Source organism: Cytobacillus gottheilii (genome assembly GCF_018582665.1).
Lineage (GTDB): Bacteria > Bacillota > Bacilli > Bacillales > Cytobacillaceae > Cytobacillus > Cytobacillus gottheilii.
In genome coordinates, this window is record NZ_CP071709.1 from 2,739,363 (window position 1) to 2,797,033 (window position 57,671).

Genomic DNA, 57,671 nt, shown 5'->3' on the forward strand with positions numbered 1-57,671 from the left:
TCTGGCCACCTCTTAAAATAACAGTCTATTCTTTTCGTTCTGCTTCTTACTGAACAGGTACAAGCAAAGAAAAACGAATATCATCTTGCTCTAAATTAAACTCATTTACTTTAACTTTCACATCACTTTTTAGCTTCATATCCGTTAAAGCGACATAAATACGCTCCTCACTAGGTACAATTTCCACCCATTCCGGAATATCATAGTTATCCTTCACAAATTTCATCACATATGATGCTGGAAGCTGCAGCTGACCGACAGACATTTCTTTCTTTTCTAATACAATATCTCCATTTTCGAGGGCAGTAGGCTCAAACGCAAGTTTCATCTGTATTTCCTGAGTAAAAACAGGCAGTGAACCGATTAGTTCCACATCATCATTTAGGAAAATCTGATAATCGAACGCACCTGTCAAACCTTCACTTTCTAAGTAATGGTTTATGACACCATTCAAATCCTGCTTGTTTGCACTAATAGAAAAAGGAGCATATCCACTTTCATTTAATTCTTTTTGTTCATAGGCCTGATGTTCAGTTGGTGTATAAATTAAAAGTGCTAACAAAACGAATAATGCAAGATTTAATCCCAACAAAACGAAAAAAAACAGCTTCCATTTATTCTTTTTCAAATCTCCTCACCTCTTAGCTGTCCATTGACTTCTCTAATAAAATATCTGTTAATGCTCTTTCTTTCACTACCTCATAAATACGATTCCCCATCTTCTCATAGCCTTGATCATTTGGGTGGAAATAATCAGTATATAGGAGGTTTTCCCCTTCTGTTTGAAAAATATCATCTACATCAACAAAAAATGTATTTGAATATTGGCTCAACATGGTCTTACTAGTTTGATTCCAATCACTCATAATTTCATCGATTTCTCTAATATCTGAAAACCAAGTTAAAAAAGGATTATATAAACCGATCAGACCAATTTTAACTCGTGGATTGTATTCTTTAATCGTTTGCAGCACATCCTGGAGATTTTTCTCATACGTCTTCTTTTGCTGAGCAAAAGCCTGCAGATTAAGCGCTGTGAAATTTTCCCTTACGACCTTCATAATATCATTTCCGCCAATAGTAACTAAGACTAGATCTGCTTCTTCAATCGAAGCTTTAACCTCTTCTGTTTTTAATTTTTTTAACAGCTGATCTGAACGATTGCCGCGCACACCATAATTAGCAAATGATGCGTCGCCGATTCCGCGCTCTTTCTCCAGCAGAGTCTCAGTATAGGGAACATAGCCGCCTTTGCCTGTACTATCCCCAACACCCTGTGTTAATGAATCGCCAACTGAAACAATTGCCAGATTTTGCATTAAAAATGCTGGATCGATCTCTTTCTTCTCAGCATAAACAACACTTTTTTCTATATGTTCAGCACTGCTTTTACTTAAGCCAATATTACAGGCAGACAGGAAAAGCATACTTATAATCATAATAATTAATAACAGAGGCTTTACTGATATATATAAATTGCTTGCTGTTGAAGGTTTAAAGGTGAATTTTTTTACCATTTCATCACCCCTCTTAGAAGTATTTCTATTATAGCATGATCATAAGAGTCTTGAAAAATAGGACTTGAACACCAGCCTTTCATTCTGTCCGCCGTTAAGTCTTATCCTGCAGAACTCATACGAACTGCATTAAGGCGTCTATTTATTTAAAACAAGAAAAGAAATACCTAAGCTGTAATTTCCCGCTCTATCTGCTATCTAATTCATACATTGTATTATTTACGTAGATCATGAAAAAATAGACCCGATAAGAAAGGTCTATTGCAAAGTTTTAATATCGTCTATTATTTCTTCGTATGGAACGCCAGTCACACCTTCATAATATTTCTGTATAACGCCCTCTTTATTTACAAGATAAAATTTCGTATCATGGATGACTTGTTCTTCATTTTTTGGCTTTTGGACAAGTGCCTTAAAAGAATTCAAAGCAAATTCTTCAATTTCTTTTTGTTCATAACCTGTCAGAAAGTGCCAGCCGCTATAATCAACTTCATATAGATCTCCAAACGTTTTTAATGCATCCGGAGTATCATTTACAGGGTCGACGCTGAAAGAGACAAATTGAATATTTTCGATCCCCTCTTCTTCTGCCATTGTTTGCAGCTTTTTCATATTAGAGGTCATCGGCAAGCAGACAGTATCACAATTTGTAAAAATAAAATCAGATACCCATACCTTGCCTTTTAAATCCTGTAACCCGACTTGCTCTCCATTCTGGTTTGTAAATTCAAAATCCTCCACTTCGTAATCTAAAGCCCCATCAATACCGCCAGCTCCACATGCTGAAAGCATTGCAACTGCAAGAATAGCTATGATTGCAAAATATCTCTTTAACTTCACTTCTTTCACCTGCTTCACTAAAGTTCAAGTTTCATTCTAGCAAACCTCCATGAAAGAAGAAAGAAAAGAATATGACAAAGTTGTGAACGCAGTAGTTATGACTCCCTTTCAACAGGGTTTGTCATGACACGATAGAACGTCTCGATGAATTGTCTATAATCAAATTTGACAGCAATATAATGGACTTGATAATTCTCTTTTTTCTCTGCTGACAATTTTCTAAAATCTCCAATTGTTTGACCAAATGCGACTCCCTTATCGACCACTACTTTGACTGGCGCTTCAATATATTCAATTGCAGATTCCTCCATAATTGCCCAAAAAGTTAGTAAGTCATGCATGGGACTTCCGGATATATCAGCAAACTGTTTTTGATAGAATTCATAATAATAGTCAATCATCGGTTTTAGGAGCTGGCCAAATTGATTGCCTGTTTCAATAAAATGTTCATGAAGCCGATCCACAAGGGCGGGCGTTAAAATAGCGGACATTGTGACATCCAGCGGAATAATATATACCTTTTTTGGTGCATGTGATAAAACGATATTGGCAGCATACGGATCGCCATAAATATTGGCTTCGGCTACAGGGGTTACATTGCCAGGCACAAAAAATGCTCCACCCATAATATATATATCGGATACTTGTTTTAATAAATTGGGGTATAAAATAAATGCAGTGGCTAGAGAGGATAATCGGCCGATGTTTACAATTAGAATATCATTTTCATATTGTTCAATAATTCTTTTGATCTCATCAAAATTCTCAAAAAAATCAACATCTACTACAACATCATTAAGAATTGGCCCTAATCCGCTTAGACCGTGAATCTCTGGATAAAATTCAGGGATATCTCCAGTTAGCGGCAGGCCAGCTCCTCCAAATACAGGGATTTCAGTCAGACCGGTAAGATCCCGCAAATAGGCGGCATTTTGCAGTGCTTTTTCTTTAGAAACATTCCCATAATCAGCAACAATGCCTACAACATTTACTTCCTCGTTAAAGACCGCAAATGCAGCTGCAACCATGTCATCAATTCCAAAATCACTAAATAGCAGGATATTTTTAACCTTCACTTTTTCACCCCCTACTATAGTAATATTCATTATGAAAAGAAATAGAAATATTTAACAGTATCATTAGAAAAACAGTGATATTTTCCTACAGGATTTATTAACGAAATGTTTAATTCTAATGCGAGGAAAAACATAAGGATGATTTGTAAAAAGGCAATACATAAAAAAACAGCAGAGATTTTCCCCGCTGTTTAACTCTTTAATCCAGATAATACATAAATCCTATAGCTCCTGCACCAGTGTGCGTACTGACAATTGGCGTTGTATCTTCAATTGAAATATCTGTATATCCAGTCAGATCTCCAATTGCTGCTTTTAGCTTAGATGCTAATTCAAAGCCCTCAGCATGAACAAGGCCTACACTTTTAATGGTTTTCCCTTTAGCATCTTCTGCAAATTGATTAGCTAAATACTTTACAATTTGTGCATGGCTTCGCACTTTGGCTACTGGTGTGTAAACACCACCCTCAAGTGATGCAATTGGCTTTATATTTAAAAGAGAACCTAATAATGCTTTACCTTTTCCTATCCTTCCGCCCTTGACTAAGTTTTCAAGCGTATCTACGACAACAAATAATTTTGTTTTCGCTCTAATATCATCAAGTGTTGAACATATTTCCTCAACAGAGCTTCCGTTCATAGCCATTTTAGCACCTTCAATCACTTGGAATGCAAGCGCTTTAGAAATATATCGGGAATCAATAACTTTAACATTGCCTTTTGCCATACTGGCTGCACTTTCTGCAGATTGCACTGTGCCGCTCATCCCGCCAGTCATATGAATGGAAATAATATCATACCCCTCATCAGTCAAGCGGTCATACAATTCTAAGAAAACACCTGCTGGAGGCTGTGAACTTTTTGGCAGCTCGTTAGATTCTTTCATCTTTTTCATAAATTCAACCGGTGTAATATCTTTTCGGTCTAAATATGTCTCTCCATTAATATGAATGGACAATGGAACAACTTCAATATCATATTTTTGTAAAATTTCATCTTGCAAATCAACTGTAGAGTCTGTAACAATTTTGACTTTATTCACGAATTCACGTCCCTGCTATAACAATTCCATTTCATTATACAATTTTACATATATGAAGAAAAGCAATATCATCAATACAATACCTATTAAACTTTAATTTAATAAAGTTTGCACACACATTTTATAAGCGGATTGTAATTTCAATTCCACTCATGCTTACTCAATAAAGGAAAAATATTTATATTATATTCCTTACCATTTTTTTAGCTTCTTAAAACAATATGTTTCTTGAGTCTTTCTTGTTTATTTCCCTGTTCGTACTAGTGGGCAAAAAAATAAGTGGCATGACAGTCATAATAAACACGAATAATCACTGCATTCCATTCAGATGTCATAATAGTCCGCTCTATTAGCTGCATAACCTCCGCACTCCGATGGAAGTAAGCGATCTGAATTAAGCTTAAAAATTAGTATTTTTTATAAGCTCCAATAAAAAACGAATGACCAGAAAGTGTATCTTCTAATCATTCGCAAATATCACTGAGTTGAATTCTTAGTCCAAGCTCTCTTCATTTTTAGGCATTATTCAGTAATTGCGGCGATTGATAGACTTCTTCATAGATCGTCCATTTTGTCATTCTCTTCATATATTCTTTAAAGGAATAAAATGGTCTATCTTCTGCTGAAGCATAAATTTGATTCATATAAATCTGCAAACGCGCCTGAACTAGAAAGTAATTCGGATTATTTTTGTCTAGAACAGGAATATCGATGATCTTAACCTTCTGCCCAACAGCATTTTTGAACACTAGGCTTTTGAATAACAAATTATCAATCCTCTTTTTCACCCGTTTAACATCATTATACCCTAAAACTCTATTGAAAATTGTCGATTTTTGCATGCAAATAATTATAATTACAACAAGGTATTAGCCATCTTTGTAAAAATGCCAACTAATCAATAACTTCTTCGGTACCTTGCAGTTCTTCCCACTCTTTCTCTTTCTTGAGCTTTCTCTTATATACAATCTTAGAGAGGTTAATACTGACTTCATACAAGAATAACAAAGGAATTGTCACTAAAATATCTGATATAAAGTCTGGCGGCGAAATCACTACAGAGATGACAACAAGTACAAAATATGCATATTTTCTAATTTTCTGCAGCACATATGGATTTATAATCCCAAGTGTTGTAAGAAACATAGCTACTACAGGCAGTTCAAACAATACACCAAAAGGCAATGTCATATGCATAATAAAGCGGAAATATTTATCAGCCGTAAAGTTTGTTACCATCATGCCTTCTCCAAGTTCAACAAGGAAACCTAATACTGTCGGGAAAATAACAAAGTAACCAAAACAAAGTCCCACAATAAACAAAATGAACAATGCTGGAATATAAGAAAGCGAGACTTTTCGTTCAATTGGCGTTAAAGCCGGTTTAACAAACATCCAAATCTGTGCAGCTAAGACTGGAATGGTTCCAGCAAGAGCCACAACACCAGCTAGTGTGAAATATACCCAAATAATGTCACTAGGACCCAATACAATCAGTTTAACATCTAAATCACGAACAACCCATTTATAGATCTCTTCCACATAGATAAAACCTAAAATAAAAAAAGCAAAGAACGCGACAACTGTATAGATAAGTCTTTTTCTAAGTTCATCCAAGTGATCTATTATATTTAATTCTTTATCTTCCATAATCTTCCCCTGCCTGTCTCAATTTACATGCCCAGAGGCAAGGAAAAGTGAGTGCATCATAAATCCACTCACTGATCCAAAAAGAAAAAGTGTAAGAATGAATCTCACACCTTATTTAACAGTTTTTTTATTCTTATCGTCTTCGAATTCTTCCATAACATCGCTTGTTAATTCACGAGTCGATTTTTTAAACTCACGTAAGGTTTGACCAAATGCACGGCCAATTTCCGGAAGCTTTTTCGGACCAAATATAATCAAAGCCAGTACTAAAATTAAAATTAGCCCAGGTACACCGATGTTTGATAACATATAAACATCTCCTTAATATGTCTTGTAAATCTGTCTTCATTATATTACTAATTTAGGCTATTGTGTAGAGGATAGCTAAAAATTCATATTATATACACATTAACAATAATAATATAGGATTGCAATAAAAATCACAGACATGTATTTGGATCTAATTTCAAACACATTAGGTAGAGCGGGAAAAACAAAATTAAATTCTAAAAGGACTAATATTTCATATCTTGGTTTGGCGTTTCAAACAAGTCCGTTCCATTACGCTGCGGACACTCGCTTTCCGAGGGGAGGAAGCTGAGCCTCCTCGGCACGCCTGCGGGGTCTCACCTTTTCCTCTATTTCCCTCAGGAGTAGAGTGTCCTCCGCTCCATTTCACTTATGTTACTAAAAAATTTAATAATCATAAAAAAACGAATGATTAGAAAGCCGACTTCCTAACCATTCGATTCTATGGGTGTGTTAAATACTTATGTCCAAGCCCCTTCTATGAATTTCTTTATCTTCATACTAGTAAATGGAACAGTTTCTTATCATTATTAATTTCTTGATAGGAGAATCCTTTCTTATCCATTCTTTGGATCATACCAGAATAGTCTTCTTTATTTTTCAGTTCAATTCCCACTAGTGCTGGACCATTTTCTTTATTATTTTTCTTTGTATACTCAAATCTAGTAATATCATCGTTTGGCCCAAGAACCTCATCAAGGAATTCTCTTAAGGCTCCTGCCCGCTGTGGAAAGTTAACGATAAAATAATGCAAAAGCCCTTCATAAAGTAAGGAACGTTCTTTAATTTCCTGCATTCTTCCAATATCATTGTTTCCGCCGCTGACAATACAGACGATATTTTTCCCTCTAATTTGATCTTTATAAAGATCAAGCGCAGCTATTGGCAGCGCTCCTGCAGGCTCGGCAACAATCGCATGCTCGTTATAAAGCTCCAAAATGGTTGTACAAACCTTTCCTTCTGCTACTGTCACCACATCATCTACCAGCTCCTGGCAAATAGAAAAGGTTTTGTCGCCAACAGCTTTAACTGCGGCACCATCAACAAATTTGTCTATTTTATGTAACGGAGTAACCTTTTGTTCTAACAAGGATTGTTTCATCGCCGGAGCACCATCCGGTTCCACACCAATCATTTTTGTATGGTGAGAGATTGCCTTAATATAAGCGGATGTTCCAGCCATGAGGCCACCTCCGCCAATACTGGCAAATACATAATCAGGTGCGACCTCACAGTCATTTAAGATCTCAACCGCGACCGTTCCCTGGCCAGCAATCACTTTATCATCATTAAACGGGTGGATAAATGTTCTGCTTTCTTCTTTAGCACAATCTAGCGCTTTTTCGTATGCATCATCAAATGTGTCTCCAACAAGAACAATGTCTACATTTCCACGGCCAAAAAGCTCAACTTGACTTACTTTCTGTCTTGGCGTTGTTGCAGGCATAAAGATTTTCCCGCTAATGCCAAGATGCTTACAAGCATATGCTACTCCTTGAGCATGGTTGCCTGCACTTGCACAAACAACACCGCCGTTTCGTTCCTCGTCTCCCAGTGAGTTTATACAATAATATGCACCTCTTAATTTAAAGGAACGAACATGCTGCAAATCTTCTCTTTTCAAATAAACATTACACTCATATTTTTCAGATAACCGTTCATTTTTTTGCAGCGGTGTATGCGCTACAATGTCTTTGAGATGCTGATAAGCAATTAAAATATCTTCCAGCTGCACTCTCTTCTCCTTTATAGCACTATGTTTCATATGGCACCCCGTTTCAAATTCAAGTTTAATTTTTTCATTATAACATGATGAATCTGTAAATCAACGCATTATTTGTAAATTTTAGATTATTTCGTTTTTTGTATAGTGCCATTTTTAATGAACACAAAAAAACCAGGAGGCTCACCCCCTAGTTTATTTTGCATAGATTAAGAATTCGTAATCGTAAGGATTTTTTTCATCCTTTATACCTTGTTCTCTTGATTGCAGTGTCCACCCTGAGATGTCTAGCTCAGGAAAATAGGTGTCTCCGTCAAAGACATCGTGGATTTTTGTGATATAAAGACGGTCAGCTGCAGGTAAGATCTGCTTAAAGATCTCTGCTCCTCCAATGACAAATACTTCTTCTAATTTACCGCAGTATTGTAATAGCTCTTCAAATGAATAAAAGACTGTACAATCGTCACAAGTAAACTGCCGATCGCGAGTAATTACAATATTTTCTCTGCCTGGGAGCGGACGCCCGATGGAATCCCATGTTTTTCTCCCCATTACAATAGGACGCCCCATTGTCGTTCTTTTGAAGAACTTTAAGTCTTCAGGCAGATGCCATGGCAGTTTGTTGTCTTTACCGATCACACCGTTCTCATCCATAGCCCAAATTAGAGATATCATACACTGACAACTCCTTTAATATGCGGGTGCGGATCATAAGCTTCAAGCGTAAAATCTTCATAGCTGTAGGAAAAAATATCCTTTACATCCGGGTTAATAACCATTCTTGGCAACTCTCGAGGCTCTCTGGATAACTGCAATCGAACTTGTTCAAGATGGTTTTGATAGATATGAACATCCCCAAACGTATGTACAAATTCACCAGGCTCCAAATCACAAACTTGTGCAATCATCATAGTAAGTAAAGCGTATGATGCAATATTAAACGGCACTCCTAAAAAAACATCTGCGGAGCGCTGATATAGCTGACATGACAGTTTACCGTCCTGCACATAAAATTGAAATAGACAATGACAAGGTGCCAGCGCCATTTTTGGAAGATCGCCAACATTCCAAGCATTTACTATCAGTCTGCGGGAATCAGGGTTCGTTTTGATCTGATGGATTAGCTCACTAATTTGATCCACAGTTTCCCCATTGCGATCTGTCCAGGAGCGCCATTGATGGCCATAAACAGGTCCAAGATCACCGTGTTCATCCGCCCACTCATTCCAAATACGGACACCATTATCTTGCAGGTATTGAATATTTGTGTCGCCATTTAAGAACCAAAGCAATTCATGAATAATTGACTTTACATGCAGCTTTTTGGTTGTAATGAGCGGAAAACCTTCTTGAAGATTAAATCTCATCTGATAACCAAATGTACTGATGGTTCCCGTTCCAGTCCGATCGCTTTTCTCTTTCCCATTATTTAAAACATGCTCACACAATTGCAGATATTGTTTCATGTGTTCCCCAACCTCTCGTTATGCTCGTTATATTGTACCGCACCTTATTTGAGGTTGTCTATAAACACAAAAGTGAGTGGAGCTTTTTCCTTTAGCTGTGCTCGATATTCTTCATTTACGAAAAACATGGCAAAGCTTTCAGCAAAATACTCTTCTGGATAATTCAAAAAGTAATCCATTCCGGAGAATAATGTTGCTTTTTCTTTATTCCATATTTCTAGAAAACGAGTATTATAGCGAATTCCATTATACACATGACGATCGATCGAGTGTGCAAGTTCGTGTAATTCTAAATTAACAGAGCCATGTCCCTGCCCTTTTTCACTTGAGCCAATTTTAACAAGTACTGTTTGGCTTCCTCCGATTCCAGGTACCTCATCCCATGTCTTATTACTAGTATAACCGCGTGGAATAATGCCTTGTAAATGGGAAGCCGTGGGGTTATCTGTCAGTTTACCTGAAAAAAGCTTAATATAAATCCCTTCCTTATTTACTTTTGCCAATAATGAGGAAGGAATTCTGTCGACCCGAGAGATGATGGCAGCTGCTTCTTGCTCGTCAAAAAGTCCTTCAGGCAATATAAAGATATCTCCTATTTCTAGAGGAGATGCAAGATTTAAGTTTTCTTTAAGGGTGGAACTGGCCGGGTAATCCTTTAAAAGGATCCCGCTCATTTTCGCTTGGGAATTTCCCATTAAAGCGAGTGAAGCAAAGAATATGATTGAAAAAATAGTAACCTTCTTCATGTATGTAGTCCCTTCTGCTTAATTCGGAAGTCACTCATAAGGGATGTATCCGCAAGCTAAATAGTTAGAATATACTAAAATTATATCATAGGATTCTATTAAATTGAGGAAAAACAAGGGTGGGAATTAATGCTAATCAATGAGGCATATCAACATAAAAACAGGCCAAGAATGTGAGAGTCCACACCCTTGACCTGTTCAAGAAACAAATGTATTTAACTTGTAAATCAATTAAGAATAAGTTCTTACAACATCAGCTAACCCGGAAGCAGTTGTTCCTGTGCCGACAGCAGCAAATTTCCAGTCAGTACCATGACGATAGATTTCACCCACAACAAGGCTTGTTTTGCCGCTATAATCATCTGTTAAGTTAAAGTGAATCATTTCTTGATTGTTTGAAGAGTTAACAATGCGAATAAACGCGTTTTGAATCATGCCGAAATGCTGTTTGCGCTTTACACAATCGTAGATGTTTACAACAAAAACCAGCTTTTGAATAGACGATGGCACTCTTGTTAAATCAATAAGAACCTGCTCATCATCTCCATCTCCATCACCTGTTAAGTTATCTCCAGTATGCTGAACGCTGCCATCCTTGCTCTTCAGGTTGCCAAAATAGATCACATCATTATTGCTTTTGATCTTATCGTTTTCTCCAAGCATAATAACAGAAGCATCACAGTCAATATTTGCACTGCCGCCTCCGCCAAATAATGAACCCAGTAAACCGCCGCCTCCGCGGTTTTGTACAGGGTCCCAGCCGAGACCAACAAGAATTTTAGATAAACCCGGATTCCCCTTCGTTAAATCTACACGCTGTCCTTTTTGTAAATTAATTGCCATAATTTCTCCACCTCATCATTGTTTATATATTTGTCCATTTATAGAAGCTATCTACTAATTTACAGTAAGCTTCATTATTAAGGCCGTGAATCTAATATTAATTGGCCATTGTTAACCTTGGTGTTTCAATTTTTTAAAGTTGTCCTGAAGCTGTTCAAGCTTTTTCGTTCCTTCTTCGCGAAGGCGCTTGTTTTCTTCCTCAATGGATTTGGTTTCCTGCATTCCTTTGATAATAATGTTCCAGGATTCCTCAATTGTTTCGATTTTGATGCTTGGCCCTCCAGCAAGACGGGCAATATCCGCACTTTGAGTTGAAATGTTTTGTGCATTGCGAACAAGCATTTCATTTGTACGGCGATCAAGCTCACTCATTGAATCAGCGACAAGCTTTTGCCTTTTCGCAGCCACAGCCTGGATTAAGCCGTTTTTAAAAATCGGAATCGTGGTCACAAACGCTGAATTAATTTTACCAATTAATTTCGTATTCCCGCGCTGCAGCAGGCGGATTTGCGGAGCCGTCTGCAAAGCAACCATCTTCGCCATTTCAAGGTCATAAACTCTTTGATCCAGCAAATCAACCGCGTTTCTTAATGTATCTAACTGCATGGAAGCCATTTGATCTCCGGCAGAGGCCCGGCTTTCTAACTGAGGAAGCTGATTTTGCTTTAATTCTTCTGACTTCATTTCTCCAGCAACAGCATACTTCTCCAATGTCAGATAATATTGATAGTTTTGTTCATACATTTCATCAAGCGTAGTTGTGGATTGTACCATTTCGTTTTGGTATTTGGAAATTTCAACATATATTTTATCAATTTCCTGACCCATTGTCTGGTATTTTCCAAATAGCTTTTCTACAAGTTTTTCTCCTCTTTTAAAGAGTTTCCCAAAGATGCCGCCAGACGTTTTTTCAAAGTCTTTTTTATCAAACTTGTCCATCACTTTGCCAAGCTGCTTTAATAGCTCTCCTGAGTCCTCTACCTTAGTTGTCCGCATATTGCCGAGAATTTGGTCAGAAAAACGAGAGATTTGTTCTGCCGGTTCTTTACCAAATTCAAGAATTTGAATTTGGTCTCTCTCATCAATCGTACGAACTAAATTTTGGACATCCGGGTCTTGCCTTAATGCTAATTTAATTTCGGAAGCATTTGCTTCTGTTAATTTATCATCTGTATTTGCTTTTACAAGATCAGTAGGCATTGAATTCATCTTTATCCTGCTCCTTTATAGCTTTTTAAACAATTTAGAAATAGTACTTTTAATAATGGAAGGCTCCTTAAACTCTTGATCAAAAACAACATCCTCGAGCCAGTGCACATCATACAAACTTTCATCAATGAAGTTTTCAATGTCATTGTGTCCTGGAGGGTTATAGATCACAACGTCAATTCCAAATTGGTTTAATAGCAGCAGTAATGCTGCATCTGTGCGGACAAGAAAACCATTTACCTCATTATTATACAGTACTACTTTAGGAACATCTTGAGAATAGTCAAATTTTTGAAAAAGTTTCAGCATACTAGGAGGGATCTGCATGCTTTGTGCAAAGAGATACGTTTTTATATCCTCTTCTGATTCATGCGGCTGCGCTTTTAGGGCAGGGACAGCACAAATATTGCGGATAGCTGTCGCAATCCCAGTTTGCAGACCTGCAGGCAGATGTCCATACTTCCAGTAATGAGCTGAAATCATTTTTTCTGGATCCAAAAGACCAGATTTATCGAGTGCATTTCGGAAATGATAGCGAAAATCATTGTTAATGCTATTTGTAAAAGGAAACCTTTTAATAAGAAGTGTATGATCAAGGGACGTTAATTGCTGAAGCCGGTCCCAATATTCCTTTCGATTTCTGCTTACTCCTTGAACTTTAGCAAAAATAGATGGAATACTGACTGTCCCCTCCTTCACCTCAAAATTTGGACGGATCATCGCTTTCTCTTTCATTAATAAATACAGCTCGTCATACGTAGTCTTAAGCGTAACAGATACCGGTGTATACTCACGAAGCTGCCATGGTTTATAAAAGCCTGAACCTTCATGATTGAGAATGCTCTCAATCTCTCTGGATGCCCGGTAAGCAACGGTAGCACTCCTTCTCCTTTTTTCAGTCGGAAAAGACGCAGGATCTTTTTCATTTGCATATGTTTCTAAGAAAGCAGCTGTTAGCTCACTTGCCAGCGGAGCAAGCGGATCCTTGCCAGCCGGATTGTAAATAACTATGTCACACCCAAGCTTTAACATAAAGTATAGAAAATAATAGTGGCTTTTAACTGTTTCTCCATACCAAAGGATCTTCGGCATACTTATTTCCGGATTGACTTGGATAAGCTGGCTTTCAAGATGATTAAAAGACCATTTAACCAAGTCTACAAGTACTCGCCTTAATTCTGCATTTTTCAACCCATCTTTTTCATTCGCAGTAAATTGCTTAAGCACCTCAATCATTGCCTCGCGTATTTTACGATGAATGGCACCGTTCTCAGATTTAATTAAAAGCTGTTCACCATCTAAAAAGGCAACAAAGCGGTTGACTGATAAATTTTGCTCGTTATTTATATTGATTATCTTTTGAATGGATTGAAAATGATTGTTATCAATTGTTTTATCCAAATGCTCTTCACTAAGTAAGATAAAACGAATATTTTGTTCGTTTACAAGTGAGAAAAGTTCATTGTAATACTCATCTTCATCCATTTTTACACCCAATATTCGAACAACTACCTGGCCAATTTGCAATAAGCCATTGTTCAAATGATAAGATGGCCTGTTATTTGTCTGTTTCTTTAGTGTTTCTAACCAGTTCTCAGCCGCAACGGTTGTGACTATTGGTTGTATTTGATTATATTCGTTATTCATAACTGAACCTTCCCCTCTCCAGAGCGAAAGAAGTAAAATGATTTACATATGTATAACTACATCATATCATATATATTCTTTTAATCTAAATGATTACGTATATATACGAAGTTTCTGAGAAAAAGTTTCAATTTTATATGTTAAAAAAATCTGCTCTACGTATATAGTACAGCAGAAATTCCTGTTAGCTTTCACCCTTTGCCTATGTTCCGCATATGATTTGGTAAATAAGCGAGAAAAAGGTGAAAAGGCATGAGATTGTTCCTTGATACAAAAAAATACACTCGAAACATCCAGCAAATCGATATAGAGATATTAAATAAAGTATTAAGTTCTGGATATTTTGTATTCCTTGATTTAATCTTCTGGTCATTTCTTCTAACCATGCTGACTTTTGAAGCACACGGTTCTATTTTTATCGGATTCATCATCTTTGTGAGTTCATATGTTTTTGGGGTAATTCTCTATAGCTTGCTAACTTTATGGCTGAAGGAGCAGCCAGGGGATTAGATTGGGATATTAACTGTTTTAATCACAGTATCAAGCATCTCTTCCCCTGCCCAAACTCCTTTGTTTTTAGTAATCTTGCAAGAAAGCTCCTTAATTTCAGGACGCTGCACCAGTTCTCCATGATTCGGAACAAGTGCTTCCTGACAATGTCGCAAAAAATCATAATCTAAGATTGAATCACCAGCGCCAATCATATGATCGATCATTTCACGCTCTTGAATGAATTTCAGAGCCTCTCCTTTACAAATCGGATTCGGCATAAAATACAGCTTCTTACCCTGAAGCGAAATTCTCCAGCCATGCTCAAAAGCAAATTTGCTTATTTCTTCTATATTAATCTGATCAGATACTGAATCTAAAATATAATAGAAGAACAAGTTCTCTGCTTTTTTCAGATTCCCTTGTATGGATAAGCAGGATACCTTATCAATCATATCCTGGTATAGTGTACAATCTTGACCAAGTCGAGCTTTTAGCACATCTTTCCACTCCAGCAGTTCCTGCCCTTTGTAATGAATATTAGCTCCATTTGCTGTTACAGCATAATTGACTTTAATATCCTCTGAAAATATAAAAATTCTCTTGTATTGTTCATACGTTCTTGTCGTAACAGGAACAAACATGAGTGATTCTGCCAATTCCTTTAACATAGCAAAAGAACGTCCTGTCATAAATGCAACATCACTTTCATCTTTTCTTTCCACTGGTACAAGATCAGATAGATGATCCTGAGAAAAAGATTGCAAAGCGCGTTTTGAATAAATTAATGTACGATCTAAGTCGGACGCAAACAGATTTATCATTATTGTTCAACCTTCTTAATTAATCCACAGCATGTGTAATCCATGTCACGATATTCAACCATTTCTACTCCTCTTTCTTCAGCAAGCATTTTTATATGGCGAATAAACGGGCTGTTTTGGTCTTTTACAAGAATTTTCCACGGAACACGTCTTAATAATACACGTGTGGTTTCGCCAACACCTGGTTTAACAAAGTGAGAGGAATCAATCCCAAATTCATCTTGAATGCGTTTCACACTAGCCATTCCGCTAAATGTTACATCAGGCTGCTGCTCCACTATTTTCGAAGCTTTTTCATAGGCTTCATTAAATATATGTTCATACTGTGCAGTGATTACAGAAATATAGTCATTTGATACATCTGCACTGCTTAATTCATCATAATATTTCGCCCCATGGAAATCCTCCGGCCCAATATAATGGTCATTAAGAACTGTTCTGCTGACTAAGCCTGATACGGTTGAATTAAGACAAGCACTCGGAATCAAAAAGTCCTCTCTTGTTCCATAAAGAGTTGTACAGTGACCAGGATCAGCTATAACTGCTAATGTATCATCCAAAGTAATGCCATACTTGGCTTGAAACTGCTGGCAGGACTTTGTCAGTTCAATGGAAATTGCACCTTTTCCTGTCCACCCGTCTACAAACTGAATTTCCTTGTCCGGATGAGTCTTGAGTATATAATGCAAAGCATTTTCATCAATTCCTCTGTCACGAATAATTGAAATACTATAATGCGGAATGTTTAATTGGTATTTTTGTTTTAAATACCTTTTCATAAGGATTCCGACAGGTGTACCCGCTCTTGCAAGGGATACTAATACAACATCTTTTCCCTTTTTCAGATAAACCTGTTCAGTCACAACACCAGTACTTAGAGCAACTTTTCGCTTGTATGTTTCAAGTGTTTCTAAGAACAGGTTCATATAGGAGTCTGGCGGCTGATATTCAATGGGCAGACTTTCGCTATAATGCTGGCCAGACTGTATATTTTTTTCACGCTGCTCGGCAGGTCCTTCGAGCTTGTAATCACTTAAGTCTTTAAGTAAGAATATAACGTCATCAGAATCATAAGAACCGAATTTCTGTTCTTCCTTTACATGCTTCATTTGTCTTCCTCCCCGTTTAAAAATACGACTTTTATATCTGGCACAGCTGAACTTAACAATTCAAGAAACGGAAGGAGCTGCTTCTTAGGCACTTCCCTTTCAAAAAATAGAAATATATCATCGTAATTTCCTGGTTCTATGTTATAGACATAATTCATAATGCTTTGATCCTGAGGGTTTGGAAACATAAAAGCATTTTTCGCTCCATATCCTTCTTTATGGCATGGGAAAATGGGACTGCGAGTTGTACTGTGATAAAAAACACCTTCCCCCATATAGGAAGCCATTTTCATCGGCAGATACATAAATTCACCTGTTCCCAGTACTAATGATCTGCTTCCTGCTCGCAGTGATTCTAAATAAGCACCAATTTCCCGGAATGCAGGAAAATTAGATTTATTGCTGTGAGCTGACAAACCAAATCTTCCAGTTGCCTGCAGATAAGAAGGAGAACTTTTTTCTGCTAAGGAAGCGGAAGGAATGGATTTGAGCCTATTTGGAAGAATGCTTTGTATATTAATAAAATGATAAGTTCCTTCTTGTCTCTCTGTTTCATACTTCGCGGACTCGCCGTCCAGATTTGCGCTGCCATCCACATTAATTATACCGCTCATTAAACTAACGCAATGGATGCTGATATTCAGCTCTTTTTCCAGCAGTTCAAACTCTTTTTTATGCTCTGCAGTCCGCCAATCCAAAATAGATACAACCGTATACTGGCTACGAGGGAACTGCTGATGAATTGATTTAATGATATTTATGGCTGTTTTCCCAGTCGTAATTTCATCATCCACAAGAATGATTTCTCTATTATTGTCGATCATATCCTTCTCGATATAAGTTCGATGTGAGGTCGCATGCGAATGCTCTTCTTCAAAATTAATGACCGATTCTTTATTTTCTATTTGTTCTCGTGTTGTGTGAAAATAATCACCTGCAGTGAAAGCATTAAAAAAAGCATGTCCAAGTGCAGTTGCCGTTTCAGCAAAGCCAATAATAACGGGATTCCACTTGCTGCTGACAAATGCATCTTCATCGTAATGCTGCAATGGATTTAAGAAGGCAGACAGAATGGCATCCGTTTTGCCTGACGTATCACCTTTAACTTCTAGTAAGAAACGGTCTGCAAGTAAAGCACCACACACTAACCCAGCGGATGGAGAGATCGGAATATGCTTCCCCAGCACCTTACTGACAAATAAAAATGAACGTTTTTTATTTATTCTTGCTGCCATCTCAAATAAATCTTCAGGTTTAAGTGAATATGGATTGTTTGTAATTGTAATATCAATATTTAACTGATTCAGAATGTTTTGCGTGTATGGTTGACTCAAGAATGTCGATGTATGTGTAGTCCTCATGCAGCACCCCGTATATTAATGATTTTTTGATCGTTTTCTCTGCCCAGTAATAGTGAGGTTTTATTTCGTTCATTTTGTTACTGTATGAACTCTTTAAAACTCCTTTTTGACCATCTGCCTGTTCTAAGATCATTTTTGCATCTAAATATTCTTCGCAGGAGACGGTATTTAATGCTTGGACCGCTTTAATATGTGTAGGATGAATAATCGTTTTTCCAATAATGCCATTGGATATATCCATTAAAACTTCTCTTATCAACCCATCCATTTGCTGATCAATTAAGTCTGTTCTTAATTCTAACCCTTTTTGACCATAACGCTGGCGAAATGGCGTTTGCCTTAATTGCGGCTTTAGCCTGCGTTCTTTTGAGGAAAAATGCTCCCACACAGGACCAGATACTAAGTATGGAGAATCTGAACGCGAAAAAATGTTCAAAATATCTGTTATGCAGTCTCTCATAATCGCTATATCGTATATAGTTGTATCTGTATTTCTGCGAATACCAAATAAACCGCAAAAATCAGTTGCACCAATTCTGACATTTAATACATAATCACTAAATTCATCTAGAACTGCTTTAATTTTAAGAAGCTCGTCCAGTCTTGTTTCTTTATAAATGATTTCTCTAGTTTCAAGAATTGGCATCACATACAATTTAAAATTCTCTCTTTGATGAAGCATTTGAATTTCATTAATAATTTCAGTTCCATTTACCGGATTAAATTTCGGAATAACGATACCAGTCAGCAAACTGAGCGCTTGCTCAGCCTGATTGATAAGCCGAAGAAGCTGTTCATAGCTGCGGATACGAATGAAAAGAAGGGGCAGATCATCTTCTTGAATAAACCCTTTTTTCATATCTTCCTGCAGTCTTAATAGTTCTTCTACAACAAGCTTCTCAGCTCTTTCAACTTCCCAGTCACCAATCGCATCTTCAAGACAAATAACCATAGAAGTCAAACCAGAATGCTTCTTCGACAGCAAATCCTGATGTATGTTTGGTCTTGTAGCAGGCATATAAAGAGTTGCACCTAAAGCATATGCCAGCTGATCCTTATCGGACCGCTTATTAAAATCGACAGGCTGCTTATAAAAAATCTTACCCAGCTCCTCATCGTGCAAATCAGAAAATAACCGCATATACTCAACTCCTTATCAGAAAAGTGGAAGCGCCTTGCTCAGCCCCGACAAGCATAAGACAAGCCAGACGGAAGGTCGTTCTTTGACCTTTTGACTGGATTGACTTATGACCTCGAGGGGCTAGGCGCTGGAACTAGACAACTTAGAAAAGTGGAAGGCGCTCGCCCAGGGACGACAAGCTTAAGACAAGTCAGGCGAAAGGTCGTTCTTTGACCTTTGGACTGGATTGGCTTAAGACCTCGAGTCCTTAGCGCCTGGAACTAGACAAAATAGAAAAGTGGAAGCGCCTTGCTCAGCCCCGACAAGCATAAGACAAGCCAGACGGAAGGTCGTTCTTTGACCTTTTGACTGGATTGGCTTATGACCTCGAGGGGCTAGGCGCTGGAACTAGACAACTTAGAAAAGTGGAAGGCGCTCGCCCAGGGACGACAAGCTTAAGACGAGCCAGACGGAAGGTCGTTCTTTGACCTTTTGACTGGATTGGCTTAAGACCTCGAGTCCCTAGCGCCTGGAACTAGACAACTTAGAAAAGTGGAAGGCGCTCGCCCAGTAACAATTTGTAATTTGTCATTGCCTGTAAATTAATAATCTGCAAAAATGCTAAATTAGCTGTTTTTTTGAAAAAATAGATAAAAAGAAAGGGAGCGGACAAATGTCTGATCCCTTTTTATACTCTAGTTGATTATAATTCTTGTTTGGCTGCTTCTTTTTTCTTATTTCTAAAGTGAATAACAAATGTAATCGCAAATACTAATACAAGTACCATGAAGAAGTAGATATGATCAATATGAACGCCAGCTGCACTTAAGAGCATTTTTGCTGCAATAAGCAAGATCAATACGTATGCACTTGTTTCAACTTCAGGAACTGCATCAATCAGTTTCAGGAATACTCCTGCAACTCCACGCATCATGATGATTCCAAGCATACCGCCTAGAAGTAGTACCCAAATCTCTTGGCTGACACCAAGAGCAGCTAAAATACTATCAATCGAGAATGCAATATCCATTAACTCAACGGAGATTACTGTACCCCAGAAAGTACCAAATAATCGTATTAAAAGGCCGCGCTGGTTAATTCCTTCAAGTGCCTCGTCATCTTCTGCTTCCTGGGCTTTCTTCTTATCAATAAAGTATTTGATAGCAAGCCAAGCAAGATAGGCCGCACCAAGCACTTTAATCCACCAGAATTCAATTAAGAATACACCTACACCAATCGCTAGGAAACGGAAGAAATAGGCACCTAATAGACCATAAAATAGCGCCTTTTTACGCTGATCTGGCGGTAAATGTTTAACCATTACAGCTAACACTAAAGCATTATCAGCTGAAAGAAGACCTTCCAGGATAACTAGTGTTCCAATTAACAGCCAATTGTCAGGCTGCGATAAAGCTTCTACCCACATGTCCCAATTGAATAGCTGAGAGTAGGTATGTAAAATTCCATCAATAATTTCCATTAAGCTCATTTCCCCCTGAATAGTAAATGTATATTTCATTAGAAAGACTCGGGCTATGCCGAGCCTTTTCCTTTTTTTATCTTAAAGACTATTAACCAATCTGTAAACCAAAATCTTTTGCCAATGCAGCTAATCCGCCTTGATATCCGCTGCCGTTTGCGCTGAACTTCCACTCCCCATTATGACGGTATAGTTCACCAACTACAACAGCTGTTTCAATCGAGAAGTCTTCTCCCAAATCATAACGAATTAGTTCTTCTCCTGAATCTTCACTGACAATGCGGACATAAGAATTTGAAACTTGTCCGAAGTTTTGGTTTCTGGATTCACCATCATGGATGGTAATGGTAAATGAGATTTTTGATACACTTTGCGGAACAGCAGATAAATCAACTTTTACTTGTTCATCATCTCCGTCACCTTCGCCAGTACGGTTATCGCCTGTATGTACAACGGATCCATTTCCGCCAGTTGTGTTGTTGTAGAAGACAAAATCGCTATCAGATGCTACCTTGCCAGTTTCTGCTAATAAGAATACGGATGAATCAAGATCAAAATCATGACCTCCATCGTACTTGTTAACATCCCATCCTAAACCAACAATTACTTTTGATAGACCAGGATTTGTTTTCGTTAGATCAACCTTTTGTCCTTTTGATAAACTAACAGCCATATTTGTTAAACCTCCATTTTTTTAATTCTCATTTCTTACGTACTAAGTACATAAATAGTTTCGAAAATACACTTATATTTTTTCACATATTTCATTTTTTTTCAATTTTTAACTCATCCACTTTGGAGGCGTATTTTTATCCCAGTAAATCGCGCCTAATTCATGATGCTTTTGAAAGTCGTCATGATAGGTGTGGAAATGAAAATTAAACCAATAGCCCTGCTGTGGGGGATGATCTTTTCTTACATGAAAACGAATGACATCCTTTTTGGTTTCATCATTCAAAATATGGAAAATCTTTTCAGAATTGCCTCCCGCTGGAGACTCTGTAATACTTAATTTTTTCAGATCTTCCTCTGGATATTGCTCAGCAATTTCAGCTATTGCTGCTTCAATATTAGGCAAAATACAAACATTGAATTCATCTTCAATAACAGGTTTGATTTTGGCACCAAATTTTTCATATGATTGGTATTCAGCTTCTTTAACCATTTGCTTTATAAACTCCTCCCTGCCATCTAAAAAAGAAACTTCATCATCATTCTGTGAATAATCTTCTTCTGTTTGCAGAAATTCAATATGGTCCTTTTTAGGCGAGCGATCCTGATATGAACTATCGTATAGTAAAGCTGCCTGTGAAGGGGTAACGACCCCAAAGGTAAAAAGAGTAACAAGAATGATAAATGAATTGCGAAGCCATTTTGACATACCTGAAACCTCCTTAACTGTTACTGCCTGCTGTCCAGGCATGTGGTGTGATCATCCTGCTGTTTTTGATTTGCATAATGGCTTTATCTAAAATTTCTTCCGGCTGCACCATTGCCATTCTGATAAAGCCTTCTCCATACTCTCCAAAAGCACTTCCTGGTGTGACTACCACATGTGCTTTTTCAAGTAGCTCAAAAGCAAATTCCATTGATGTGTAATTCTTCGGAATTTCTGCCCAGATAAACATTGACCCTTGCGGCGGATCTATATGCCAGCCAATATCAGCAAATCCTGATAGTAAGTAATCTCTTCTTTTTTGCAAATTGCTTCTCATTTCATCTAAAAAGGAAGATTGATCCATAAGTGCTTTTGCTGCGGCCATTTGGAAAGGATGAAAGACACCATAATCCAAATTTGATTTTAGGCTGCCAAGCAGGCCGATTACTTCCTCGTTTCCAGCTGCATATGCAACACGGCAACCTGCCATGCTAAAACTCTTAGATAGGGAGTTCATCTCAATCCCTACATCCATTCCGCCTTCAATCGATAATAAGCTGATCGGCTTGGTTTCAAAATAAAGTTCTGAATAGGCAAAATCATGAAGCAGAACGATATTATATTTCTTTGCAAATGCAATTGCTTCCTTAAAAAATTCCTCTGTTGCCAAAACGGGGACTGGGTTTCCCGGGTAGCTGATAATCATTAATTTTGCTTTTTCGGATACTTCATCAGGTATGAGTGACAAATCAGGCAAGAAGCCATTCTCTTTTTTTAATGGCATAGGATATTTTACAGCGCCGGCCAAATTACAGCCTGCTTCGTATGCCGTATAACCCGGATCTGGTACGAGCACATAATCGCCAGGATCACAAAGAACAAGCGGCAAATGAACAAGGCCATCTTGTGAACCCATCAGCAGCGCCACTTGAGTATCATGATTTATTTTCACATCATAATTTCTCAGATAATTGTCTGCTACAGACTTATGAAATTGGTCTGTTCCTTTTAATGTATATTGATACATCGCTGGATCTTTTGCCAAATCTGAGATCATCTCTGTTATAAATGAAGGTGGAGGCGTATCAGGACTGCCGATGCTTAAATCAATCATATCTGCACCTTCAGAAAGTTTTGAATTTTTACGTTTTGAAAGTTCTGAAAATATACTTTGCTGAAAAGAATTCATTCGCTGTGATTTAATTATATCCATCATTTTGTTCCTCACTAACCTTAAATCTATAAAAAATAAAATTATTGGAATCTGGAACTTCTTTTTATGTATCATTAAATGACTCTCATTTAATTTATACTATTTTATCATAATAATAGGGAATATAGATGAAAAAACGTCTTAAAATTAGCGATAATTTTTTGATTTCATTAATAAACATGGTTATAGCTATTTTAATAAGGGAATAATGAATAAACAAAACGGAAAGTGAAGAGGAGGACTTCTTATGGATATGAGTGTAGTGCTTATTGGTGTTATCTTTGTTATGATTGCCTATTTTATTTACCTTGCTATCGCAGATTAGATTAAAATCAGCTTAGTTGCTTTATGCTGTTCATTAATAAAATCAGATACTAATAAAGGATTGACTTGGAAAGAAGTATTCCCCGAGTCAATCCTTTATTAGTTATTGCTTTCTTTTAATTTAATTCCATAGTGAAATTTTGCGCTTTTTCTTTTGATTACTTCAAAGTTGTAATTTATAAATTTTTCACTGCGAAAATGATCCTTTAAAACTACACGATCTTTTGCAACTCTGATCGCTTCATTAATCAATTCAGAAGTAAATGGTTCATATACGGCGAAATTCTTTAATGTTTTAATGCCTTCTGAAGCATCAATGCATTCCTCAAACATGGGATCAAAATATACACAATCGAAACGGTTATCAGGGAGGTTTTTTAGAACATTTAATGCATATCCCTGCCTGACAGTAATCCTCTTCATGGCTTCATCCATTTCTGCAACGCCAGAACTCCAGGTTCGCAAACCATTCTTTACAATATAAGCAATAAAAGGATTTGCTTCAATCCCTGCCACTTCCCCAGTTGAACCAACCGCATAACTAGCCATTATGCTGTCACCGGCTAATCCTAAAGTACAATCTAAAAATGAGTTTCCTTCAGACAGATTACACGCTGTAAGAAAAGGATCATGTTCATCTCTGATGATTCTTTTCATTCTAAACATCGCTGAATTAGGATGGAAAAAGAAGGGTTCTCTTTCACCTTTTCGGTAAAGTTCCAGTCTTTCTTTGCCAAATACGATGCAATCACTATTTTCCTGTTCTTGTATGCTCTGAATCGATCTCTTTTTTCTGTAAACAAATCGAATTCCCAATTGTTCTGCAGCTTGTCTCGCTTGCTGAATGTTTTGTTCATCTGGTCTTCCGCATGTTGTTAATAACATAATAATCACCTGCTCAGTTTAATACGAGAAAAAGGATGCCAACTGAGGACATCCTTTTTTTTTATATAAATTAAAGCTTTTCATCAAATGCAGTCAGGAGATTTTCCATAATGGTTTCCATTGCATGGTCTTCAATATCATGACGGTGAATAAAATGAACTACTTCTCCGCCTTTGATTAATGCCATCGATGGAGAAGAAGGCGGAATTTCACCAAAAAACTCTCTCATTTGGGCAGTAGCTTCTTTATCCTGACCAGCAAATACAGTCACTAAACGATCTGGTTTCTTTTCTGTATTGATTACAGCTTGTGTAGCAGCCGGTCTAGCCAGTCCTGCCGCACATCCGCATACAGAATTCACAACTACTAATGCTGATTCATTATTTTGACTCATAAATTCATTGACATCTTCTGCCGTTAATAGTTCTTCAAATCCTGCTCTGACTAATTCCTCACGCATTGGTTTTACCATTTGCTTCATATATTCTTCATAGGCCATTGACATATTTGTAATGCCTCCTTTTTAAAATTGCAATTCATTTTACTATATAATCTATTTAATGTGCAATGTGGTGAATGAGACTAGACTATTGCTTCTTAAGATCATATTATTTAAGATTTCCTTGACTCTGTCATCTGCTTCCAAACAGATCCTTTAGCTTCTTCGCCCATTTCGATTCTCTCAATGGCAAGCTTGATCTGCAGACTCACTTCAAATTCAGCGTCGTTTTCCGCATCTTTCAAAGCCGGCAGCGCTTGTTCATCGCCTACTTCATATAAAAACATAGCGGCACGCCAGCGGACAAGTTTGCTGCTGTCCTTTAATGCTTCCATCATGGCTGGTGCTGCTTGTTCAAAACCTAAATCTGAAAGACAATCTCCTGCTGTTCTTCTGACCGTGACGGTTTTATCGTTCAAGGCTTTATAAAGAAGAGGAAGTACCTGCTGATCTTCAATCATGCCCAAATATACGGTTGCCAATCTGCGGATAGATGCTTTTTCGTCTGTTAATGCTTTTTCAAGTACAGGCAAGTCATTTAATTCAGGATCGTCCATTTGCTCCAGCTTTTGATAGCGTACACGCCAATCCGGATCATTTAGATCCTCCAGCGTAACCTTGCCTTTTTCCTTCTGCTTCAGCTGTTCCTGCTGATTTGGATTATTGGCGATTTCCACTAGAATATCTAATCTTTTCTGAGGATAAGCGGCTAAAAGCTCTTCTACTACTTCTTTTCCAATCGCGTCAAATTCACCATATCTAACGCCTAATTCTTTCCACTTACGTACTACTACAACATTATCGTCTGGACTTTGTGCTTGTCCAACAGCCTGAACAAATGCTTCTGGCAGACCATATCTCTTCTCTTCTGTCCCATTAGTTAATTTCACTTGCATGGGAATGCCTTTATAAACTTGCACTAAAGCGTTTATCTCACCGTAATGCTCATCGATACGCTGCTCATTTTGATTTGCTTCTGTTTCTTCTCCAAAACAGGCTCTAACCTGCTGAAGAAGCTCCTGCCAGTCAAATTTGGCATTTCGTTCAACTGCTAAGAAGTCGGCAACATGATATACACCTTTAATTCCCTGTATCTCCAGGATTTGCTTAATCACATCGGGAGCACCTTCACTTTGATCCTTTTTGTAATTATGGCTTTTTCCCATTGGCAGTTCTTCATGAAGTATGACTTTCATTGTGTTCGGACTCGGTGTTGGTTCAATCGCTTTTATCTTCAAAAGTATCACCCTTTATCACTTGATCTGCATGTAGACTTATTTTATCACAGCAAATCTTCTGAGTTCATACAGAATGCTTACGTTCATTTATTGATCAGCTATCTCAGACAAATAACTCCATCGTTCAATTAAATATTCAAGCTGCTGATTTAACTCATCACTTTCCTGTGTTAAGGACTGGGCCTTTTCAAAATCACTTCCCGTCTTGGAAAGTTCTGCTGCTATTTCTTCTATACGCGCTTCTGCGGCCTCAATTTTGCTGTCAATTTCTTCCCATTCTTTCGTTTCCTTAAATGTCATCTTCTTTTTCTTTGGCTTTTCCTGTTGTTGTTTTGGTTTCTCTGAATCTGATTTTTCTTTTACAGGCTGTTTCTGATTTTCTTTTTCCAGGTAATCGCTATAATTTCCGTAGATTGATTCAATAACCCCATTGCCTCGAAGGACAATAAGCTGTTCTGCCACTTTATCAAGAAAATACCGATCATGGGAAACAGTAATGACCACTCCTGAAAAATCATCGAGATAATCCTCTAGCACCGTTAATGTTTGAGTGTCCAAGTTATTTGTAGGCTCATCCAGCAGAAGGACATTGGGTTCTGACATCAGGATCTTTAATAAATACAGCCTTCTTTTCTCACCGCCAGAGAGCTTTCGAATAGGCGTGCCATGCGAATATGGAGGGAAAAGGAATCGTTCAAGCATCTGTGCAGCAGAGATTGTTTTGCCATCAGATGTTTCAACAACTTGAGCAGTTTCCTTCAAATATTCAATCATGCGTTTATTTTCGTCCATATCTTCACTTTCTTGCGTGTAATAGGCAATTTTTACGGTTTGCCCAACCTGAACTTCTCCCGTATCAGGTGCGATATTACCGGCAAGCATATTTAGGAAAGTTGATTTTCCAGTTCCGTTTCTGCCGATGATGCCAATCCGATCACCAGGTTTAATAAGAAGATCATAGGAATTCATAATCGTCTTTTCACCGTATGTTTTGGTCACATTTTTAAACTCAAATACTTGTTTTCCAAGCCTGCTTCCCTGCAGCGACATATCAAGCCTTTCATTTGCTTTTACAGAGGATAACTCGTCGTCCAGCTTATCAAATCGCTGAATTCTGGCCTTTTGTTTAGTTGTTCGAGCTTTTGCACCTCGTCTAATCCACTCAAGTTCACGGCGATACAAATTTTTCTGCTTTTCAATGACTGCCTGCTCATTTTCCTCACGCAAAGCTTTTGCTTCTAAAAAGGCTGCATAATTGCCTTTATAGGCATATAATTTACCGCCCTCTAATTCAAACATCCGATTGGTTACAGCATCTAAGAAATAACGATCATGCGTAACAATTAATAAGGCTCCCTGATATTTGCTTAAATAATCTTCAAGCCATTTAACAGACTCATAATCAAGATGGTTTGTTGGCTCATCAAGAATAAGCAAATCAGGTGATTGAATTAAGACCTGGGCGAGTGCAACGCGTTTCTTTAACCCGCCTGAAAGCTCTCCGACTGCCTTATTAAAATCTTCTATTCCGAGTTTAGTTAGTATAGTTTTAGCATTTGTACTCGTTTCCCAGGCATTCAAAGCATCCATTTGCTTCTGCTGCTGAAACAGTCTTTCCTGAACGTTCTGGTCTTCTGGACTCTCATTTAACTTCAGCAGTGTCTCTTCATATTCTCTTAACAGCTTCAAAACAGGAGCATCTCCCGCAAAGACTTGCTCCAAAACAGATAAGTCAGGATTTAAATCTGGTTCCTGAGGCAAATAAGCAATTGAATAATCTTTTGGCGCTGTTATTTGACCGGAATCAGGCAAGTCAACACCTGCAACAATCTTCAAAAGTGAGGATTTCCCTGTACCATTTACTCCGATCAAACCTGCTCGTTCTTTTTCGGCAATTGTAAAATCAATGCCGCTGAACAAGTCTTTTTCACCATATGATTTATATATATTTTCAAGAGAAATCATTTTCATAATAACCATTCCATTCGTTAAAAAATTGCTGTAAAAAAGTCTCCATAAAATGATGGCGATCATCTGCTATTTTTATGGCTGATTGTGTGTTTAGCCTTTCTTTTAGCTTTAAAAGCTTTTCGTAAAAATGGTTAATGGAGGATGATTTTCCCTGCCGATACTCCTCCACAGTCATTTCATTTCTAACTGTTAAAGCTGGATCATAAATTGGCTGATTTTTAGATCCTCCATATGCAAAGGTTCTTGCTATTCCAACAGCACCCAAAGCATCCAGCCGATCTGCATCTTGTACAATCTTTGCCTCTATAGTCAAAGTACGATGATTATTTCCGCCTTTATAAGAAATGCCTGCAATAACATTGATAATCTCCTCTGAAGTTTCAGAAGGCAAAAAAAGTTCTTGTAAAAAGCTGTTCAGCTTTTTTTCTCCTGCTTCTTTTGATTTGTTCAGTTTTTCATCTGCCACGTCATGCAGAAGCGCAGACATTTCTATTATAAACAAATCTCCAAGCTTTTCTTGTTTATGTATATATTTCGCCGTATCCCGGACTCTGTTTACATGATACCAATCATGCCCCGTGCAGTCTTCCTGCATGACTTGCTGCACAAAAAGCTCCGTTTTTTCTATGATTTCTCTTTGATCCACTTGTGCCCCTCCTCATCCTGCTATAATACATATTATCATATAAATAAAAGAAGCCTAACTATGTGAAAAGCAAAAAAGCCGAACCATTAGACAGCGTATTATTAACAGCTGCTAAAATTGTTCGGTTTCAGAATATGATTGTCATTATTAAAATTTTAGCTTCTATATGTTTATTGCTTGTTAAACCAGCTAATTCCCAGTGTATCTTCGCCGGCATGAAGGCCAACTGCTGCTCCCAATGGGTAACAATTCAGCACAAGGCCGGGGATTTCCATTTCGATTGTCCTTTTCCATTCTTCTGCTATTTCCCTGTGCAATCCATAAAGGATAAATGCTTCTTTCAGTTCATGCTGTTCATATGCTGTCTTTAAATAATTTATCATTTTTTCTTGTGCTTTTTTCTTACTTCTCACCTTTTCTTTCGTGTTTAATTGACCCTGTTCCAGCGAGATGATTGGAGTAATTTGAAGCACGCTCCCCAGGAAAAATTGCAGGCCATTCATCCGTCCACTTCTATGAAGCTGTTCCAGGCTTCCGATCAAAACATATAATTCATTCTCGTGTTTTAATGATTCCAGTTTAGTTGTAATCTGCTCTGGCTGCAATTCTTGCTCAGCAAACTGCATTCCTTTTTTCAACATCCATGTAAGCGGATACGAGATTAGCCCGGAATCAATGGTATAGACAGGAATCTTCACTAGTTCTGCCGCCTGTTTACAGGAAGAAACGGTCCCGCTCAATTTTTCAGAAAGGTGAACAGCAATGATCACATCATATGTCTCCCCCAGCTTTTCAAACAACTGCTGAAACGTGCCAATAGAAGGCTGAGAGGTTTTAGGCACTGCTTTTACACTTTTTAGTCTTTCATAAAGAGCCGCCGGGGTAAGGTCCACTCCATCAATATATTCATGCTGATCCAGTAAAATCGTAATTGGAACAACATACACATCAGGATGGTTTTGCATTTCTTCATCCATTGTAGCTGTACTGTCTGTTACCCATGCAATTTTCATCGCTATCTTCTGCCCCCTTTTTCCATAATATATGTACAAGCATTTAAATAAAGACCGTCAGTGATTGACGGCCTTACTTCTTATTCTTTTAGAAATGGTTTTATCTTTGGAAAAAGCTTTACAGCTGTATTATAAAATACATCTTCATGATATTCTTCCGGTATTAAATCTTTGATAAATTGGATATATGGACCAACCGGAGCAAGCGGCCAATCAGTTCCAAATAACAGCTTATCATAGGAATCAGCGAACACGAGCGCATGTCTTAAATGATCTAAAAAACGGCCTTCGCTTCTTTTTTTCAGTTCTTCTTCAGTACCAACAACTATCCCAGACAAGTCGGCATATACATTCGAATTTTTATAAATGATTTCTGCACCAGTGATCGTCCATGGATCTCCAAAATGTGCCATCATAAACTTGACATTTCGATGCTTTACAGCTACTTCATCAATTGCAAGCGGATGAGAATATTTTAATAGTCCCCGTTCTGAATATGTGTCGCCTGTATGAAACACGACCGGTAATCCATACTTTTCTGCAAGCTTATACACTGGTTCGTATACCTCATCATATGCATAGAAAGGATAATAGCCAAGATAGATTTTAATTCCAACCACCCTCGGATGCTGCAGTTCCAACTCAAGCCTTCCTAAAGCAGCTTCATCCAAATCAAATGGATTTATTCCTGCACAGTATACGATCTGTTCCGGCAAAGCCTCTCCGAGATCCAAGCCCATTGGCGTTACAGCCTCATGGTCAGGGAAACCCATTTTATCTGTCTCCGTTAGCCCCATAGCGATGCTTAACACAACGTTCGCTTTTTTATATTCATTTATATAGCCATCATAAGAATAATCCACTTTAGAGATCTCAGCGGCAGTATGATGAAAAGATTTTACATCCGAAAAATGTATATGTGCGTCAATGATTTTCATATGTACTCCTTTAACTTTAAAATGTTTGCTTTTATTATAGTAACTGAACGTTCTAATTAATACCATAACATATGGCTTTTGAAAGAAGAGGTGGGACAAAAAGAAAAAAATATATCTAACACATGAAAGTTCAATGTCATGGTTTAGGTATTTAAAGAAGCCCGTTCCATTGCGCTGCGGACCCTCGCTTTCCGTGGGGAGGAAGCTGAGCCTCCTCGAAGCAAAGCTTCTGCGGGGTCTCACCTTTTCCTCTATTGCCCACAGGAGTCGAAGGTCCTCCGCTCCATTTCACTCATGTTTGAAAGATATATTATAAAAATAATAACTAGTAAACCGAATGATTATAAAAAGTTGTTTACTAATCATTTAGATTTATCACAATGCTGAATACTTATGTCCCACATTCTTTTTATAGCCTTTTTCACGTATTACATGCTTTATTTATTAAATAACCATCTTTTAAGGGACAGAATTGATATTAACTATTAAAAAATGAAATTCCTCGCAGCTTCTCAAAGCTATCGGCTGTAAGAGGACGGTGATCGAATATCATAAACATTGGCGCAGTTACCGCGGCTGCTTTTTGGGATGAGGTTAATTCAGCAACTTCCTTATTTAAATAAGCTTCTGCTTCACTCTGTTCTTCTGCTGTTAATACATATAATCTTTCTTCCCGGCCATTAGAGCTTATGCTGCTGCCTTCATGCATAAAGATCGACATCTCTTCCATACCAGCTTTAAATATGTGCTGTTTGCCATCAGGCAAATGCACAGCAAGATCACTCAGCTGATCTCCTGTTAAAAAAACATCTGTATTCCAGGTTTCTCCTGCGATTGATTTTCCATTCTGATCATTAACCCGCACAAAATGAGCAACTGCCGGTACACCTGGAAGCACTGCAAAATATTGTGTGAACTGAAAATTCCCCCACGTATCATGCTGCTCAAATACCGTTCGTATCGCCAATGATCTCCACTTATTACCATACGAATCAGACAGATCAACAAATTTGGCATCACGTTTAGCTTGCTGCAGTGAAAATAGACTGACATTCGATGGAATGGTTTTATATCCTCCCGCCCACGGATTCCACCAGCCTTTTGCAATTAAATCCGGATAAGAACTGTGCAGCCACTGCATTCCATTCATCTTAAGCGAATAAATGCCAGCGTAGAAATCTGGTGATGCTTTCAATTCAATGAATTCATTGTGAAGAACGCAGGTGTCATAGTGTTCACCTTTTTCTATTGATGAGTGGACACTCCCACCTGCTGCAAATACCAGCTCCTCAAATCGAATTTCTTCATGATCGCTAAGCAGACTTCCTTTTACGGTTTGAATGCCTACATGATCCTTAAGCTGTAGTGTAGAGCCGAACTCTGTTTTCTCATCCTGCTCAGTCAGCTTTTCTTCCAAAACGACCGCATCATTTACGCGCATCTTCCATTTACCGTTCAAATAATTGTTTCTGGCAGTTTTTAAGACGATGTCTGCTTTGCCAAGAGTAACAACTGGATTGCCGTTATTAATGGTAATTTCTTTTTCGAATAATAAAGTTGGCTGGTTATTCACCTTCTTTTTCAAGGCAAAATCACGCTGCTCCTTCCAGGAATGAAATGTACCCATTGCCAGAACAATAGCGGGCAATTCGACCTGTTCACCTGGGACAAGCTTTTCTATATGGAACTCCAGCTGCATTTGCCACCCTTCTGGATTCGCCTTCCAGTCGTCAGCCCAAGAAAGGCCGATTGGCATCTCTTCATGCTCACAAAAATACCAATTTTCCTGCAGATCTCCTTTATGAAGATCACCATATTCCAGCTCTCTTACTCTCGAAAAATTTGTTACACCAGCTTTAAGCGGGAAGATGGCGTTTTCAAGGTCATGATAATTTGCTTGCTGAAGGAAAAGATGATTATATATCTCAGAATGGCTGTTTTTTATTTCAGCCCACCTCTTTACAATGCCTTCACCAAATAAGGATGTATAGACTGCAAGCTGTATTCCAGCAAAATCTTCAGAATCAAATACCATTTTCAACGTAATGCACTCTTCATCCAAAATCCACTCAAGAGAAATAGGTTTTTGCTTTGAAAACTCAAATGAATATGGTTTTCCAAGCTTGGGAATAAAAAAAGCAAAAGGCTGGTCAATTAATTCATTTCTTCCAGCAGCAGTCGAATAATTTTGCTTGCTGATCCTGACTTGGCTGACTCCATTATACAAATGCCAATATTTTTTAGATTCCCCTCCAAATTTCTTTCCAAAGCTTTTTAGACCGAAGCCCACTTCATTATGCAGGAAGACCTGAACACTGCCATCCTTTTTTACAGCTTTTATTTTTATGTCCGGCTGGTAAAACCCATATTCTTTTACAATATAAGGAACCGTTAATAGCGCTCTTTCCTTTGGCTTTAATTCGAGTACAAATTGATTTATCTTAAGTTCCACATGATTATGTTCACCAATTTCAATAGTAAAGGCTGCTTCTTCCGGCAAACTGTTCTCTACCTCTAGTTCAAAATGAGATAACTCATTTAGAAATGCTAAATTCATAGTTGATTTTCCGGTGATTTTTGCCGGCTGTTTTGGAAACACACCAAGAGATAACAGACAGGATTCTCCGTTAATTTTTACTTCTACTTGAACCACTGGATGCGTTTTCCAGATATTAGGTTCCTCTCCAGTTGCAAGCATCACTGTACCGTTTATAATTGCCTCATCGGATACATTTAAATTTGAAGATAAATGAAGGGTTGAACGTTCATTGTCTATGCCTTCTGCCTGGACCTCTAAAGTGATTCCGCTTTTGTTTTTCACATGCACTTCTACTAGCTCAGTCTGTCCTTCTATCATTTCATGTGATGGCACTGCAAGTTCAACAGCAAAATCATCCGTTTCAATTGCAGCAATTCCTCTTCCTGTTCGCTCAAACGTTACCACCACGTTTTTACCATTACTATTCCAGTCATATTCATAAAAAGAGAAACCGTTTTTCTTCACTCCATCCGGCTTAACTTCTATTAATCTCGTACTCGCCTCATACCAATCTGCTTCTGCAAAAAAAGGCTGTAAAACCGGCATCTTTAATACCGATGGAATAAAGTTCATTAAATGTGTAGTATCATCCCGATCTTCCCAAAAAAAGCCGCATTTTTTATAGAGTGGAACTGCCTTCAAATTTCCCGGCCAGGTAAATAAGTCAACGCGGGGATAATCTAGTTCCACCGTTTTAGAAATGGCTTTCATCAATAGCATTTTACCGATCTTTTTCCCATGATAATCCGGGCGTACATTCAAAAGCGGAATATATAGAGCGCCGATATCCTCCCTGTATTTCGATAGCCCGCAATACCCCACAACCTCATCTTGGTCCATCGCTAAATAGAGAGTAATATTGCCGGAGTTCTCTTCTTTCGTTTTCACATCTTCTGCAGTTGTAACCCTGGAATCTCCGCCCCAGCTATCTCTGCTAAGATTCCACATCTTCGCTACTTGTGCAGCATGCTCTTCTCTATATTCGGTAATCACAATCTCATTTGTTTTCACGTTCATTCTCTTATCCTCCTAAGCTAGGTCACTTCTTGTCTTTTCTCCTCATTTTCCGATTTTTGCACAGATGAAATAATCATCAGCTTCTCCTCCTTCTTAATAATAGGAATGATTTCCCTATTTCATACTAGCTGTTTACATTAAAATTGTAAACATTATTCTGATTATTAAACAAATATCTTCCTCTAAATGCGAATAATCAAAGTTTTCGTTCTGCTATTAAACGAGCCCGTTCCATTGCGCTGCGGCCCCTCGCTTTCCGCGGGGAGGAAGCTGAGCCTCCTCGGAGCAAAAGCTCCTGCGGGGTCTCACCTTTTCCTCTATTGCCCGCTGGAGTCGAGTGTCCTCCGCTCCATTTCACTCGTGTTTAAACCAAAAAAACCGAATGATTGGAATATATAAACAACCAATCATTCGGAAATACAGCTGAACTAAATATTTACCTCTCAGATCTCGCCCTCAATTAAAAGTTCTTATAAGATGATCCATTTCATTTACGGTTTTCACCATGTACTCTGCCATGTTTTGAAGGTCATCAATTTGATCTTCCTGGATGAGGCGATTAAAAGAAATGGTTAGTTCATTTTCTATGTGAGCATGTTCATTTAAAGCATTTTTTCTAATATGCTGCTGAACTGAATGATTGGCTCCCCAAATCGTTTTTAATCGCTCTGCCGATTTTTTATATAATTCTTCGTTCTCAGGATGTTCAAGAGTTGTTTTAATAAAAACAGAAGCACCACTTTGCTGTACCCCATTTGAAAGAGGCAGCAATTCAGCTGTTAAATTGGCAAGGTCAGCTTGCAAAATAAATGTACAGAAAACTTTGCTCCTTGGATTTTTCCTGAGTGTCATTTCAAACTTACGGGAAAGCTTTGCCAAGTTCACCCAATCATTGCGGTCAGTAATAATGATTTCGCCATCCAGGTCGTAATCGTAGAGACATCCTTCCATTACGACCTTCATATTTTCAAATGCTGTAGGATCAAACATATTAAAACAGTCCAACTGCCTGGCCTTGTTCGTCAACGTCCATCCGCAATGCAGCCGGATTTTTTGGAAGACCAGGCATCGTCATTACTTCACCCGTTAATGCGACGATAAAACCAGCGCCAATCGATGGCTTAAGTTCACGAATGGTAATTGAAAAATCTGCTGGTCTGCCGAGTTTGGAAGGATCGTCTGATAATGAATATTGTGTTTTCGCCATACAAATCGGCAGGTTCCCCCAGCCAAGTTCTGCAAATTGGGTTATTTGCTTCTTGGCTTTTTGAGAATACTCTACTTTTCCAGCTCCATATACCTTTTCCGCAATCGCTGTTATCTTATTTTCGAGAGAATCAGAAAGTTCATATAATGGAGAAAACGTGCCTTCATGCTGTTCGATGACTTCAACCAATTTTTGAGCTAACACTATTCCTCCGTCACCGCCTTTTTCCCATACCTCTGTAACAGCTGCTTCCATTCCATTAGCAGCACATAATTCCAGCATTGTATTCATCTCTGCCTCTGTATCTGTTATAAACTTATTAATAGCGATAACAAAGGGCAAACCGAAATTCTGTAACGTCTCAGCATGTTTTTGCAGATTCGCAAACCCTATGCGAAGCGCTTCGATATTTTCTTCTTTTAAATGGTCCTTCGCTACTCCTCCATGCATTTTTAAAGCTCGAATCGTCGCTACGATCACGACAGCCTCTGGCTTAATCCCTGAGGTTCTTGCTTTTATATGCAGGAATTTTTCTGCTCCAAGATCCGCTCCAAACCCTGCTTCTGTCACAACAAAATCAGCGAGCTTTGCAGCTGCTTTTGTGGCAATAACACTATTGCAGCCATGAGCAATATTAGCAAATGGCCCGCCGTGAATAAGTGCAGGTGTATGAGCAATCGTTTGAACGAGGTTTGGCTTGATGGCTTCTTTCAGCAGAAGTGTTAACGCCCCTTCTGCACCAAGCTGTGCTACAGTAACTGGCTGCTTGTCCATATTGTAGGCAATGACCATTTTTCCAAGTCTATTTTTCAAGTCCTTTATATCCTCAGAGAGGCATAACACCGCCATAATTTCGGAAGCAACGGTTATGTCAAAGCCATCTTCCCTTGGAACGCCTTGCATGGGACCGCCCAAGCCGATGATAACTTTTCTTAACGCGCGGTCATTTAAATCCAGCGCACGCTTCCAGACAATGCGGCGCTGATCGATTCTCAGCTCATTCCCCTGCTGGATATGATTATCAATCAAGGCAGCCAGCGCATTGTTAGCAGATGTTATGGCATGGATATCGCCCGTAAAATGAAGGTTGATATCCTCCATAGGCAGCACCTGTGAAAAGCCGCCGCCAGCTGCACCGCCTTTTATGCCCATTGTTGGCCCTAGGGAAGGTTCTCGGATGGCGATCATTGTTTTTTTGCCAATAGCATTCAGTGCATCACCGAGGCCGACTGTTACAGTCGATTTCCCTTCTCCTGCTGGAGTTGGATTGATCGCTGTAACCAAAATGACTTTTCCAGATTCGTTCGTCTTGATTCTCTCTAATGTGTCTGCTGAGAGTTTTGCTTTATATCTTCCATATAATTCTATATCATCTTCCTGTAAACCGATTGAAGCAGCAATCTCTGTAATCAGTTTCATTTTTGCCTGCTGAGCAATTTCTATATCTGACTTGACTTCAAGTTTAGTGTTCATGCATCTTCCCCCTGCAACATGATGTGATATGTATTTGCCACTTTTTATTGTACCATCACAGTGAGATAATATTTAAAAAACTTAGCAAATTAAAACACATTATCATTGCTGACTATTGCAATCGTTTATATAATGATCTTAATAAAATGGATAAGAGAGCATATTGTTATATATGTATATCGCCTTTCAATTAAGAAAAAATGGGAGTTGATCTTTTGCCTATTAACATACCGAAAAATTTGCCTGCCCGTGAAATATTAGAAAAAGAGCATATTTTTATTATGGATGATGACAAGGCCCTTCAACAGGATATCCGCCCGCTGAATATACTTATTTTAAATTTGATGCCTCAAAAAGAAAAAACGGAAACCCATCTGCTTCGACTTCTAGGCAATACACCACTGCAAACAAACATAACATTCTTAAAAACAGATACACACACATCAAAAAATACAAGCCAGCTGCATCTTGATCAATTTTATTCAACATTTCAAGAGATTAAAGACCGGAAGTTTGACGGCATGATCATTACTGGTGCCCCTGTTGAACAACTTCCCTTTGAAGGGGTCGATTATTGGCAGGAGTTAAAAGACATTATGCACTGGACAAAATCAAATGTAACTTCGACATTACATATATGCTGGGGAGCACAAGCAGCTTTATATTATCATTTTGGAATCGGAAAATATAATTTAGAAGGCAAATGCTTTGGAGTCTTTCCTCACACCGTATATCAATCAGATGAAAAGCTCCTCAGCGGATTTAATGATTATTTCTGGGCACCCCATTCCCGTCATACAGATGTGTCTTTAGACGAAGTGCTTGCTCATCAAGAAATTACACTGCTTTCTTCATCAGATGAGGCGGGTGCTTTCATTATGTCTGCCAATAGAGGAAAGCAGATTATGATAACGGGTCATTTAGAATATGAAGCTACTACTCTTTTAGAAGAATATGAGAGAGATGCTTCAAGAGGTCTGGATATAAAAATTCCGGTTCATTACTTTCCAGAAGATAATCCTCAAAAAGCTCCAGCTAATATTTGGCGTTCACATGCATTTCTGCTTTTCTCGAACTGGCTGAATTATTATGTGTATCAGGAGACACCGTATAATTGGTCATAAAACATTAGCAAGCCTGGAAGGCATAAGAGTATGCTAAGCTGCCATTGTTCTTTTCACTAAATAATGCTACGGAACTTCTCAATATCCCTGAATCAAAAACAAGCCTGGATGACGAATCATCCAGGCTTGTTTTATTTATGATTGCTGACTGTAGTAAACTTCTTCGAACGGCTGCACGACAACAAATCCATTTCCTTCAAACTTCATTTGAATGGATTCTCCGCTTCCTCTGCCGATAAATGTTTTAAAAGATACATCTGTAACAAATTCCGGCTGAAGATTGCCAGACCAAGCGACTGTTGCATTCGGATCTGTATAAACAGGATTATCCGGAGTGACAAGCAGTGTTAATGGTTCGTAATGTGAGGTAATAGCCACCATTCCTGTACCTTCAAGACGGACATTAAATAAACCTCCGCTCATCATCCCCGCAATTTTTCTCATCAATTTGATATCCCAGTCAATTGACGGTTCAAAAGCGAGCAAATCATTCCCATTGACAAAAATCGATTCGCCATTGAGATGTAAGATGGAGATCTTCTTTCCTTGATCGGCTAAATACAGTTTTCCATTCCCAGTTGCCTTCATTAAAGAAGTGCCTTCACCTGTTAACGCTTTTTTAAACATTTTTCCTAATCCGTGCTCTAGAATGCCTTCACGCTCAAATTTAATTTGCCCCCGATAAGAAATCATCGCTCCTGATTTTGCCCAAATTTGATTGGATAAGTTGATTTCCAGCATTCTAGGCGTCTCTAATTCAAACAAACCTTCCCCTTTGTCCTCTTGCTTTGTTTGATTTACAAATTCATCAATCGAATATCTGCTCATTTTCTAATTCCTCCTCTTTTCTATTTTTAAGCATAAACACCCACATGAAAGATAGTGCCTGCTTAAGCTCGACTGGAAGTGAACCCTTGGATACCTGTTCTGCTGCTTTTTTAAAAACGGGCAATTCCGCTATTTTTTCCCATCCATTTTCTAGTGCCAAAGCCTCAAACTCCCATGGCATCATAGTATTGCAGATCACCTGATCGCCATATAATCTTTGAAAACTGCTTTTTCGGGGACCTGCAGTTGGTCCCAGCACACCAACACATGCATAGCCTCCTGGCTTAACCATATGTTTCATATGCATTAATACCTTAAGAGGATCTTCTGTCCATTCCAGCGAATTAATTGCAAGGACTGCGTCATAAGAATTTTCGGGTAAATGAAGTATGGTTATATCGCCTTTGATGAATTGAGAATGGTTCTGTTTGTTTGTTTCTTTTGCTCTATGTATCATTTCATCAGCAACATCATAGCCAGTCACTTCATAACCCTTTTTTGCTAGTTTTAATGAACCATAGCCATCTCCGCAGCCAAGATCACACACTTTTGAATAGGCTGGAACCACTTTACAAAAAAAAGGGATAATATCTTTGCGGCTGCCCTCTTCCCACATCGTTTTGCTGCTTGCATGCCATGTGGCAGATCGTTTATTCCATTGTTTCTCTGATTCTAGACTCCAATTTTGCATATCATCCCTCGCCATCTTCCCCTTTATATACGGTACACTTTCTCAAAAGTTTCATCCTATGTACATTCTAGACTTATTCATAACAATCCTATCTATGTCTGATATAAAAAACTATTTATTTAATCATTAGCCCTTATAAGATAAGAATAAACAGCATAACAAAAAGAGTTGTATGCATAAAAGCTTGCATACAACTCTTCTTTCACGATAAATCCAGCTGTTTAATCACTACTGCAGGATTTCCTCCAACGACTGTATTTGAAGGAACATTTTTTGTAACGACAGCCCCAGAGGCAATAACAGCGTTGTCTCCAATTGTTACACCAGGATTGATGATCGCGCCTCCACCAATCCAAACATTGTTGCCGATTGTTACTGGTTTGCCGTATTCTTTGCCCGAGTTCCTTTCTTCAGGATCAAGAGGATGTGTGGCTGTATAAATATGTACACCCGGTGCCATCATGCAATTATCACCGATTTTGACCTCACAAACATCAAGAATGACACAATCAAAATTAGCAAAAAAGTTTTCGCCAACATGCGTATTGCTGCCATAATCAAAGCGAATATTGGGTTCCATATACACATTTTCTCCTGTAGAACCAAGCAACTCTTTTAACATGCTAGTCCGCTCTTCGTGTTCTGATTCTAATGAAAGATTATAAAGACGCACCTTTTTTCTGGCCTCTGTGCGGGCATGAAGCAATTCAGGATCTAATGGGTCATACATTTCGCCAGCTAGCATTTTATCTTTCTCTGTTCGCATCTTCTCAAGCACTCCCTTATGGTTTATCTAAACATTTATATTGTAAGCCTTTTCTCAAATTCACAAAACAAAAAAACACACAAGACTTCTGTGTATTTTTCTTTCACTTAAGCATTTTCGTTATTTTTTTGAACAATCCTTAGGGCATTTATTCGGTTTTCATCTTCTTCAAAATATTGGACAAGATCCCCAATGCGGTCTATTGCATCCCAGCTTAAATGGTGTTCAATTCCTTCAACATCCTGATATATATTTTCATCTTTCACTCCGATGATTTTTAGAAGCTGTTCAAGCAACTCATGTCTATACACTAACCGCTTGCCAATTTTCTTGCCTTTTGCTGTTAAAACAAGACCTCTATACTTTTCATATACTAAATATTCATCTTTATCCAGTTTCTGCACCATTTTGGTAACAGATGAAGGGTGAACAGATAGCGCTTCTGCTATATCGGATACACGGGCATATCCTTTATCTTCAATCAGTATATATATTTGTTCAATATAATCTTCCATACTTGGTGTTGGCATAGGGTACCTCCTAAAAGAAAAGCGCTAGCGCCATGATTAAGTACTTCCATTTGAGGTACTTGACGCTGAAATAACTTGTCTATTTCTCATTTATATTTATAGCACAATGTAAATATACACTAAGCCATGTCATTTATTTGTGATGCAAATACTTTTATCAAGTGCATGGCTAATATGACATTAGCCTTTAAAAAGTTTACTACAAAATGGCAATAGGAGACAAGCTTATGTCTCAAAAATACCATCAAGCCGAGATGTATACAGCAAACATCTCCGCTCTTATTTACACCTGTTTATCGAAAATAAATTTCAGCTTGTGATCTTTCTGATCCCATGCCAGTTTGGCTGAAAACATTTTTTCTTTGCTGGAAAAACCCTCAATTAATTCGGTCTCCCCATTCTTCAAGATCAATTTGACGTTCTTTTGTGTGATCGTTTTATTTAAGATTTTTTTCGATATACTAAAGCCGCAATTGCTTTTTTTATAATTGGAACATCCGTAAAAAGTTCCTTTATCAACAACTTTTCCATCGCAAAGCAAGCATTTTCCTACCGAAGATGTTCTTTTTTGCTTATAGGTTTTCGGTGTAAAATTATCTTGATCCTCTTGTGCAAATGTCCATTTATCCTTATTCTCGGAAGATGCCTGAATCAGATGGAGGACCATTTTATTTGTTTGCTCCATAAATTGTTTAGGTGATGCCGTTCCTTCAGAAATCTGCTGAAGCCTTGTTTCCCACTTAGCCGTCATCTCTGGAGAAGCCAAAATCTCTTCTCCAATTGCACTAATTAAGATTTTCGCTTTTGAGGTAGCATAGACAATGTTTTTTTGGATATCAATATACCCTCGATCCTTTAACATGGTAATAATCCCTGCTCTTGTTGCCTCTGTGCCAAGACCTTCTGTTTTGTTCAGCATTTGTTCAAGTTCTTTATCCTCCAAATGCTTGCCGGCCGTTTTCATTAAAGTGATGAGCTGACCTTCCGTATATCTTTTGGGCGGCTGTGTCTTACCTTCCTTTACTTCTGCCTTTAGCACCTCACCTTTTTCAGCTTTAGATAGAATCGGAAGATTGGGTTCCTTATCTTTCTCTGCTAAAGGAATGACTTTGCGCCAGCCAAGTTCCAGCTGAACTTTTCCTTTTGATTTAAACATCGCTCTTCCGTCTACAAGCGTATCAACCTCTGTATATTCCACGACAGACTTTTCATGAAATGCAGCAATTAAACTGCGGGCAATCATCAAATAAATCTTTTGTTCATCAGAAGAAAGCTTCTCGATTGAAGGCACCTGTTCAGTCGGAATGATTGCATAGTGATCGGTTACCTTTTTATCATCGACATATCGTTTGTTGCCTAAAAGCGATTGTTTTGGCAGAGGGAAATAGGTTTTGAATTCCTTTAAGTTTGATAGTTTTGCCAATATATCTGGAAACATTTCTGCTTCTCCTGCTGTTACATGCCTTGAATCTGAACGTGGATAGGAAACAAAGCCTTTTTGATATAATTTTTGCAGAATATCAAGCGTTTTTTTGGGAGGATATTTATACTTGCGGTTTGCATCTGCCTGCAGAGCGGATAAGTTGAATAGCATAGGAGGCAAATATTCCTTCTTTTCCTTTTTCACTTCTGTTATTTCTGCGTTTTTTCCTTTACAGAAAGCAGCAATTTTCTCAGCAAGCTCTTTTGATTCTGCTCTTGACTCTCCATCTTTGTCCCATTTGCCCTGATATGTTTTGCCATTCATATGAAACTCGGCAGTCACTTCCCAAAAAGGTTCTGAAACAAAACGTTCAATCTCTTTTTCTCTTTTCACGATTAAAGCTAACGTTGGTGTCTGCACTCTGCCGACAGAAAAAACGTCTGAAAAGCCTTTTTCTTTCAACAGAAGACTATAGAGCCTGGACGCATTCATCCCGACAATCCAGTCAGCACATGCTCGCGTATAGGCTTCATAATAGAGATTGCGCGTATCAGACTCTGACCGTAATGATGTAAAGCCTTCTCTTATTGATTTTGGTGTTAAAGAAGAGATCCACAACCGTTTCATGGGCTGCTTTGCACCTGCAACTCGAAGGACATTGCGGATGATCAGTTCTCCTTCTCGCCCAGCATCACCAGCATGAATAATTTCTGTGACTCGCTTATCCTGTACGAGTTTTTTTATGACATTAAACTGTTTTGCCTTATCTTTTGTTACTTCATACTGAAACTGCTCTGGAATAATAGGCAGATTGGTTAGTGACCATTTTTTCCAGGAAGAATGGTATTTTTCTGGTGCTGACAGCTGGCATAAATGGCCAACTGCCCATGTGACAAGGGCTCCTTCGGGGAATAAATCAGCAGGGAGGATTTCAACAAATCCTTGATGTTTTTTCATTTTGAAGATTGAGGCTAATGTTAAACCTTGATCTGGTTTTTCAGCAATGATAAGTTTCATAGCGTTTCACTTCCAAGTGTTCTAATAATAGTTTCTATTTTACCTGTAATTGAGCTGAAGAGAAAGTAAAAAAGAACGACTATTTTTTGTCGTTCTTTCCAATTAAACTATTATTCTTATATAACCTTATTGTTCGGAGCCATATTTCACTTTTTTTAATGCGAATTTTTTAAATAGATACCCTTTTGTTGGAGAAAAGAAGAAGACGAAAGCAAATAATATTCCATTGACTGCGGCCATGCTTCCTGAGATGGATACATTAAACAGCATAGCAGCATAGTATCCTATTATAGCTGCCGCTACTCCAAACACTCCACTTAAAATAAGCATCACACTCATTTTATCTGTTAATAAATAGGCAGAAGCCCCTGGTGCGATCAGCATGGCAACAACGAGAATGGCACCGACACTATCAAAGGATGCGACTGTTGTAAGAGAAACCATTCCCATCAGCAAATAATGAATGAATAGTACTGGGATTCCAATTGCAGCGGCCATAGCAGGATCAAAAGAGGTAATTTTTAGTTCCTTATAGAAAAGGAAAATAATAACCAGAACGATCAGCAATACTGCCGATAACATTAAGAACGCCTTAGGAAGTTCCGGGAGAAAACCAATTTGCACTGTGTCCCATGGCACAAATGCGATTTCTCCCATTAGTGCATGATCCACATCAAGATGCACATCACCTGCATAGAGGGTGATTAATATAACACCTATTGCGAATAGGAACGTAAATACCACCCCGATGGAGGCATCCTCCTGTACACCGCTGCTGTGAAGCAGCTGAACAAAAACAGCTGTTAACAGTCCAACAACTGCTGCTCCAATGAGCATATAAATTCCATTCATGCTTTGACTTATTAAAAAGGCCAGCACAATTCCAAGCAAAACTGTATGACTAATGGCATCCGCCAGCATTGAAAGTTTCCGCAAAATGAGAAAGCAGCCTGTAATTCCACAAGTAATGCCAGCCATTGATCCGATTAGAATGATCCATGCCTCGTAACTCATAGGTACTCGCCTCTTTCCTTTTGCATTGTCAGTTCTCTATTAATCTTCTTATGATTTATTTGTCTCTTAATGGCATTCGTTACAATGCCTCTTCCTGGTGCAAAGAACATAGAGAATAAGAATAATGCCGTTGCTGTTACAACAATAAACGGTCCGGTAGCAAGGCCTTCTCCCAAGGTGCTGATTAATGTGCCAGCCACACCCGAGATCGCTCCAAAGATTCCGGATATAACAATCATTTTACCTAAAGAATCCGTCCAATAGCGCGCAGCAACTGCAGGAGTAATAAGCAATGCTGCCATTAAAATAACACCTACTGCCTGAATACCGATCACAATGACAGCCACCAATAAAGATAAAAATACCAGATTAAGAAATCCAGCCGGAAGGCCAAGTCCCTTTGCAAATTCCGGATCAAATGTCAGTACCTTTAACTCTTTAAAGATTAAGGCAGTGATGACAATTAATGCAGCGGCTGTAATGGCCATCATTTTAACATCACTGCCAACAAGTGATGCTGCCTGCCCGAAAATAAAATCGCTTAATCCGCTTTTATTGCCTGCCGGAGATTGCGTTACTTTTGTTAACAGCACAATGCCAAAGCCAAAAAAGACGGAGAGAATTAAACAGATGGCTGTATCTTCTTTAATAATGGAATTGGAGATAACAAATTGAATGCAGTAGGCTGCTAAAAGCCCTGTAATGGTTGCGCCGATCAGCAGAGCAAGCAATGATTTCTCCCCTGTTAGCATGAAGGCAATACATATTCCCGGCAAAGCGGCGTGTGCAACGGCATCTCCAATTAGACTTTGCTTCCTTAATAAAGCGATGCTGCCAAGGACACCGCTCGCAATGCCTAATAGCATTGTGGCGAGCAGTACCCATTGTGTATTAGCATTATTCAAAACCATATTCATCAGATCACTCATTACAGGCACCTCATTTTTGTTCTGCTATCATCTGGCCTTTTTCCAAAAATGCCAGCTTCCCACCGTACGTTTGATGAAGGTTTTCCATTGTAAAAGTGCTTTCTGTTGGACCTGACGCAATTGCTTCAACATTTAAAAGCAGAACATGATCGAAGTATTCTTTTACAGTCTGCAGGTCATGATGAACAACAAGCACTGTTTTCCCCTGTTCTTTCAACTCATTTAGTAAATCAATAATCGCACGTTCGGTTGCTGCATCGACACCTACAAATGGTTCATCCATAAAGTAAACCTTTGCCTCTTGTGCCAGTGCTCTAGCAAGAAATACTCTCTGCTGCTGCCCGCCTGAAAGCTGGCTAATTTGGCGGTCTGCAAAATCAGCCATTCCGACTTTCCTTAAACATTCCAGAGCAAAAGCTTCATCTTTTTTGCCTGGTCTTTTAAACCAGCCAACATGACCATATCTGCCCATCAGCACAACATCAAGTGCATTAGTCGGGAAATCCCAATCAACAGATCCTCTCTGCGGCACATAGCCTACAACCCGATCCTTCGCCCGATACGGTTTGTTGTAGATTTGAATCTGTCCTGCCGCCTTAGGGATTAACCCTAAAATGGCTTTTATTAACGTTGATTTACCCGCTCCATTTGGCCCAATAATTCCAATAAGCTTTCCTTCCGGCACTTCAAAGTTTATATCCTTTAGTACCGGCTTTTCTTGATATGCGACAGTTAATCCTTTTACAACGACTGGATTCATCATTTCCACTCCTTATTTCAGCGCATCAGCAATCGTTTCAACATTATGTCTATACATGCCGATATACGTTCCTTCTTCTGTACCTTCTTCACCCATTGCATCAGAGTATAGCTCTCCGCCAATCGTTACTGTGTGCCCTTTGTCTTTTGCTCCTTCAATAACAGCGTTAATTGATTTCTCAGAAATACTGGACTCAACAAATACAGCCTTAATTTCACGCTCTGTTAATGTATCTACTAAAGATTGTACGTCCCCTAGACCATATTCAGATTCTGTGCTGATGCCTTGTAAACCCATTACTTCCATATCGTAAGCATTTCCAAAGTAGCCAAATGCATCATGAGCTGTTACAAGAACTCGTTGATCTTCAGGAATGCTTGACATTTCTTCTGCAGCAAATTCTTTTAAGTCATCCAATTCAGCATAATATTTCTGAGCATTTTCTTCATAAAATGCCTGATTATCCGGGTCTGCCTCTATAAGCCCTTCTTCAACCTTCTTTAAGGCCTGCTTCCAAAGATCGATATCAAACCATACATGGGGATCAGCAGCTGAACGATCTTCGGCATCTTCCAGCAATTCGCCCTCACTGACATTTTCAGCAATTGCGTAAGTTGGCTTATCAGCATTCATTTTTTCAAGGACTTCTAAGATTTTACCTTCTAGGTGCAATCCGTTATAAAAGATAACATCTGCTTCTTCAAACTTCGCGATATCGCCCTGTGTTGCCTTATAAAGATGAGGATCTGTTCCAGGTCCCATTAAACTAATAACTTCCACTTTGTCTCCGCCAATATTTTTAACTCCATCAGCTATTTGCCCAATTGTTGTTGTCACAGTTAACTTTTCATCGTCTGATTGTGTTGAATCCTCCGATGCTGACTCACCTGAACACGCCGCCAAAACCATTACAAGCATTGCAATTGTTAACCCTAACAGCTTTTTCATTTTCTCCCCATCTCCCTTTGGAAATTATTTAGTTCAGCCTTAGATGAGTATATGCACAAATTTATGCTTAGTGCACACATTTTAACATAAGACATGTTTTTTTTATTAAGCAATAAATGTTTCCTTAGTGCAACATTTTAACTCTTTTCAGATATTTGTCAATTCAAATGCAAAAAAAAATCGGCATTAGCCGATTTTCACATTAGAACCTTATTCTTTTATAAGTACTTTGCTGCTTTTAACCATTCTTTTTATAAGGAGTGATCGTCATATGTTCAAGCACATAAAAGCGATTCATACTGACAACATTTGATACGGTTAGGATGTGAGAGGGGATTTTTTCAACATGAAACACAATTAACCCAACTCGATCATTCATGATAATAAAAGAATCGCCATGAGAGTATGCCAGGATCTCTTTTCCTATCAGCCGAATTGAGTTGATTATTGCTTGTTTAATATCTTCATCAAGATGAAAGTTTGGAGAAAATCTTAAAATCCATTCTAAATCATCGATTGAAAACCTGAACATCTTTCTCTCACCCTCTTCTCAGAGTTTAAAATATTTGTATGAGGAAGGATGATATTTATGTATTATTTCTTTTAAAATATTATTTTTTAAATTTTGTTACTATTTTATGTTTTTTTCCAATTATTGCGGTCTTGTACCTTGACTGTGGCCAGGCATTCGTGTATATTATAATCATCATTTAACAGAATATATACAATTTATTTTGCAATATGTTTAAGTTGAGTGATAATATTTATCTTAGGCACATAGGTGTCTTCTAAGGTTTAGGAGGAAAAGTTAACATGCAAAACGGTAAAGTAAAATGGTTCAACAATGAAAAAGGTTTCGGTTTTATCGAAGTTGAGGGCGGAGACGATGTATTCGTTCACTTCACAGCTATCACAGGTGACGGTTTCAAATCTTTAGAAGAAGGTCAAGAAGTTTCTTTCGAAATCGTTGAAGGAAATCGCGGACCTCAAGCTGCTAACGTAGTAAAACTATAATCTTATAATAAACTAGGCTGGCCTTGTGCCAGCCTTTTGTCATCTTTTAGGACTTTCAACTTCTGGTAAATCAGCACAATTCTTTTCCAATTGATTTTATTTTCTTCCCCACTGTACATTGTGTGATGCAGAAGCGGTGTGCAAAGCGCCTTCCTTTTTCCTCTTTATGATGCTGATGCAAGAAACAGCCTTTACAATATGTTTCCATAATGGATTCTGCCTCTTGGATCACTTTTTTTCTTTCCATAACCTTTACACCTCCGCTCCTTAAATCATTTGCATTTTGCTGTGGATGTTTTTCCCTTCAATTGCTTGAGTGGCAAGTTTATCTGCTTCTTTATTTTCATTTCTTCCCACCGGCGAATATGCTGGTATTAATCCAAGTTTCTTTATTTTTGCTTCGATACGGTCAAGCCATCGATTTAAATTTTCTTCATAGCATGGCCACTCGCCAGCCAGCTGATTCAATACGACTTGGGAATCACCTTTAAATTCACAGCTCATATGGCGGACACCCATTTCTTCAAGCATATTAACACAAAAATAAAATGCTGCATATTCTGCTTCATTATTATCATCAATCTCATGGAGCAATTCATTTGCACGCAGACGGTATTTTTTTTTGCCCTGTTTATAATAAATCACAGCCCCTAATCCTGCCAGCTGTTCCTGTTTATCATAGCCCCCATCAAAATAAACGACGATATCATGGGGTTCTTCCTCAATTTCTTCCAGCAGTTTTCCCAGTTCCTTTAACGTCCAGGATGTACCGCGTTCATCATAATATACCATATCTGAAGCCCTGCCAGACTTAGTAAGTTCTTCTCCTGTTAAAAGAGCCAATTCACCTGTCAGCCAATCTGATGTAAAAAATACATTTGAAGTTCCTTTTAATTTATAATTCCATTCTAATTTATATTTCATTTATTTTATCCTTTCTTCCTAATTTGAAGCAAATCATGTAGTTTAGGTGGTCATACTTTTATGATACACTTATTTTTAGCTTACATAATTTACAGGATTTGATGGAGGATCATGAATGATTGAAGTATATATTGACGGAGCAAGTGCCGGGAACCCTGGACCCAGCGGTGCGGGCATATTTATAAAAGCCAATGGCAATGTTGAAAGGCACTCGATTCCATTAGGTATTATGGAGAATCACGAAGCAGAATATCATGCGTTAATAAAAGCTCTGGAAATTTGTATTCAGAAAAATTATCAGATGGTTTCATTTCGCACCGACTCACAGCTTGTTAACGCTGCAATGGAGAAAGAATTTGTAAAAAATAAAAGATATTCCCCATTATTAGAACAGGCATTACTGTTAAGCAAGCAGCTTCCGCTTTTTTTTATAAAATGGGTGCCTAGCTCTGAAAATAAAAGTGCTGATGATTTGGCTCGCGCTGCCATCCGGAAAAATAATACAAAGGATATTGAACAGTGATAAATAATAAACATAGTGTTGCCCACATCTCACTTCTGCTCGTAGCCTTCGTATGGGGCCTGACATTTGTTGTCGTCCAAAATGCGATTGCTTTTTTAGAGCCTTTTACATTTAATGCAATCCGATTTTTTATAGCAGGATTATTATTATTCCTCATACATATTGTTTTTACTAGAAGCAAACCTGGCCATTTCAATAAAAAATTGATTACTGCAGGAATGAAAGTTGGATTCTGGTTATTTATTGGTTATGCTTTTCAAACAGTCGGTCTTCTATATACCACTTCTTCAAAAGCAGGCTTTATTACTGGTTTAAGCGTTGTGCTTGTGCCCTTGTTCTCATGGATGCTATTCAAATTAAACCCAGGCAGAAACGCTCTTATCGGTGCTATCGTTGCTGCAGGAGGATTATATTTACTGACTATGACGGATACCGTTACCTTGAATATCGGTGATGGTTACATATTTATATGCGCAATTGGCTTTGCCATGCATATTATTATGACCGGAAAATACAGCAGCAAGCATGCCGTGCTTCCTTTAACGATTGCGCAATTGCTGTTTGTTTCTCTGCTCTCTATGATTTTTTCTATAGCGACAGAAGATTGGCAAACTGTTCTTAACCCATCCATTATGTTTAATATGGATGTTATAATGGCGCTCATGATTACATCCGTATTTGCTACTGCTCTTGCGTTTTTAGCACAAACAGCATTTCAGCAATATACAACACCAGCAAGAGTTGCGCTAATATTTGCGACTGAACCGGTTTTTGCAGCTTTAGCAGGCTATTTATGGAATGATGAACGATTAGCTTCAACCGCCATTATTGGCTGCGGATTCATTTTTGCCGGGATGATTTTTGCTGAGATCCCGAAAAAAAGCAAGAAAGCACAGCTCGAAGCTTAAAGATCTTTATTGTGCACTCAACATTTTAAAAATGAGCCTTAAATATCGGCTCAGGACCTGTTCTGTTAAAGGTCTTATGGCACATGGATAAAAAAGAAAAGGCGTGTGGTTGCACGCCTTCTTAGTCTTTATTCAATTATATGGCAAGCAAATGCTTTTCTTTTACAAATTGTATAGCTTCCTGCCTATTTTTTATACCATGAGTTGTGAGCATTTCAAGTAAGGACATATAAAAACTGCCATCAAATGACTTTTGTATTTTTAGAGTAAGTTCTAAAGCGGCATTCACAAGTTCATCCCCAGCATTCGTATAATGCTTGCCGAAGTAGATAAAACCAATGGCATCTTCCTTCAGCTGAAAGCCTTTGCTTTCTAAAAAACGAACATATTCTTCCACTGTTTTCACAGTCATATTCATTCCTCTCCCTAATTGACAAAGCATTCCTCCTCAAATATTACCGTAAATTTCGACAATTATCTACCTTTTTTTGGTCAAATAATAGCCGATTGTACCTGTAATAACTCCGAGTATCGCTCCACCAATTACCTCTTGAGGCTGATGTCCCAGCATTTCTTTTAGCTTCTTTGGCTTTTCCTCTTTAAATTCAACTGTATCATCTGCATTAATTTTATCAACTAGTTCACCAAGGCTATTTACCTTTAATGTTAGTTCGCCAGTTTGACGGCGTATACCCTGTGCATCATACATAACAATAAGTCCGTATACTAGGGATAACGCAAAATCAACTGTAGGAACTCCTCTTTGTAATGCAATGAATGTTGTCAGAGAGGATACTCCAGCTGAATGTGAACTAGGCATCCCTCCTGTTTGAAAAAAGAGTTCTGGCCTCAATTCTTTCTCTTTTGCATAATGGATCGGAATTTTTAACCCTTGAGCAAGTCCTATACTTAAGAGTGCTATGTAAACTCCTTTATTCATATCATCACCTCCTGTTTATTTTGGAGTTTGTGTAGTGTAATTATTCCTTTTCGGTCATACTACTAAACATCGATCATAAAAGAGAGGTGAATGAAGATATGAGCAGAAGAGGCAATGATAACCGTGGTAAAAAAGCATCTGGTGTAAACCCGCAAGGCTACGGTCAAGACGCTGAATTTTCTGAGGAGCCTAAAAGCAAGCTTGAGAATGCAGCGAAGAAGAAAAACACAAAATAAAGTAAGTAAAAAGGCCGATCACTCGTCGGCCTTTTCTATTCCGTATTCTATCACGGAATTTATATTATGCGTATTGCTGTTCTTCCTGTATCAATTTATGAAGTCCGCGGAATTCAACTTCTGTAAATTTAGCAAGAACTTTTTCACGATTAATTTTATAGAGTGATTGTTCAAGTGTGCATGTAACAGGGACATCACATTTAATTTCCGCTAACTGCCTGCTTAAGTGGAGCATTTCCAGATCATGTTCAATTTTCGTTCTTTGCCCTTTTGGAAGCTCTGTTAAATGAGCAAGAACTCCTTCAATATGCTCGTACTGCTGAAGCAGCTTTAATGCTGTTTTTTCGCCAATTCCTTTTACTCCAGGGTAGTTATCACTTGTATCCCCCATAAATGCCTTTAAATCAATCATCTGCTTCGGTGTAATGCCTTTTTCCTCAAAGAATGTATCTTTTGTATGCACTTTATAATTGCCATATCCTTTTTGGAGAAGAACAACTGAGATCTGTTCATCCAATAGCTGTAAAATGTCTTGGTCACCAGTCAAGATTATAACATTGCATTCCTTGGAAGCACTTCTTGCAATGGTGCCGATACAATCATCTGCTTCGTAGCCTGATAATCCGATGTTGGGAACATCAAACGCTTCTACCACGTCTTTTACCAGTTCGAATTGTGGCTGAAGTTCAATTGGAGCCTCTGGTCTGTTAGATTTATAGCCATCAAACATTTCTGTTCTAAATGTTTTGCTGCCCATATCCCAGCACACAGCTACATGGCTTGGGTTAAATGAAGACATAGCCGTTAAAAAGTGTTTTACAAAGCCGTAGACTGCATTTGTTGGGATTCCTTTTGAATTGATCATAAATTGACCGCTGACTGCTGTCGCAAAATAGGCTCTGAATAAAAGGGCCATTCCGTCAACTAATAGTAGAGTAGATTTATCTTCTTTCATTTGTATTCCTCCTTGGAAAACTGCGTAGATATTATTATAGCATAGGTTAATAAGTTCTTTAAAAACTGGATATAAAATACCAAAAGAAGACGTTAATACGGTTATTCAATTATCTCTTATACTAGCCCGTTCCATTGCGCTGCGGACACTCGTGTTTAAAACTTTATTTATAAAATAACCGATTTGCTGGGAATATTAATATGCAATCAGCTTTACAAAAGAACCTATCAAAGTCCTTTAAAAGGTCCCGTTTCCACTTCATTTTCTTCATATGAGATCCAGTCGCTGAAGCTGCCTGGGTATAGTTTGACATGTGGGAAGCCAGCTTCTTTTAGGGCAATGTAGTTTGGTGCGGCAGTGACGCCTGAACCGCAGTAGACGATTATTGTTTTAGAAGGGTCGATGTCTGTGAATCTTTTTTGCTGTTCTTTTGTATTTTTAAAGGTTCCATTTTCCAGTCCTTCAAACCAAACTTTGTTTATGGCTCCAGGTATTCTTCCTGCCTTTTTGTCTATTGGCTCTTCTATTCCTAAGTATCTTTTCTCCTCACGTGAGTCGATCATTACTATATTATTTGACTTTTCACTGACAGCTTCCTTTACTTCTTTGTATGTAGCAATCATGTCATGATTGTAGGCCGGACTATAGCTGACAGGTGCTGGAGTTGGAATTTCGTCAGTTACAACACCATCTTGTTTCTTCCAATCTTCATAACCGCCATTTAAAATATAAACCTTTTCATGTCCGACATATGTAAGCATCCACCACAAACGCGAAGCAAAAGCACCTTGCCCGCCGTCGTATGCGATAACAGTTGTGGTCCGGTCAATGCCCGAACGCACCAATAACCCGATAAAATGATCCATTGGCGGCAATGGATGTCTTCCGCCATGCTGCTGAACTGGAGCTGATAAATCCTTTTCCAGATCAAAATAAAGCGCACCAGGAATGTGATTGTTTTTGTATAAATTTTCACCTTCCTCCGGATCACTTAAATTAAATCGGCAATCTGCGATAACGAGTTTTTCATCATTTAAGTGCTGTTTAAGCCAGTTAGCATCAATTGTTCTCAATTGAACTCCTCCTCCATTTCCAGTGTTTCATGTGCAATATGCTGTCATTTTACCAAAAAGCTTATTAGAAAGAGGGATTTTGATTTCAAAACCCCTCTAAAAATTATGAAATTTGCTTTTCAATTTCATATAACTTTTCTATTGGATATTGGTTAGAAAGTGCAGAAAGTAAGCCGTTATAATATTCACTTGTTTGCTCGATCATTGAGTCTGCTAAACGGCTATATTCATTAGCCAGCAGCGGATGATAATGATCTTTCAGCCGCTCTCCTTCCTTCTGTAAGTAGGCAAGCGCAGGATCCTCCATTGCAGTCTGTAATGCTTCGGCCAAAAGCTTCCGTTCATTTTTTTCAAAAAATGCTTTAGGATTTTTAAAATACGATAATGCTTTCTTAAACATCTGCTGATCCAGATCAGAGAAAGCAGTTGTAAATTCTATAGGTTCAAACTTTGCTTTTTCAAATGAAGTAAAAGAGATATTTTGATTGATTTCTTTCATTTCATTCATTAAACGTCCATACTGCTCCTGCAGTATTTTTCCTATAAAAACTTCTGCTCTTAAAGATGTGGCCCTCATTTCTTGTGCAAAATCAAACCCAAAGCTTTTTAGAAAGTCTTCTAAAGCTGCTTCTAATGCACGTTTTAAATTTCTTCCATCATCTTTCAGCAAGGAGGGATTAAAAGATTCTTTGACAAAGTCATTAAATCTTAAAAATACTCTCTGTTTAATATAAAAGGTTAGCTCATCGGCTTCTTGAGCAAATCTTTTTTTCAGAAGGTCTGTTCTTTGCTCTTTGAGAAGCTGCTGCATGCGCTGCTGCTCTTCAGCCAAAGCTAGAATTTTTTGCTCTTTTAGTGACTGATCTTCCATGGAAGATGAAATAAATGCCTGCAGCTGCTCTTTTGATCTTTCCTGTTCACGTTTAGCACTTAAGATTGATATGTTCATGAGGTCATGATGTATAAATGAATAGAAACGCTCTTCAAACTGCTGCATTCCCTCATGTAATGACCTATTATTTTTCTTTTGCTCTAGCGCCTGCAGACTTGATACACCATAAACGGAAGGAAGGCGCACACCATATTGAGTCAGCTGTTCCTCAACATATGTCCGAACATCTTCAAGCTCATCCTCGTTGTTAGCAAGGTCAATGGCATTGACGATAAAAAACATCTTATCAAGCTCAAAAGAATCCTTTACACGGCCAAGCTGAATGAGAAATTCTCTGTCCGCTTTTGAAAAAGCATGATTGTAATACGTAACAAAAAGGATTGCATCAGAATTTTTAATATAGTTGAACGCCACTCCTGTATGACGGGCATTAATTGAGTCTGCTCCTGGTGTATCAACAAGAGTAATACCGCTTCTTGTCAGCGGGCAGTCATAATACACTTCTATTAAGTCAACAAAACAGGATTTCTCTTCTTTCGCAACATAATCTGCTAATTCGCTAAGATTGGTTGTGATCATTTCCCCAAGATTGTTCTGAAATTCTGAAAAACCTTGTGAAAATGCTTTTAAAAAGGCAAAATGTGTTTTCTCATATGCCTCAAATTGTTGTTCAGGCTGAAAAATCTTATCAATTTTCTGCAGAGCATCACTCAAATTGAATGCAGACAAACCAAAAACCTTTAAAGATTCATTAATATCCTGAAAGAGGATGTCTTCTTTTTTTACATATACCAAAACAGTTCCGTGCCCATGGTCTGTATCAATTGGCATAATCTTATTAATGGCTGCAGTGGTGGGATTTGGTGAAACCGGCAGAACCTTCTCGCCTATTAATGCATTGGCAAAAGAAGATTTCCCTGCACTAAAGGCTCCAAAAAGTGCTACGGTGAACTGCTGATTTTTAATTCGGTCTGCTTTTATGATGAGCTGCTCAGATATGGTTTTAAACCCAGGAACGTCAGCAAGTAAAGTTGAAGTATGCAAAAGCTTTTCAACCAATGCTGATGTATCTTGCTGACTAACTGCGTCTTTTTCTGCTTCAGGCAATTCTATTTCTTTTTTAGGGTGTTTCTTTTCTTCCTTTATTGTATATTCTTCCGTAACAATTTCTACATTTGCTTCTTCATCTGCTATAAGATCAGCCCATGTGATCTGAATATTGTCTGGGGAAGCTGCTCCAGTTAAAAGATCATTCATATAGGACTTTGCTTGCTTTAATTGTTCTTTCACTGTGTGTATTTCATTTATGGCTCCATCATAGCGTTTTAGTTCAGCAAGATTTGAAGATAGTTGAAGAAGCTGTTTTTCACCCTTCTTATTAATAGAAGTTATAATTTGATCTTTCATTAAGCGATACTCAGATTTTGCGATTTTTTTAATAGTCTCGGCAACATCATTGGTATATTGAAGCACATAATCACCAGATAATCTTGCGCCGGTCTTAACGGTATTTGATAACAGGCTTTTATCAAACTTCACTTCAAACTGCTGGGCCTGTTCATAAAGAGTATCATTATTGATTTCCAGTTCTTTCAGTGTCTTTTGCAAAAACTGACGCAGATGCCAATTAATCTGGGCGTTTACCTTATCAGAAAAGTCATCATAAAACTGTGTTAGCCGCTGTTCTTTTTCAGCCATAGTCTTTTGTTTGGAAAAAAACAATCCAACTTTAAAATCAGGCTGCTCTGCCTGCAGGTAGTTTTCAGCGAGTTCTCTTGTCTGAAACGGCATCATATAAGCACTTTTAAGAATTTCATCTACCTGGTCATTTAAGTCAGCTTCAATTATTGTAGCCGCTTTCTTTTTTTCATCGATGATCTTATTTATTTCCTGCAGCTTTTCGGGAACGAGCGCTCGCTCACTTTCATTTAAATCTGCTAACACCCGCTCAAATGAATCTAACTGATCCGCGTTTTGTTCCTCCAGCCATATATGGTGATCCTTCATTAATTTTTCTAAAGAATGATAAATTGACTGTGGCAGCTGCTTTCTTCCATCTTTTAATAAATTCTGCAGATTGTTCTGTAAATCGGTAAATTCATTATGCGGGTGATCATTTTCTTTTAAAGTCGTATAAAAAATCCTGTCGGGAATAACTCCCCATGATGCAAACGAATCTCTCACACCATTTTGAAACTGTTCAAAGCTAAGCTCTTCATCTCTATGCTTATCAATTTGATTGATAACTAGATACACCTTTTTCCCGGCGTTAACAAGTTCTTTAGTAAACAAGAAATTCAATTCAGCTTGAACATGATTATAATCCATCACATAAAAAACGACGTCAGCCAGATGCATCGCTGATTCCGTTGCGATCCGATGGGCATCATCTGTTGAATCAATACCAGGTGTATCCATAACTATTGCATGGGCAGGCAGTGATGTTTGAGAATGACTTATCTCAACTGATTGAATTTGATCTCCATCTTTGCTGTATTTTTTTATTTTTTCATAATCATATGGAGCTTCATAAAGCTTAATCGCACCACTTTTAAAATACACTTTTGCATAGTCATCGCCTGCTTTAATTTTCACTAAATTAGCACTCGTTGGAATCGGACTTGAAGGAAGAAGGTTCTCCCCTGCAACAGAATTGATCATGCTTGATTTCCCGGCAGAAAAATGGCCGCAAAACGCTATGGCATACTCTTCCTTCTGAAGTTTTTGAGCCAGGTCTTTCGCTCTTTCTGCTGTTTTGACATCAGCATTATCATGAAAATATTGATAAAATGAGGTAATTCGTTCTATTAATTGATTTTTGTCTAACTGCTGAAGATCCGTTTGAATCATTTTGAGTTCCCCTTGCCATCTGTATTGTTATTATTGTATATGATTTTTATCACTTTTCCTATGTATGTCTTTTGATTTTTCAAACTTTTTGCATTCAAAATAGGCCTATAAAATTAGACAATAAAAAAACCAGGACTTTACTTCCAGCCCTGGTTTTGTATTTCTTATATGTTTGGTTTCACTACATTGTTTAATACGTGTTTCATTACGATCGAATATGCGGCGATGGTGCCAATAACTAAGACTGCTGTCATATGTAACAACACCTTCCTTATTAAAATCTTTTATTGATAATAATTTTCAACCTCAATTAGGATTCTAACATAGAACGAGAATCATTTTCAATATGTTCATGAAATTTTCACACATTTTACTCTCTCTCTAACAGGCGATTTTCTCCTGCAAGATTCAGCAAAGCTTTTTCCTCAGCTGGAATGCGGATCATCATCATCCCAATATTTAATAAAGTGAACAGTACAAATGTTATATATGCCTGAAATAAGAGAGGAATGACCATTAATTCTAATGCTACGA

General features: G+C 38.1%; 57 protein-coding genes (1 of these 57 only partly in view). 6 read left to right on the top strand and 51 right to left on the bottom strand.

From position 1 onward, the window contains the following. Window positions 1–46 precede the first annotated feature (46 nt). The 15 genes from J1899_RS13540 to J1899_RS13610 form a co-directional block, all read right to left on the bottom strand. The gene (locus tag J1899_RS13540; RefSeq protein ID WP_066444507.1) at window positions 47–628 is read right to left on the bottom strand and encodes a YpmS family protein; all 582 of its coding nucleotides are present in this window, start codon (window positions 626–628) and stop codon (window positions 47–49) included. A 13-nt stretch (window positions 629–641) separates the two neighbouring features. Beyond that, complete coding sequence (locus J1899_RS13545; protein WP_246586486.1) at window positions 642–1,517, bottom strand: SGNH/GDSL hydrolase family protein; 876 nt, start codon at window positions 1,515–1,517, stop codon at window positions 642–644. A gap of 258 nt (window positions 1,518–1,775) precedes the next feature. Beyond that, entirely contained in the window at window positions 1,776–2,309 is a 534-nt protein-coding gene (locus tag J1899_RS13550) for an SCO family protein (RefSeq protein ID WP_066451545.1), read from the bottom strand. Window positions 2,310–2,452: 143 nt separating this feature from the next. Next, a complete protein-coding gene (locus J1899_RS13555; protein WP_214474499.1) occupies window positions 2,453–3,433 on the bottom strand; it encodes a nucleoside hydrolase in 981 nt (326 codons plus the stop codon). 199 nt (window positions 3,434–3,632) lie between these two features. Then, a complete protein-coding gene (locus J1899_RS13560) occupies window positions 3,633–4,475 on the bottom strand; it encodes a DegV family protein (protein ID WP_214474501.1) in 843 nt (280 codons plus the stop codon). Between the two features lie 515 nt (window positions 4,476–4,990). Beyond that, window positions 4,991–5,242 (bottom strand): DUF2535 family protein, encoded by a 252-nt coding sequence (locus J1899_RS13565; protein ID WP_214474503.1) that lies wholly within the window; start codon window positions 5,240–5,242, stop codon window positions 4,991–4,993. A 127-nt stretch (window positions 5,243–5,369) separates the two neighbouring features. Further along, on the bottom strand, window positions 5,370–6,125 hold the full coding sequence (tatC, locus tag J1899_RS13570) for a twin-arginine translocase subunit TatC (protein WP_066444485.1): 756 nt from the start codon (window positions 6,123–6,125) through the stop codon (window positions 5,370–5,372). Window positions 6,126–6,236: 111 nt separating this feature from the next. After that, window positions 6,237–6,434 (bottom strand): twin-arginine translocase TatA/TatE family subunit, encoded by a 198-nt coding sequence (locus J1899_RS13575; protein ID WP_066444484.1) that lies wholly within the window; start codon window positions 6,432–6,434, stop codon window positions 6,237–6,239. A gap of 496 nt (window positions 6,435–6,930) precedes the next feature. After that, a complete protein-coding gene (gene ilvA, locus J1899_RS13580) occupies window positions 6,931–8,199 on the bottom strand; it encodes a threonine ammonia-lyase IlvA (protein ID WP_066444476.1) in 1,269 nt (422 codons plus the stop codon). A 153-nt stretch (window positions 8,200–8,352) separates the two neighbouring features. Further along, a complete protein-coding gene (locus J1899_RS13585; protein ID WP_066444469.1) occupies window positions 8,353–8,832 on the bottom strand; it encodes a dihydrofolate reductase in 480 nt (159 codons plus the stop codon). Further along, window positions 8,829–9,623 carry a thymidylate synthase gene (locus J1899_RS13590; RefSeq protein WP_214474505.1) on the bottom strand — a complete coding sequence of 265 codons (795 nt, stop codon included), beginning with the start codon at window positions 9,621–9,623 and terminating at the stop codon, window positions 8,829–8,831. Before J1899_RS13590 ends, J1899_RS13585 begins: the two co-directional genes overlap by 4 nt. 44 nt (window positions 9,624–9,667) lie before the next feature. Then, entirely contained in the window at window positions 9,668–10,369 is a 702-nt protein-coding gene (locus tag J1899_RS13595) for an anthrax toxin lethal factor-related metalloendopeptidase (protein ID WP_214474507.1), read from the bottom strand. 231 nt (window positions 10,370–10,600) lie between these two features. Then, window positions 10,601–11,212, bottom strand: coding sequence for a TerD family protein (locus tag J1899_RS13600; RefSeq protein WP_066444459.1), 612 nt, complete (start codon window positions 11,210–11,212; stop codon window positions 10,601–10,603). A 111-nt stretch (window positions 11,213–11,323) separates the two neighbouring features. Further along, window positions 11,324–12,421, bottom strand: coding sequence for a toxic anion resistance protein (locus J1899_RS13605; protein WP_066444455.1), 1,098 nt, complete (start codon window positions 12,419–12,421; stop codon window positions 11,324–11,326). A gap of 15 nt (window positions 12,422–12,436) precedes the next feature. Continuing rightward, entirely contained in the window at window positions 12,437–14,068 is a 1,632-nt protein-coding gene (locus J1899_RS13610) for a YceG family protein (RefSeq protein ID WP_214474509.1), read from the bottom strand. A 252-nt stretch (window positions 14,069–14,320) separates the two neighbouring features. On the opposite strand from J1899_RS13610, the gene J1899_RS13615 reads away from it, so the two are divergent. Beyond that, window positions 14,321–14,578, top strand: a complete 258-nt coding sequence (locus J1899_RS13615; RefSeq protein ID WP_066444451.1) for a hypothetical protein — start codon at window positions 14,321–14,323, stop codon at window positions 14,576–14,578. Here the strand turns inward: J1899_RS13615 and J1899_RS13620 are convergent. The 18 genes from J1899_RS13620 to J1899_RS13705 form a co-directional block, all read right to left on the bottom strand. Further along, a complete protein-coding gene (locus J1899_RS13620) occupies window positions 14,575–15,381 on the bottom strand; it encodes an HAD family hydrolase (protein WP_246586487.1) in 807 nt (268 codons plus the stop codon). The genes J1899_RS13615 and J1899_RS13620 overlap by 4 nt on opposite strands. Continuing rightward, a complete protein-coding gene (locus J1899_RS13625) occupies window positions 15,381–16,490 on the bottom strand; it encodes a cysteine protease StiP family protein (RefSeq protein WP_214474511.1) in 1,110 nt (369 codons plus the stop codon). Before J1899_RS13625 ends, J1899_RS13620 begins: the two co-directional genes overlap by 1 nt. Next, window positions 16,487–17,851, bottom strand: coding sequence for a phosphoribosyltransferase family protein (locus J1899_RS13630; protein WP_214474514.1), 1,365 nt, complete (start codon window positions 17,849–17,851; stop codon window positions 16,487–16,489). Before J1899_RS13630 ends, J1899_RS13625 begins: the two co-directional genes overlap by 4 nt. Then, the gene (locus J1899_RS13635) at window positions 17,778–18,992 is read right to left on the bottom strand and encodes an HpcH/HpaI aldolase/citrate lyase family protein (RefSeq protein WP_214474516.1); all 1,215 of its coding nucleotides are present in this window, start codon (window positions 18,990–18,992) and stop codon (window positions 17,778–17,780) included. Before J1899_RS13635 ends, J1899_RS13630 begins: the two co-directional genes overlap by 74 nt. Window positions 18,993–19,674: 682 nt before the next feature. Next, a complete protein-coding gene (locus tag J1899_RS13640; RefSeq protein ID WP_066444437.1) occupies window positions 19,675–20,451 on the bottom strand; it encodes a TerC family protein in 777 nt (258 codons plus the stop codon). A gap of 91 nt (window positions 20,452–20,542) precedes the next feature. Continuing rightward, complete coding sequence (locus tag J1899_RS13645) at window positions 20,543–21,124, bottom strand: TerD family protein (protein WP_214474518.1); 582 nt, start codon at window positions 21,122–21,124, stop codon at window positions 20,543–20,545. Between the two features lie 108 nt (window positions 21,125–21,232). Then, window positions 21,233–21,832, bottom strand: a complete 600-nt coding sequence (locus J1899_RS13650) for a YpjP family protein (RefSeq protein WP_214474519.1) — start codon at window positions 21,830–21,832, stop codon at window positions 21,233–21,235. Window positions 21,833–21,845: 13 nt separating this feature from the next. Beyond that, a complete protein-coding gene (locus J1899_RS13655) occupies window positions 21,846–23,042 on the bottom strand; it encodes an LL-diaminopimelate aminotransferase (protein WP_214478845.1) in 1,197 nt (398 codons plus the stop codon). A gap of 423 nt (window positions 23,043–23,465) precedes the next feature. Further along, entirely contained in the window at window positions 23,466–24,251 is a 786-nt protein-coding gene (locus tag J1899_RS13660; protein WP_214474521.1) for a class I SAM-dependent methyltransferase, read from the bottom strand. 70 nt (window positions 24,252–24,321) lie between these two features. Continuing rightward, entirely contained in the window at window positions 24,322–24,756 is a 435-nt protein-coding gene (locus tag J1899_RS13665) for a BrxA/BrxB family bacilliredoxin (RefSeq protein ID WP_066444424.1), read from the bottom strand. Window positions 24,757–24,863: 107 nt separating this feature from the next. Then, window positions 24,864–25,988 (bottom strand): conserved virulence factor C family protein, encoded by a 1,125-nt coding sequence (locus tag J1899_RS13670; RefSeq protein ID WP_214474523.1) that lies wholly within the window; start codon window positions 25,986–25,988, stop codon window positions 24,864–24,866. An 87-nt stretch (window positions 25,989–26,075) separates the two neighbouring features. Then, a complete protein-coding gene (locus J1899_RS13675) occupies window positions 26,076–27,959 on the bottom strand; it encodes an ABC-F family ATP-binding cassette domain-containing protein (protein ID WP_214474525.1) in 1,884 nt (627 codons plus the stop codon). Then, window positions 27,940–28,605, bottom strand: coding sequence for an HD domain-containing protein (locus tag J1899_RS13680; RefSeq protein ID WP_214474527.1), 666 nt, complete (start codon window positions 28,603–28,605; stop codon window positions 27,940–27,942). The genes J1899_RS13675 and J1899_RS13680 overlap by 20 nt, the downstream gene beginning before the upstream one ends. Window positions 28,606–28,775: 170 nt before the next feature. Next, the gene (locus tag J1899_RS13685) at window positions 28,776–29,618 is read right to left on the bottom strand and encodes a DegV family protein (RefSeq protein ID WP_214474530.1); all 843 of its coding nucleotides are present in this window, start codon (window positions 29,616–29,618) and stop codon (window positions 28,776–28,778) included. 80 nt (window positions 29,619–29,698) lie between these two features. After that, the gene (locus tag J1899_RS13690; RefSeq protein WP_214474539.1) at window positions 29,699–30,556 is read right to left on the bottom strand and encodes an amidohydrolase family protein; all 858 of its coding nucleotides are present in this window, start codon (window positions 30,554–30,556) and stop codon (window positions 29,699–29,701) included. A 478-nt stretch (window positions 30,557–31,034) separates the two neighbouring features. Further along, window positions 31,035–34,112, bottom strand: coding sequence for a GNAT family N-acetyltransferase (locus tag J1899_RS13695; RefSeq protein ID WP_214474541.1), 3,078 nt, complete (start codon window positions 34,110–34,112; stop codon window positions 31,035–31,037). Window positions 34,113–34,568: 456 nt separating this feature from the next. Beyond that, window positions 34,569–35,102 (bottom strand): hypothetical protein, encoded by a 534-nt coding sequence (locus tag J1899_RS13700; protein ID WP_214474543.1) that lies wholly within the window; start codon window positions 35,100–35,102, stop codon window positions 34,569–34,571. 1 nt (window position 35,103) lies between these two features. Further along, the gene (locus J1899_RS13705) at window positions 35,104–36,792 is read right to left on the bottom strand and encodes a formate--tetrahydrofolate ligase (RefSeq protein ID WP_214474545.1); all 1,689 of its coding nucleotides are present in this window, start codon (window positions 36,790–36,792) and stop codon (window positions 35,104–35,106) included. A 215-nt stretch (window positions 36,793–37,007) separates the two neighbouring features. On the opposite strand from J1899_RS13705, the gene metA reads away from it, so the two are divergent. Then, window positions 37,008–37,916, top strand: a complete 909-nt coding sequence (gene metA / locus J1899_RS13710) for a homoserine O-acetyltransferase MetA (RefSeq protein WP_066444403.1) — start codon at window positions 37,008–37,010, stop codon at window positions 37,914–37,916. Between the two features lie 135 nt (window positions 37,917–38,051). Here the strand turns inward: metA and J1899_RS13715 are convergent, their stop codons facing one another. The 10 genes from J1899_RS13715 to J1899_RS13760 form a co-directional block, all read right to left on the bottom strand. Next, window positions 38,052–38,744: an AIM24 family protein gene (locus J1899_RS13715; RefSeq protein WP_214474547.1), complete on the bottom strand. Its 693-nt coding sequence runs from the start codon at window positions 38,742–38,744 to the stop codon at window positions 38,052–38,054. Beyond that, window positions 38,725–39,435, bottom strand: coding sequence for a class I SAM-dependent methyltransferase (locus tag J1899_RS13720; protein ID WP_214474549.1), 711 nt, complete (start codon window positions 39,433–39,435; stop codon window positions 38,725–38,727). Before J1899_RS13720 ends, J1899_RS13715 begins: the two co-directional genes overlap by 20 nt. Before the next feature lie 202 nt (window positions 39,436–39,637). After that, the gene (locus tag J1899_RS13725; protein ID WP_214474555.1) at window positions 39,638–40,201 is read right to left on the bottom strand and encodes a sugar O-acetyltransferase; all 564 of its coding nucleotides are present in this window, start codon (window positions 40,199–40,201) and stop codon (window positions 39,638–39,640) included. Window positions 40,202–40,308: 107 nt separating this feature from the next. Further along, window positions 40,309–40,731, bottom strand: coding sequence for a transcriptional regulator MntR (gene mntR, locus J1899_RS13730; protein WP_066444398.1), 423 nt, complete (start codon window positions 40,729–40,731; stop codon window positions 40,309–40,311). A 283-nt stretch (window positions 40,732–41,014) separates the two neighbouring features. Continuing rightward, on the bottom strand, window positions 41,015–43,171 hold the full coding sequence (locus tag J1899_RS13735; RefSeq protein ID WP_066444396.1) for a DNA topoisomerase III: 2,157 nt from the start codon (window positions 43,169–43,171) through the stop codon (window positions 41,015–41,017). A 126-nt stretch (window positions 43,172–43,297) separates the two neighbouring features. Beyond that, window positions 43,298–44,185 carry a metal ABC transporter permease gene (locus J1899_RS13740; RefSeq protein WP_214474557.1) on the bottom strand — a complete coding sequence of 296 codons (888 nt, stop codon included), beginning with the start codon at window positions 44,183–44,185 and terminating at the stop codon, window positions 43,298–43,300. Further along, on the bottom strand, window positions 44,182–45,114 hold the full coding sequence (locus J1899_RS13745) for a metal ABC transporter permease (RefSeq protein WP_066444394.1): 933 nt from the start codon (window positions 45,112–45,114) through the stop codon (window positions 44,182–44,184). Before J1899_RS13745 ends, J1899_RS13740 begins: the two co-directional genes overlap by 4 nt. A 10-nt stretch (window positions 45,115–45,124) precedes the next feature. Next, window positions 45,125–45,874, bottom strand: a complete 750-nt coding sequence (locus tag J1899_RS13750; RefSeq protein WP_066444391.1) for a metal ABC transporter ATP-binding protein — start codon at window positions 45,872–45,874, stop codon at window positions 45,125–45,127. A gap of 12 nt (window positions 45,875–45,886) precedes the next feature. After that, the gene (locus J1899_RS13755; protein ID WP_214474564.1) at window positions 45,887–46,822 is read right to left on the bottom strand and encodes a metal ABC transporter solute-binding protein, Zn/Mn family; all 936 of its coding nucleotides are present in this window, start codon (window positions 46,820–46,822) and stop codon (window positions 45,887–45,889) included. A gap of 238 nt (window positions 46,823–47,060) precedes the next feature. Then, the gene (locus J1899_RS13760) at window positions 47,061–47,354 is read right to left on the bottom strand and encodes a hypothetical protein (protein WP_066444388.1); all 294 of its coding nucleotides are present in this window, start codon (window positions 47,352–47,354) and stop codon (window positions 47,061–47,063) included. Window positions 47,355–47,635: 281 nt separating this feature from the next. Between J1899_RS13760 and cspD the strand changes: the two genes are divergently transcribed. After that, a complete protein-coding gene (gene cspD / locus J1899_RS13765) occupies window positions 47,636–47,836 on the top strand; it encodes a cold-shock protein CspD (RefSeq protein ID WP_057771282.1) in 201 nt (66 codons plus the stop codon). A 70-nt stretch (window positions 47,837–47,906) separates the two neighbouring features. On the opposite strand, the gene J1899_RS13770 is transcribed toward cspD, so the two are convergent. Beyond that, a complete protein-coding gene (locus J1899_RS13770; RefSeq protein WP_214474566.1) occupies window positions 47,907–48,083 on the bottom strand; it encodes a zinc-finger domain-containing protein in 177 nt (58 codons plus the stop codon). Between the two features lie 20 nt (window positions 48,084–48,103). Then, window positions 48,104–48,760: a ribonuclease H family protein gene (locus J1899_RS13775; protein ID WP_214474569.1), complete on the bottom strand. Its 657-nt coding sequence runs from the start codon at window positions 48,758–48,760 to the stop codon at window positions 48,104–48,106. Window positions 48,761–48,875: 115 nt separating this feature from the next. On the opposite strand from J1899_RS13775, the gene J1899_RS13780 reads away from it, so the two are divergent. Together J1899_RS13780 and J1899_RS13785 are read left to right on the top strand one after the other, a co-directional pair. Further along, on the top strand, window positions 48,876–49,283 hold the full coding sequence (locus J1899_RS13780; protein ID WP_214474570.1) for a reverse transcriptase-like protein: 408 nt from the start codon (window positions 48,876–48,878) through the stop codon (window positions 49,281–49,283). Further along, window positions 49,283–50,191, top strand: coding sequence for a DMT family transporter (locus J1899_RS13785; protein ID WP_214478846.1), 909 nt, complete (start codon window positions 49,283–49,285; stop codon window positions 50,189–50,191). The genes J1899_RS13780 and J1899_RS13785 overlap by 1 nt, the downstream gene beginning before the upstream one ends. 136 nt (window positions 50,192–50,327) lie before the next feature. Here the strand turns inward: J1899_RS13785 and J1899_RS13790 are convergent, their stop codons facing one another. Continuing rightward, window positions 50,328–50,609: a DUF6123 family protein gene (locus J1899_RS13790; RefSeq protein WP_066444380.1), complete on the bottom strand. Its 282-nt coding sequence runs from the start codon at window positions 50,607–50,609 to the stop codon at window positions 50,328–50,330. Between the two features lie 60 nt (window positions 50,610–50,669). After that, window positions 50,670–51,131 (bottom strand): divergent PAP2 family protein, encoded by a 462-nt coding sequence (locus J1899_RS13795; protein WP_066444376.1) that lies wholly within the window; start codon window positions 51,129–51,131, stop codon window positions 50,670–50,672. Between the two features lie 98 nt (window positions 51,132–51,229). Between J1899_RS13795 and sspL the strand changes: the two genes are divergently transcribed. Then, window positions 51,230–51,367 (top strand): small, acid-soluble spore protein L, encoded by a 138-nt coding sequence (gene sspL / locus J1899_RS13800; RefSeq protein WP_214474579.1) that lies wholly within the window; start codon window positions 51,230–51,232, stop codon window positions 51,365–51,367. Window positions 51,368–51,431: 64 nt separating this feature from the next. Here sspL and J1899_RS13805 read toward each other — a convergent pair whose 3' ends face one another. From J1899_RS13805 to J1899_RS13820, 4 genes are all read right to left on the bottom strand, one after another. After that, window positions 51,432–52,322, bottom strand: a complete 891-nt coding sequence (locus J1899_RS13805; RefSeq protein WP_214474581.1) for a 5'-3' exonuclease — start codon at window positions 52,320–52,322, stop codon at window positions 51,432–51,434. A 227-nt stretch (window positions 52,323–52,549) separates the two neighbouring features. Beyond that, window positions 52,550–53,395 carry a sulfurtransferase gene (locus J1899_RS13810; protein ID WP_214474583.1) on the bottom strand — a complete coding sequence of 282 codons (846 nt, stop codon included), beginning with the start codon at window positions 53,393–53,395 and terminating at the stop codon, window positions 52,550–52,552. Between the two features lie 103 nt (window positions 53,396–53,498). Continuing rightward, the gene (locus tag J1899_RS13815) at window positions 53,499–57,137 is read right to left on the bottom strand and encodes a dynamin family protein (RefSeq protein ID WP_214474591.1); all 3,639 of its coding nucleotides are present in this window, start codon (window positions 57,135–57,137) and stop codon (window positions 53,499–53,501) included. Window positions 57,138–57,507: 370 nt separating this feature from the next. Further along, on the bottom strand, window positions 57,508–57,671 hold the 3' end of the coding sequence (locus tag J1899_RS13820) for an isoprenylcysteine carboxyl methyltransferase family protein (RefSeq protein ID WP_066444361.1). 370 nt of this gene lie beyond the right edge of the window; the window shows 164 of its 534 coding nt (coding positions 371–534); its start codon lies beyond the right edge, outside the window — the gene reads right to left on this strand; its stop codon occupies window positions 57,508–57,510.

What these genes read in the sequence shown, in the direction of transcription:
- J1899_RS13700 (WP_214474543.1), bottom strand. Translation starts at nt 35,102, where the DNA reads ATGTTTGATCCTACAGCATTTGAAAATATGAAGGTCGTAATGGAAGGA.
- J1899_RS13740 (WP_214474557.1), bottom strand. Translation starts at nt 44,185, where the DNA reads ATGAGTTACGAGGCATGGATCATTCTAATCGGATCAATGGCTGGCATT.
- J1899_RS13775 (WP_214474569.1), bottom strand. Translation starts at nt 48,760, where the DNA reads ATGAAATATAAATTAGAATGGAATTATAAATTAAAAGGAACTTCAAAT.
- J1899_RS13750 (WP_066444391.1), bottom strand. Translation starts at nt 45,874, where the DNA reads ATGAATCCAGTCGTTGTAAAAGGATTAACTGTCGCATATCAAGAAAAG.
- J1899_RS13595 (WP_214474507.1), bottom strand. Translation starts at nt 10,369, where the DNA reads ATGAAGAAGGTTACTATTTTTTCAATCATATTCTTTGCTTCACTCGCT.
- tatC (WP_066444485.1), bottom strand. Translation starts at nt 6,125, where the DNA reads ATGGAAGATAAAGAATTAAATATAATAGATCACTTGGATGAACTTAGA.
- J1899_RS13690 (WP_214474539.1), bottom strand. Translation starts at nt 30,556, where the DNA reads ATGAAAATCATTGACGCACATATACATTTTTCGGATGTAAAATCTTTT.
- J1899_RS13630 (WP_214474514.1), bottom strand. Translation starts at nt 17,851, where the DNA reads ATGAGGACTACACATACATCGACATTCTTGAGTCAACCATACACGCAA.
- J1899_RS13545 (WP_246586486.1), bottom strand. Translation starts at nt 1,517, where the DNA reads ATGGTAAAAAAATTCACCTTTAAACCTTCAACAGCAAGCAATTTATAT.
- J1899_RS13600 (WP_066444459.1), bottom strand. Translation starts at nt 11,212, where the DNA reads ATGGCAATTAATTTACAAAAAGGACAGCGTGTAGATTTAACGAAGGGG.
- J1899_RS13675 (WP_214474525.1), bottom strand. Translation starts at nt 27,959, where the DNA reads ATGAAAATGATTTCTCTTGAAAATATATATAAATCATATGGTGAAAAA.
- J1899_RS13590 (WP_214474505.1), bottom strand. Translation starts at nt 9,623, where the DNA reads ATGAAACAATATCTGCAATTGTGTGAGCATGTTTTAAATAATGGGAAA.
- J1899_RS13735 (WP_066444396.1), bottom strand. Translation starts at nt 43,171, where the DNA reads ATGAAACTTATCATTGCTGAAAAACCAGATCAAGGTTTAACATTAGCC.
- J1899_RS13685 (WP_214474530.1), bottom strand. Translation starts at nt 29,618, where the DNA reads ATGAAAATTGCATGGGTAACAGACAGTACAGCTACAATGGATGAAGAA.
- J1899_RS13640 (WP_066444437.1), bottom strand. Translation starts at nt 20,451, where the DNA reads ATGGAAATTATTGATGGAATTTTACATACCTACTCTCAGCTATTCAAT.
- mntR (WP_066444398.1), bottom strand. Translation starts at nt 40,731, where the DNA reads ATGCCAACACCAAGTATGGAAGATTATATTGAACAAATATATATACTG.
- J1899_RS13760 (WP_066444388.1), bottom strand. Translation starts at nt 47,354, where the DNA reads ATGTTCAGGTTTTCAATCGATGATTTAGAATGGATTTTAAGATTTTCT.
- J1899_RS13665 (WP_066444424.1), bottom strand. Translation starts at nt 24,756, where the DNA reads ATGTCAATGGCCTATGAAGAATATATGAAGCAAATGGTAAAACCAATG.
- cspD (WP_057771282.1), top strand. Translation starts at nt 47,636, where the DNA reads ATGCAAAACGGTAAAGTAAAATGGTTCAACAATGAAAAAGGTTTCGGT.
- J1899_RS13795 (WP_066444376.1), bottom strand. Translation starts at nt 51,131, where the DNA reads ATGAATAAAGGAGTTTACATAGCACTCTTAAGTATAGGACTTGCTCAA.
- J1899_RS13625 (WP_214474511.1), bottom strand. Translation starts at nt 16,490, where the DNA reads ATGAAGCATGTAAAGGAAGAACAGAAATTCGGTTCTTATGATTCTGAT.
- J1899_RS13620 (WP_246586487.1), bottom strand. Translation starts at nt 15,381, where the DNA reads ATGATAAATCTGTTTGCGTCCGACTTAGATCGTACATTAATTTATTCA.
- J1899_RS13650 (WP_214474519.1), bottom strand. Translation starts at nt 21,832, where the DNA reads ATGTCAAAATGGCTTCGCAATTCATTTATCATTCTTGTTACTCTTTTT.
- sspL (WP_214474579.1), top strand. Translation starts at nt 51,230, where the DNA reads ATGAGCAGAAGAGGCAATGATAACCGTGGTAAAAAAGCATCTGGTGTA.
- J1899_RS13715 (WP_214474547.1), bottom strand. Translation starts at nt 38,744, where the DNA reads ATGAGCAGATATTCGATTGATGAATTTGTAAATCAAACAAAGCAAGAG.
- J1899_RS13605 (WP_066444455.1), bottom strand. Translation starts at nt 12,421, where the DNA reads ATGAATTCAATGCCTACTGATCTTGTAAAAGCAAATACAGATGATAAA.
- J1899_RS13575 (WP_066444484.1), bottom strand. Translation starts at nt 6,434, where the DNA reads ATGTTATCAAACATCGGTGTACCTGGGCTAATTTTAATTTTAGTACTG.
- J1899_RS13645 (WP_214474518.1), bottom strand. Translation starts at nt 21,124, where the DNA reads ATGGCTGTTAGTTTATCAAAAGGACAAAAGGTTGATCTAACGAAAACA.
- J1899_RS13610 (WP_214474509.1), bottom strand. Translation starts at nt 14,068, where the DNA reads ATGAATAACGAATATAATCAAATACAACCAATAGTCACAACCGTTGCG.
- J1899_RS13655 (WP_214478845.1), bottom strand. Translation starts at nt 23,042, where the DNA reads ATGGATATAATTAAATCACAGCGAATGAATTCTTTTCAGCAAAGTATA.
- J1899_RS13635 (WP_214474516.1), bottom strand. Translation starts at nt 18,992, where the DNA reads ATGCGGTTATTTTCTGATTTGCACGATGAGGAGCTGGGTAAGATTTTT.
- ilvA (WP_066444476.1), bottom strand. Translation starts at nt 8,199, where the DNA reads ATGAAACATAGTGCTATAAAGGAGAAGAGAGTGCAGCTGGAAGATATT.
- J1899_RS13815 (WP_214474591.1), bottom strand. Translation starts at nt 57,137, where the DNA reads ATGATTCAAACGGATCTTCAGCAGTTAGACAAAAATCAATTAATAGAA.
- J1899_RS13720 (WP_214474549.1), bottom strand. Translation starts at nt 39,435, where the DNA reads ATGCAAAATTGGAGTCTAGAATCAGAGAAACAATGGAATAAACGATCT.
- J1899_RS13705 (WP_214474545.1), bottom strand. Translation starts at nt 36,792, where the DNA reads ATGAACACTAAACTTGAAGTCAAGTCAGATATAGAAATTGCTCAGCAG.
- J1899_RS13660 (WP_214474521.1), bottom strand. Translation starts at nt 24,251, where the DNA reads ATGTTATTAACAACATGCGGAAGACCAGATGAACAAAACATTCAGCAA.
- J1899_RS13550 (WP_066451545.1), bottom strand. Translation starts at nt 2,309, where the DNA reads ATGCTTTCAGCATGTGGAGCTGGCGGTATTGATGGGGCTTTAGATTAC.
- J1899_RS13615 (WP_066444451.1), top strand. Translation starts at nt 14,321, where the DNA reads ATGAGATTGTTCCTTGATACAAAAAAATACACTCGAAACATCCAGCAA.
- J1899_RS13695 (WP_214474541.1), bottom strand. Translation starts at nt 34,112, where the DNA reads ATGAACGTGAAAACAAATGAGATTGTGATTACCGAATATAGAGAAGAG.
- J1899_RS13790 (WP_066444380.1), bottom strand. Translation starts at nt 50,609, where the DNA reads ATGAATATGACTGTGAAAACAGTGGAAGAATATGTTCGTTTTTTAGAA.
- J1899_RS13805 (WP_214474581.1), bottom strand. Translation starts at nt 52,322, where the DNA reads ATGAAAGAAGATAAATCTACTCTACTATTAGTTGACGGAATGGCCCTT.
- J1899_RS13770 (WP_214474566.1), bottom strand. Translation starts at nt 48,083, where the DNA reads ATGGAAAGAAAAAAAGTGATCCAAGAGGCAGAATCCATTATGGAAACA.
- J1899_RS13745 (WP_066444394.1), bottom strand. Translation starts at nt 45,114, where the DNA reads ATGAGTGATCTGATGAATATGGTTTTGAATAATGCTAATACACAATGG.
- J1899_RS13585 (WP_066444469.1), bottom strand. Translation starts at nt 8,832, where the DNA reads ATGATATCTCTAATTTGGGCTATGGATGAGAACGGTGTGATCGGTAAA.
- J1899_RS13725 (WP_214474555.1), bottom strand. Translation starts at nt 40,201, where the DNA reads ATGCGAACAGAGAAAGATAAAATGCTAGCTGGCGAAATGTATGACCCA.
- J1899_RS13780 (WP_214474570.1), top strand. Translation starts at nt 48,876, where the DNA reads ATGATTGAAGTATATATTGACGGAGCAAGTGCCGGGAACCCTGGACCC.
- J1899_RS13755 (WP_214474564.1), bottom strand. Translation starts at nt 46,822, where the DNA reads ATGAAAAAGCTGTTAGGGTTAACAATTGCAATGCTTGTAATGGTTTTG.